Source organism: Pseudomonas sp. NFACC25 (genome assembly GCF_900100935.1).
GTDB classification, from domain to species: domain Bacteria; phylum Pseudomonadota; class Gammaproteobacteria; order Pseudomonadales; family Pseudomonadaceae; genus Aquipseudomonas; species Aquipseudomonas marginalis.
The window spans coordinates 284,360-339,663 of sequence record NZ_FMUC01000004.1; the positions used below are offsets into that span (position 1 = coordinate 284,360).

A 55,304-nucleotide genomic window follows, 5' to 3' on the forward strand; every position below is an offset into this window, starting at 1 on the left:
GTGATTGGCGAAGTGGCGAAGAAATACGACCTCTACACCAAGATCACCGGCGGCCAGCGCATCGACCTGTTTGGCGCGCAACTGCACGAGTTGCCGGACATCTGGGCCGAGCTGATCGCGGCCGGGTTTGAAACCGGCCACGCCTATGGCAAGTCCACGCGCACGGTGAAGTCCTGCGTGGGCAGCACCTGGTGCCGCTACGGTGTGCAGGACAGCGTGAAAATGGCGCTGCTGATCGAGGACCGCTACAAGGGCCTGCGTTCGCCGCACAAGCTCAAGTTCGCGGTATCCGGCTGCACCCGCGAATGCGCCGAGGCGCAGAGCAAGGACGTGGGCGTGATCGCCACCGAGAAGGGCTGGAACCTCTACATCGCCGGCAACGGCGGCATGCGCCCACGCCACGCCGAACTGTTCGCCACCGACCTGGATGACGCCACGCTGATCCAGTACATCGACCGCTTCCTGATGTTCTACATCCGCACCGCCGACAAATTGCAACGCACCTCGGTCTGGCGCGAAAGCCTGGAAGGCGGCCTGGATTTCCTCAAGGACGTGATCCTGCACGACAGCCTGGGCCTGGGCGCCGAGCTCGAAGCGCAGATGCAACTGGTGGTCGACCGCTATGAATGCGAGTGGGCCAACGCCCTCAAGGACCCGGAAAAACTCAAGCGCTTCCGCACCTTCGTCAACGACAAACGCCCCGACCCGGACATCCACTTTGTCCAGGAACGCGGCCAGCGTCGGCCGATCATGGCCGCCGAACTCAACCTGATTGCCGTCACCGAGGAGCTTGCCTGATGAGCCAGTCCAACACGCAGCGCAACCTTGCCACCTGGAAAAGCGTGTGCAACGAGACCGACCTGGTGAGTAATTCCGGCGTCGTAGTGTGGCTGGACGGCGCCCAGGTCGCGCTGTTCTACCTGCCCGGCGCCCGGGACCAGACGCTGTACGCCATCGACAACCACGACCCGGAATCCGGCGCGAATGTGATCGGACGCGGGCTGGTCGGCAGCATCAAGGGCGACCTGGTGGTGGCCGCGCCGATCTATAAGCAGCATTACCGTTTGGAAGACGGCCAATGCCTGGAGGCACCGCACCAGCGTTTGCGGGTGTGGCCGGTGCGGCTGAGCGGTGGGGTGGTGGAGTTGGGAGTGGACTGATGCAGCACTGCAGGTGAATGGCCAAGCCGCTCTCCTGCAGCACCCTGGCGCCTACTTGCCGGCTTTGCGGCTGGCCGGCCTGAACAGCAGGCTCAAGAGGAACACAGCCGTCTTGATATCAAGCAGGCGCAAGGCTGCACGTGCTTCTTCCGGTCGCACCCTGGCCAGCATGGGCATGGCGCCGAAGATCTTACCCTTGAGTACCAGGTCGTCACCGCTGCGCTCTATGGCGCTCACGGTCATCAGCTCGCTGTTGTCGCTGCCGAATATTTTCATGATCAGTTCCTTGTCACACGGTCGAAATCGATGCCCAGGTCATCGAATATTTTGATTGCGGTGCCCCGGCCGGCGCCGAATACGCCGCCGCCCGGGTGCATGAAAGGACCCACCAGGTACAGGTTGTCCAGCCCGGGTACGCTCAAGCGGCCGAGGTCGGGCGTAGGGCGGTGGGCGAAACTCTGGTAGAAGTAGGGGGCGACGCCGTGTACATCGCCCTTGACCATGGAGTTGGGCGAACTGCGTTCCAGGTCCAGCGGCGAGCACACCTTGCGGGCGATGATGTTATCCGGCGTAAGGTTCTTGACGAACTTGCGGTACGCCTGGAGGCTCAGATCGCCGAATTCCTCCTTGTACTCGTCCCAGCGTGCGGCACCGCCTTCGGCGAGGTCATAGGGTGCGAACGTCATACCGTGGAACATGCCCTTGCCTGGCGGCACGCGGGTCGGGTCGTTGATGCTCTCGTCGCCACCGGCCACCAGCCTGCGCCTGGACACCCGCCCACGGCGCAACTCGTCGAAGTCGTCGAGCATGTCGCTCAGGCGGTCGCAGCTCATCATGGTCAGCATCGTGGCGCGACCGACATCGGCGCCGGCATGAAACTCGGCCTGCCGGTGCAAGTCGTAGTGGCTCACGAACAGGCTGAATGGGGCCAGCGTGGCGCGTTCGGCGCGTGCGGTCACCCCAGGATCAAGCCCGTCGACGAAGCGTTTGATGACATGGGGGTGCAAGGCGCCGACCACCGCGTCTCGGGCCAGAATTCGCTCACCGTCGGCCAGCTCCACACCGTTGGCGCGCCCGCCTTCGACGATCACCTTGTGCACTTCGCTGTTACAACGGATCTCGCCGCCGTGGTGCTCGATGCAGCGCACCAGGGCTTCTGAAAGCTTGCCACTGCCACCCACCGGTTGCGACACGCCGTAGGTGTGCATGATGCCGACGAACACATACACACCCATACCTGTACCCAACTCGTCCGGGGCTTGCAGGTTTTCGGCGATCACCCGCAACAGGTGGATCTTGACCTTGTCGTGCTCAAACAGGTTGTCGACGATGTCCAGGGTACTGCGCTGCATGGCGTCGAACATCTCGCGGCCTTCCTGGCTCTGGTCAAGCATGGCGACCATGGCCCCCATGGGCGGCGGGGGCGAATAGAAACCGGAGAGGAACATCGGCAGCAGCCCGGCGGCCTTGGTCGCCAGCTTGCGATAGGTCTCTGCGTCGCGAGGCGACACGCTGGCGATGGATTCGCAGGCCTTGTCCAGGTCGCGGTAGGTAATCAGTGCGCTGCCGTCTTCGAAGACGGTCGCATGGGGCACATCGGAGTAGTTGTACTTGAGGCCGAACCGGCTGAACAGACCGAGCTCGTCGCGGGTGATCATGGGGTTGCCCTGGATCATGATATGCACGCTGGAGTGCTCGTCATGCCAGAAGCCTGGAGTGTTAAGCTGGCGCGTTGTCACGCCACCGCCCACATAGTCCTTGCGTTCCAGCACGAGGACTTTTTTGCCGGCCTTGGCCAGATAGGCTGCGGCCACGAGGCCATTGTGCCCGCCGCCGATGGCGACGATATCGTAATGATTCATAGGATCTTCCGCTTCTGTTGTTTTTGTTGTCGGCGTACTGCCCGGGGGCAGGGCGCCGCTGTGCCGGATACTGGGGCAACGGGCCGGCAGGCGGAAGACGGCACTTTAATGTAGGTCGGTTACCTGAATGTACGTACCCCCCAGGGGCTGGCAGGGAGAGAGGGATGCACAAAGGTGAAGGCTCGATGCATGTGGTCGACAAGATTCAGCGCCAGGCGCTGGATGATCTGAAAGCGCGGGTGCTGCGCGGCGGCAATGATCCCCATGGGCCTGTGCGTGAATCCCTGGCTCGGCTTGGCGACCGCTGGACCCCGTTGCTGTTGCTGGTGCTGCACACCGGTACGCTGCGTTTTACCGAACTGCAACGGCAGGTCAACGATATGGCGGAGGGTAGCTTGTCGCAGCGCATTCTCACCCTCAAGCTGCGTGCGCTGGAACGTGACGGCATGCTCGAACGTCGTGTGATCGCTACCATTCCGCCGCAGGTGGAATACAGCCTCAAGCCATTGGGCGTTTCATTGGTCACCCAGTTTGAGGCGCTGCTGGTGTGGCTCGAACAACAGGCCCCGGTCATCGAGGCCGCCCGCCAGGCCTACGATGCCTGATCGGGATCCATCGAGGCGGCGGTCTCGATGATCAGGTTGCGCAACCAGGCCAGCCCGGGGTCGAGCTGCTGGTATTTGTTCCACTGCATGGACATGGTCAGCGGCGGCGCGGTCCAGGGGGCGGACACGATCCGCAGCGGCAAGTATTGTGCCCATCTCTCCGCCAGGCGACGGTGCATGGTGGCGACCCGCAGGGTACCGATCAGAAACGGCGGCACACTGTTGAAGGTGTTGGTGGTCACTTCCACCCGGCGTGTGAACCCGAAACTGCGCGCAAACCACTCATCAGCCATCGGGGCGCGATGTTCGCCGCCCCAGCGCACCAGCACGTGCCCCAGCGCCTTGTAGTCATCCATGGACAAAGGCCCATTGGCCGCCGGATGGTCCTTGCACATCACGCACACGTATTCATCGCTGAACAGCGCCACACAGGGGTGTTCCTTGAGGATGTTCTTGTCCGGCAGCACCAGGAAGTCCACGTGCCCACGCTCGATCTCAAGGGCGGCCTCATCCGTGGGCAGGAACTGTTCGATGGAGCATGACGGTGCCAGGGTGTTCAGCCTGCGACTGACCTCGGGCAGCAGCACCATGCCCACATAATCCGACGCCATCAGCGTGAAGTTTCGGCGTGCCAGGTCCGGCTGGAATCGGCTGCGGTTTTCCAAGGTGGAGCGCATCTGGATCAGCAAATCACGAATCGGCTGGGCCAGGGTTTCGGCCATCGGTGTACGGACCATCCTGCGACCGACCTGTACCAGTAAATCATCTTCGAAATAGTCGCGCAGGCGTGACAACGCCGCACTGGTGGCCGGCTGGCTGAGGTGCAGGCGCTCACCGGTACGGGTGATGTTCTGCTCCGCCAGCAGCATGTCCAGCACCACGAGGAGGTTCAAATCCAGACCGTGAAAGCGCATGGCGTTACTCCGTTTTTTATGATTGTGCTTACGGGCATCCAGGCTTGTTATACCTGCCTGGCAAAGGATTTGAAACGCAAATAGCGGTGGCTGTTGGGCTATCCATCTGATGGATGGGACCTATCCGAACAAACAATTTCCGGCATACCTGAGGGGTGAGTAAGGTTGGCCCATGTTCAGCCAGCCCCCTGTGAGGCCGGCCATAACAACAATAAATATGGAGAGCAGTCCTGTGCCCCACCTCACGCTTCCAAGCCTGTGTGCCCACTTCACTCTGCATCCAAGAGGAGTGCGTTGATGAGCGCCATCAAGCATGTGCTGATCATCGGCGGTGGCATCGGCGGCCTCAGTGCCGCCATCGCCCTGCGCAAGTCCGGCGTAGTGGTCGATATTGTCGAAATCAGCCCCCAGGCCAAGGTGTATCACGTGGGTATCGTGGTCCAGGCCAACTGCATTCGCGCCATGGCGCAACTGGGTATTGCCGACGCGGCCGTGGCCGCCGGTTTCCCTTACAAGGGCCTGCGCATCTGCAACCAGCAGGGGGAGGTAAAAGCCGAACTCAGTGGTGCACGGCTGGCCGGCGAGCAGTATCCCGCGAACCTCGGACTGACCCGTCCGGCATTGCATCAGGTATTGCTTGATGCGGTGGCCGCCAGTGGCGCCAACCTGCGTCTGGGCCTGACCTTCAGTGATATTTCTCAACATGAACACGGCGTCAGCGTGGGGTTCACCGACGGCAGTCGGGGTGATTATGACCTGGTGGTGGGGGCTGACGGTGTGTACTCCAAAGTGCGTACGACGGTATTCGGCGAGCAGTACACGCCGCAATTCACGGGGCAGGGCGTGTGGCGCTACAACCTGCCACGGCCCAAGGACCTGCTCTGGTCGCACATGTTTGAGGGCAAGCCGGGCGGCAAGGCTGGCTACACGCCATTGACCGAAGACAGCCTGTACATCCTGTCGGTGTTCGAAGAACCCGGCAACCCGTTCTTCGACCCGGACACGCTGGCCGCCGAGTTCCGCCGACGTCTTGAAGGCTACGGCGGCCTGGTGCCGGAGCTGAGCGCCCAGATCACCGACAACACCCAAGTGGTCTACCGCCCACTTGAAGCCCTGTTGATGCCGGCCCCCTGGTACCGCGGGCGCGTGTTGTTGATTGGCGATGCCGCGCACGCCACCACGCCGCACATGGGCCAGGGCGCCGCGCAGGCGGTGGAGGATGCCGTGGTGCTGGGTGAACTGTGTGGCGCCGAGCTGAGTCTGGCCGAGGTGCTCGAAGGTTTCATGCAGCGTCGCTACGAGCGTTGCAAATTCATCAACCAAGGGTCCGTGCAGATCGGCGAGTGGGAGCAGCGGCCGACACCGGATGCCAACTTCGCCGGTTTGATGAAACAGATGATCGATGTGGTCGCCCAGCCTATCTGACCCAAGGACATGCTCATGCAACGTAATCCGCTCAAAGGCTGGCAGGTCGACCGCGACGCTATCGGTTTCGTCGGCCACGATCTGCAACGCCCCGAATGCATCATCGCCCAGCCCGACGGTAGCCTGTGGTCCGCCGACGCACGTGGCGGGGTGATGCATATTACCGCCAATGGCGAGCAGACCTTGTTGGCGCCCACGCAGGTGGAGGCGCAGGCGGCGTCCTTCGAATCGCGCTATGTGCAGTCCCAGGGCGCGTCGCTGCCCAATGGCCTGGCGCTGACGGAGCAGGGCGACTTCATCATCTGCAACTGGGGCCTGGACCGTATCGAGAAGCTCGACCGCCAGGGACATGTCCAGGTGCTGTTTGACCAGCTCGACGGCAAGCCCCTGGGCAAGACCAACTTCCCTCTACGGGATCGCAAGGGGCGTATCTGGTTCACGGTGACGACCACGATGCAACCGTGGACCGACTCGATCAATTCCGGCGTGCTGGATGGCTACATCGGCGTGATCGACGCCCAGGGCATTCGCATCGTCGCCGAAGGGTTTGGCGGCACCAACGAAATCCGCTTCGACGACAACGAAGAATGGTTGTACGTGGTGGAAAGCAATGTGCGGCGAATCTCCCGCCTGCGCCAGCAGGCCGACGGCTCGCTAGGGGAACGTGAAGTGTTTGGCCCGGCGGAGCTGGAGGGCTTTCCCGACGGTTTTGCCTTCGACAGCTTCGGCAACCTGTGGGTGACCTTGGTGATGAGCGACAAGCTGATTGCCCTGACCCCCGATGGCGAAGTACTCAACCTGCTTGATGACGGTAACCCGGTCGCCACAGCGTTGCTGAACCAGCACTACCGCGCCAAAACCCTCACCCCGCAGATCATGCAGGCTGCCCACGGCACACTGGCACCGTGGATGGCCAGCCTGACGTTTGGCGGGCCCGATTTGAAAACCGTGTACCTGGGCAGTCTGCAGGGCACACGCATTCCGTTTTTCCGGGCGCCACTGGCGGGCCAACCGCTGATCCACTGGCGCTGAATACCGAATAACAAGACAGGAACCGGCTCATGATTCGTTATCTGAAAAAAGGCAAACCGGCGGAGCACAAGGCGGCACTCAACGCCCAGGTGCGCGACACGGTCGAACAGATTATCCATGCGATCGATCAGCGTGGTGAAGCGGCTGTGCGGGAGTACTCGCAACAGTTCGACGGCTGGAACCCGCCGAGCCTGCGGCTGAGCCAGGAGCAGATCCAGGCGTGCATAGACAGCCTGTCGCCCCAGGCCATTGAGGACATCACCTTCGCCCAGGCCCAGATCCGTCGCTTCGCCCAAATCCAGTTGCTGTCGATGCGCGACGTGGAGGTCGAAACCCTGCCGGGCGTGGTGCTCGGGCACAAGCACATCCCGGTGAGTTCGGTAGGCTGTTACATCCCTGGCGGCAAGTACCCGCTGCTGGCCTCGGCGCACATGAGCGTGCTTACCGCCAAAGTGGCCGGTGTGAAACGCGTGATCGCCTGTGCACCGCCATTCGATGGCCAGCCGTCGCCGGAGATCATCGCCGCGATGGCCATGGCGGGGGCTGATGAAATCTATGTGATGGGTGGCGTGCAAGGTGTCGCTGCCATGGCCCTGGGCACCGAACACATCGAGAAGGTCGACATGATCGTCGGTCCGGGCAATGCCTACGTGGCCGAAGCCAAGCGTCAACTGTACGGTCGCGTCGGTATTGACCTGTTCGCCGGGCCTACGGAAACCATGGTCATCTGCGATGACACGGTGGATGCCGAACTGGTGGCGGTCGACCTGCTGGGCCAGGCCGAACATGGGCCGACTTCACCGGCGTTTTGCGTGACCACCAGCCGCCGTATTGCCGAAGAATTGCCGGCGGCCATCGAGCAGGTGCTCGCGCGCCTGGACACCGCTCCGGTGGCCAGTGTGGCCTGGCGCGACTATGGCGAGATCATCTTGTGTGACAGCGACGAAGAGATGCTCGCCGAATCCGAGCGCATCTGCTCTGAACACGTGCAGGTGATGACCCGCGACCCGGACTGGTTCCTGGCGCGCATGACTCACTATGGCGGCCTGTTCCTGGGGCATCGCACCAATGTGTCCTACGGCGACAAAGTGATCGGCACCAATCACACGCTGCCGACCATGGGCGCCGGGCGTTACACCGGCGGGCTCTGGGTGGGCAAGTTCATCAAGACTCATACCTACCAGCGGGTGCTCACAGACGAAGCCAGCGTGGCCATCGGTGAAGTCTGCTCGCGGTTGTGTGCACTGGAGCATTTCTCCGGCCACAAGGAACAGGCGGATATCCGTGTGCGTCGCCTGAAGAAGGCCTCCTGATGGGCCGCCTGGAAGGCAAGGTCGCCGTCGTTACCGGAGCCACCGGCGGGTTGGGGGTGGTGATCTGCCATGCCCTGGCCCGCGCGGGTGCCAGCGTAGTGGCGGGGTACAACCGCTCCAGCGATGCCGCCCATACCCTGGTGACTGACCTGCCGACTGTTGCCGGTGGCCACCTCGCCGTGGCGGCACCTGTCACCGACAGCGCCATGCTCGAGCGACTGGCCACTCAGGTACAGAGGCACTTTGGGCGTTGCGACATTCTGGTCAATTGCGCCGGCACGACGCGGTTTGTCGAACATGCCGACCTTGAGGGTCTGGATGACGGGCTGATCGACAATATCCTGGCCATCAACGTGCGCGGTCCGATCGCCTGTATCCGGGCCTTGGCACCGCTGCTCAAGGCCGGCGGCGATGGGCTGGTGGTGAACATCAGCTCGATTGCCGCGCGTACGGCGATGGGCAGCAATATTGCCTACTGCGCGAGCAAGGCGGCGGTGGACAACCTGACCCGGTCCCTGGCCCGTGCCCTGGCGCCTCAGGTAAGGGTGGTGTCGGTGGCGCCGGGGTTGGCCGATACGGAGTTCGTCCAGGGCCTGGCCCAGGGCTGGCGTGACGAGCAAGCCGCACGTACCCCGTTGGGTCGCCTGGCCTTGCCCGAAGAGGTCGCCCAGGCGGTGTTGGCCCTGGCCTGCCACCTGACATTTACCACCGGCGCGGTCATCCCAGTGGATGGCGGTCGGGCACTGAACTGAGGAAGGCTGCCATGTTTGCGATCAAACCCCACCACGGCGGGATCAGCGTCCCCGACCTGGAGGCGTCCATCGGCTGGTACCGGCGGATGCTCGGTTTCGAGCTGGAAAGCCGCGCCTACATTGACCGGATCCCGGCGCATATCGCCTTTATCCGCTGCGGCGACTACCGCATCGAGCTGTTCCAGCTGGACCAAGCGCACCCGTTACCGAGTGACCGTCGCGAGCCGCACCTGGACCTCAAGACCCACGGCCACAAGCACTTGTGCTTTGCCGTGCAGGATGCCGCGACTGCCTTCCACGCGTTGCGCGGCAAAGGTGCCGACATCGTTTTTGAGACGGTCATCGAAGGCAGCCCCATGGGCTTTGTGCGCGACAACAGCGGCAATCTGCTGGAACTCATTGAATGCCCGGCCCTGTGGTCCGGGCCAGGAGCACACCGATGAAACTTGCAACCCTGAAGGATCACACCCGCGATGGGCGCTTGGTGGTTGTCAGTCGCGACCTGGGCCGCGCGGTGCTGGCCAGTGGAATCGCCGGCACCCTGCAGGCTGCGCTGGAAGAATGGCCCCGCTGCGAACCGGCATTGCAGCAGTTGTCCGCCGCACTTAACGCAGGCCGGGCACCCCAGGCGTTCGATTTTGACCCGCGCGCGGCCATGGCACCGCTGCCCCGTGCCTACCAATGGGCCGATGCCTCGTCGTTCCTCAACCACGGCAGCCTGATGGAGCGTGCGTACAATCTGGATATCAAGAAAGATCCCGGCGTGCCTATCATCTACCAGGGCGCCGGGGACGATTTCTTCGGTGCCTGCGACGATTACCCGGTGCCCGGCGAGGACCACCAGATCGATTTCGAGGGCGAGGTGGCAGTGGTGCTTGATGATGTGCCCATGGGCGTTCAGCCAACGGCAGCGGCGGGGCATATCAAGTTGCTGATGCTGCTCAACGACGTGAGCCTGCGCGCGCATCTGTTCAAGGAGGTGAGTATCGGTTTCGGTCCACTGCGGGCCAAACCCAGTACGGTGTTTGCGCCGGTGGCGGTCACCCCGGATGAACTGGGCGAAGCCTGGCACGACGGCCGCGTCAAGCTGCCGCTGCATGTGCAGTGCAACGGCCAGCGTTTCGGCGAACCCAACGGCGATGAAATGGACTTCAGCTTCCCGGAGCTGGTAATGCACCTGGCTCGTACCCGCAACTTGCGCGCCGGTACGGTGCTGGGCTCGGGCACCTTCTCCAACCGTGACTACACCGCCAAAGGCTCGGCCTGCCTGGCCGAGCGACGTGCAATAGAAGTGATCGAGCAGGGTGAGGCGAACACGCCTTTCCTGAAATTCGGCGACCGTTTGCGCTTTGAAATCTTTGGCCTGGACGGGCAAAGCCTGTTCGGCGCCATCGATCACCGGTTTGTTCCAGCCCCCGTGCAGGAGCACTGACATGCATGTATTGATCACCGGCGCCAATGGTTTTGTGGGCGCCACCCTGGTACGTCGCTTACTGGCCGATCCCTATGCACTGCCGGGCTGGACACGTTTGACCCTGCTGGACCTGGCGTTTCCTCAGATACCGCCGGACCCCCGCGTGCGCTGCCTTGCCGGCAGTATCGCCGACCTGCGGTTGCTGGCCGATGCCCTGGAAACGCCGGTCGATATCGCCTTCCATTTGGCGAGCATCCCCGGTGGGGCCGCCGAGCGCGACTACAGCCTGGGCCGTCGAGTCAACCTGGACGCCACGCTGGCGTTGCTGGAAGGGCTCAAGGATCAACCCAACCCGGCGCGGGTAGTGTTCGCCAGCACCATCGCGGTGTATGGCTCGCCCTTGGCGACCGCGGTAGACGACCACACGCCCCTGCACCCGCAATTGAGTTACGCCACCCAGAAATTGATGGGTGAGTTGCTGATCGATGATTTCAGCCGCCGTGGCTGGATCGATGGCATCAGCCTGCGCTTACCGGGCATTGTGGCCCGCCCGCCGCAACCTTCCGGATTGTTGTCGGCGTTCATGAGCGAGGTGTTCTGGGCGCTGGCGGCGGGCACGCGTTTCGAGTGCCCGGTATCGCCGCAGGCGCAGGCCTGGTGGATGTCGGCGGCACGCTGTGTCGATAACCTGCTGCACGCCGCTACGCTGGCGCCCGAGCGACTGGTGGCGCGGCGAGTGTTCGCGCTGCCGGTGTTGCACCTGAGTATGGCGCAGTTGGTCGACGGGCTGTGCAGGCGTTTCGGCGAAGACCGCCGTGCACAGGTGGAGTACCAGCCTGATGAACACCTGGAGGCGAATTTCGGCCGCTATCCGCCCTTGCATGCCGAGGCATCCGAAGCCCTGGGCTTGCGCCATGATGGAGGCATCGAGCAACTGATCGAGCGAACCCTGCAGTTGTAATACCCAAGCGTGCGTTTCACCCTTTAATAATAACAATCCGGAGAGGCCATGAACGCTCCTACCCGCGTCACCCAGTCAAAGGCGACCCTCGCTACGTACCTGTTGTTGTTGATCAACTGTCTGTCACCGATGGCGGCCATCGTGGTAGCGCCGAGCCTGCCACAGATGCAGGCGCATTTTTCCGACGTGCCTAACGTCGAGTTCCTGATCCCGGTGGCACTGACTATTCCCGGCTTGCTGGTGGCGTTGCTCAGCCCGCTGGTGGGCGTGTTGGCCGATCGGTATGGGCGCAAGCAATTGCTGGTGGCGTCGATTGTCGGCTACGGCGTGTTCGGCCTGATGCCGATGTTCCTCGACTCGCTCTACGCAATCATCGTCAGTCGTATCGCCCTGGGCTGCGTGGAGGCGGTGGTGGTGACCATCAGCACCATGCTGATCGGCGACTACTACAGCGGTGCGCAACGCCAGAAGTACCTGGCGCTGCAAACCACCTTTGCGTCGTCGTCGGCGATCCTGTTCTTCATGGTAGGCGGCGCCTTGGGTGAACTTGGCTGGCGCATGCCCTATGTAGTCTACGCGGTGCCCCTGGCACTGGCGCTATTGAGCAAGGTCATGCTGTGGGAACCGCGCGCAGCCAGCATGGCGTCGGACGAAGAGCAGGCGCGCAACAACGTGAGCTTTCGGCCGTTGCTGATGCTGGGGATTTGTGTGGTGACCTTCATCGGCGCGGTCATGTTCATGATCCTGCAGATCCAGATGGCCTACCTGCTCGGGGACATCGGCGAACCGTCGCCGCAGACCGCTGGCCTCGTCGCGTCGGCGTGCAGCGTGATGATCGTGCTGGGCACTCTTAGCGTGCACCTGCTGACTCGCCTGGGCCTGCGTACCCCCCATTGCCTGGCCCTGGCCTTTGGCCTGATCGCTACCAGCTTTCTGTTGATTCCGGCGATGCACACCTGGCAGGCAATCATGGTTGTTGCACTGATCAACGGCCTGGGCTGCGGCCTGATGTTGCCCACCCTGGCCATCTGGAACATGCGTGAACTGCCGTGGCAGCGCCGCGGGTTGGGCACTGGCATGTGGTACGGCAGCTACTGCCTGGGCATGTTTTTCAGTCCGATCCTGGTCGTGGCCGTTGGCAAGGTCAGCGGAAGCCTGGCCACCACCATTGGCTGGGCCGGCTGGCTCTGCCTGCCGGTGGTACTGCTGGCACTCGGCGCCAGCCTGGTGAAGTGCCGGGCGGCACGCAACCTGCGCCTGACCGGCGTCAATCTCGAAGACGCCTGACCCTGGAATGACCGAACACTCCGGTGCCCTGGTACCGGAGCAGGCCCCCTTATCTCATAAAAACAACAAAAGAGACTGAACATGACGATTCGAATGGTGGTTGGTTGTGCATTGATCATCGTGACGGCAGGCCCCGCCCTGGCTGCCGACGCGCCGAGCGACGAGTACCCGAATGAAAAAGTCGGTCCGCGCGTATTGAATGTGGAGCCCAATGTGCCACCCAAAAGTGGCAAGCTTCTTGAAGCGCAGGGCAAGTGGCTCAACGACCATGGTGTGAGCCCGCACCTGTCGATGACTGAGATTTACCTGCGCAACCCCAGCGCCGGCCTGTACACCGGTAACCACGAGTCACTGACCATCTTTGCCATCGGCGCCGACTTCAACCTCGACAAGCTCATTGGCCTGCCCGGTGGGACGATCCACTTCGAGCAGCTGTACGTGCCCTGGACCAGCAACCTGGACTACGGTCGGCAGGTGGGTGATGTGATTGCCGGTAAACCGGGCCCTTACATTCCGAATGTCAGCCACCTGAGCCTGTTCACCTACGAGCAGAAATTGCTCGACGACAAGCTGTCCATCGAAGCGGGCAAGAGCAACGCCGGCAACTACTTTGCGCTGCCGCTGTGCAACGTGCCGCTGGGATGCGTGAACGCGATCCTGCAGGACACGGCCGGTATCAACCCGCCGCCCTACGCCAACTGGGGCGCGCGCGTCGGCTACGATTTCAGCCCCGCCGTGCGCGCGCAGGTCGGTGCGTGGCGCAGCAACAATGCCTATCCCTTCACCAATGGCTGGGAGCGCGACGTCGGCGAAAGTGGCGGCACCTTGAGTACGGTGTACCTGGCGAACCTGGCCTATCGCACCGACTACCGCATGCAAGCCTACCCGCAAACGTTCGAGGTGCTGGGCTTTCACAATAACGGGCAACAGACCGACCCCTATTTCACGGTCAACGGCACCTCGAAAGTCACTGACACAACTGCCGCTGCCGATACCCGCAAGGGCGTGACAGGTTTCTACCTGGGCGCCAAGAAAACCGTCTGGCGCCAGGACGGCGGCGCCACCCAAGACCTCAACCCAACGGCGGTAGCGGCCTATGCCAGCTTGACCCACACACTTGATGAAGGCACCACCAATGGCGTCGGCACCCAAGGCAACGCAGGGCTGATTCTTTCCGCACCCTTTCGCAGCCGACCGTTCGACAGCTATTCGGTGAACGTCAACTGGGCACAACTGACCAGTCGCGAGCAACGCTTCCTTGAAGAGGCCCACGCGGCATCGGGCGGTGGCAGTTACCGCCCCGGGCGCAACGAGTATGCGGTCGCGCTGGACGCCAACTTCATCCTCACCGACAGCATCGTCCTCAGCCCCTTCGTGCTGCGTACGTGGGGAGCCAGCAGTTGGTTGAACCCCTACACCGGCGTCAACCCGCGCGATGGTTATGCCGCCGGGCTGCTGTTGCATGTGCAATTCGACGAGATGCTGGGTTTGAACAGCCGTCACTGATTCGCCGCACTCCATGGCGGGCGCCTGAAGCCATCCACGCCATGGATAGAACCCATGTCGACAAACGATTAGTCGGCATGGGCCGGGCTTCTTACTCTGGCCTTAGACCCCTGTTTGACGAGGACACAACCATGCAGCGCAATTTCACTTTCCAGGAGACCTGAGATGGCGATCATCGGCATCGACACCCTGTTGTATGGCGTCGAGGACCTGGCCCTGGCCTCGCGCTTCTTTGATGATTTCGGCCTGGTGCGCCTCAGTGCCAACGATCAGGAAAGCCTGTATCGACTGGAGGAAGGCTCGACCATTATCGTGCGCGAAATGCATCACCCCTCTATTCCGGCGTCGCGCTACGAAGGCTTCGGTGTGAAGGAGACCATCTGGGGCGTGGACAACGCTGAAAACCTGGCGCGGCTGGTCGCCGACTTGTCCAGCGACCGTGAGGTTCTCCTGGGCGATGATGATGCCTGGCACTTTCTCAGCGATTGCGGCCAGGCCTTGGGGCTTCGCGTGTTCAACCGCAGGAAAGTCACTTACGCCCCCGACCCGGTCAACGCTGCCGGCAACGTCAACCGTCTCAACCAGCACCGCAAATGGCGCACGCGGGCTCGACCTAAAACCATCAACCACGTGGTGTTTGCCGTGGATGACTATTGGCAGAGCTTTGCGTTCTTTCGCGACCGTCTGAACTTTCGCCTGTCCGACCATCAGAAAGGCGTGGGTACCTACCTGCGCGCCGACGGTGCCAATGAGCACCACAACACCTTCCTGCTCAATAACAAGGCACCGGGGGCGGGCGGGGTGCCGCGTTTTCATCACACCTGCTTCGGGGTCGAGGACTTCGACGAGGTGATGGTCGGCTCCAATTACATGACCCGACGCGGTTGGCAGCATGGCTTTCTCGGTACCGGCCGCCACCGCATCGCTTCGGCAATCTTCTGCTACTTCAACTCACCCACCGGTGGTGAGGCCGAGTACGGCGCCGACACCGATTACCTCGACGACAGTTGGGTACCGCGCGAATGGGAGTTTCGCTTCGGCACGGCCCAGTGGATGGGCAACCCGCCTGCGTTCATGCAGGACGACATTCCCTGGGACGTGACCTTTTACCAGGGCGAATTCCCGGCTATGCGCCGCTGATTTTCACAAGGATTGACCCATGAGCATGTTCCAGTATTTCGAAACCAATTATGTGTGGAGCCTGGCAGTTGCGGCAGCCATCGAGATGGGCGGCAAGATCGGCGAGATCGACACCATGTGCCGGCCGCTGCTGGAGGTAGCCCGCCAGGGTGACGATGCGGGCACCCAGGCGTTTATGGCCGCCTGGGAGGCTGGAGGCGACAACCTGGTGGCCTTGGCGCAGGAAGACAAGGCGGCCGGCAGGTGGCTCAGCGCCGGTGACAAGTTGAACCGCGCGGCGGTGTATTTCATCACTGCCGAGCGTATGCAGGCTCACGGTCATGCGCCTCGCAAAGCGTTGTACGCCAAGTTTCTGCGCACCTTCGCCGAAGGCGTCGAACTGTCTGGCGAAAATACCCGGCGGTTTGAAATTCCCTACGACGGTGCCCATCTCGCCGGGCTGTTCACCCCGGCTGAGGGCGTAACTGACGCGGCGCCGTGTCTGGTGGTGATCAATGGCCTGGACAGCACCAAGGAGATGGTCCATCGCGCCGGGCTGTTCCCGCAATTGCTTGCCAAACGCGGCATCTCCAGCCTGTTCATCGACCAGCCCGGCACCGGCGAAGCCCTGCGCCTGCATGGCATGACCGCAGTCGTCAACACCGAACTGTGGGCCAGCCCGCTGATGGACTACCTGCAAACCCGCCGCGAAATCGACCCGCTGCGTATCGGCTTGCTGGGGGTGTCCCTGGGTGGGTATTACTGCCCGCGCGCTGTAGCGTTCGAACCGCGCTTCGCCCTGGGCGCAGTGTGGGGGGCGAACCATAACTGGGGCGAAATGCAGAAGCGCCGCCTGGCCCGCGAAGGTGAACGACCGGTGCCGCACTACTGGGAGCACGTGTGCTGGGTGTGGGGTGCGAGCAGCATGGAGGCGTTCATGACGCTCGCCGAGCAGGTGCACCTCAACGGGGTAATGGAGCGTATCAAGGTGCCGTTCCTGGTGAGTCATGGCGAGGCCGACCGGCAGATTCCGCTGGCGTACGCGCATCAGTCCTATGACCAACTCACCAACAGCCCGGATCGCGAATTGAAGGTGTTCACCCCGCGTGAAGGCGGTATCCACCACAGCAGCCTGGACAACACCTCGAACGCCGGCGCCTGGATTGCCGATTGGGTTGCTGAGCGCCTGGGCGGTACTACCCACTCCGGGTGAGCGCTCAACAACGGTCTATTTCGGGCTTACTGCTCTTTGCTGCAATCCCGCGGCGTGATGCCTTTCTCCTTGGCGTACTGCGCCGCCGAGGCTTCGATGATCGGCCGCAGCAGGGCGCGGTCGGCCTGTACCCAGTCGCTGATCAGGTTCCAGCGTTGGCCATCCCATTGCTGGAAGCGCACGGCGCCGCCGCCTTCGTGGTCGGCGCAGGACAGTTTCAGCGGTTGCACCAGGCCCTTGGCGCCCAGGGCCTGCAGGCGTGCGTCGTCGAGGTTCAGGTGTTCGAAGCCCCAGCGTACCTGCTCGCCGGTCAGTGGTTTTTGCCCGTATTTTTCCTGGGCCAGGCGCAGGGCTTCGACGTTGAGGATGCCGTTGACCACGCCCAGGTTGTAATACACGGTGCCGAAACGCTTGGGGTCGGCCAGGTTGCCCTTGCCGGCGTCTACCACGCTTTGCTTGATCCCTTGCAGCACCGGGAAGTCGGTGCCCGACGGGTGGGTGGTGATCGAGATAAAGCCTTTGGCGGCGGCGCCGGCCGGTACCACGTCTTCTTCAGAGTTGCTCCAGATATTGCCGATGATGTGATCGGCCGGGTAGCCGACTTTCTGCGCGGACTTGAGCGCCACCGGGTTCATCACGCCCCAGCCGCGCAGGATCACCCAGTCGGGCTTGAGGCGCCGGATGTTCAGCCACTGCGATTGCTGCTCGTTGCCGGGGTGCGGCACTTCCAGCAGGGTCAGTTCGAAGCCGGCGTTTTTCGCCAGGGTTTCGAGCACGCCATTGGTTTCCTTGCCGTAGGGCGAGCCGTGGTAGAGCACGGCGATTTTCTTGCCCTTGAGCTTGTCGGCGCCGCCTTCGCGTTGGCCGATGTAGTTGATGATCGCCGAGACTTCCGAATACGGGTTGAGCTGCAGCGGGAACACGTAGGGGAACACGCTGCCGTCGGTGGAATCGGTGCGGCCATGGTTGATGGTGATCAGCGGCAGTTTGTCGGCGGTGGAGCGGTCCAGGGTGGCATAGGCGATGCCGACTGACAGCGGGTTGGTGGCGGCGGCCGGTGCACCGTTGAGCCCACCCTTGAGGCGCTCATAGCATTCAACGCCTTTTTCCACCACGTACTCGGTCTCGCATTCGCTCCAAGTCAGCTTGACGCCGTTCACCCCGCCCTTGGCATTGATGTATTGCAGGTAGTCGATAAAGCCCCCGAAAAAACCGGTGCCACCGGCCGCGTACGGGCCGACCCGGTAGCTCTGCAACGGGAAGTATTGTTCGTTGGCAGCCTGGGCGCCGGCCGTGAGCCCGGCGGTGATCAGGGCCAGGCCCAAGGCCAGGCGGCGCAGCGATAAGCGATGTGTCATGGAGGTGATTCCTGGGGGGTTATTGAGTTCAGTAACGCAGCGGCCAGACCCTGGCCCGTTGACGAAAGCGCTGCCACAGACGGGCCAGCCCCTCCGGTTCCTTGATCAAAAAAGCGATGATCAGCGCGCCAAACAGCATCTTCTGGATGTTTTCCAGCTGTCCGGCATCCATCAGTCCAGCGGGCAACAGCGCGAAGAGATTGGCCAGCAGAATCGGGAACAACACGATGAATGCCGCGCCAAGGACGTTGCCGAGCACGCTGCCCAGGCCGCCGATAATGATGATGAACAGCACCTGGAACGAGCGGCTCAGGTCAAAGCCGTGGGGCTCGACCGTGCCGAGGTAGGCGAACGCCCACAGTGAACCGGCGATGCCCAGGTAGAAGCCGCTGATGGCAAACGCCAGCAGCTTGGCCTTCAACAGGCGAATGCCGATGACGGCAGCGGCGGTGTCCATGTCGCGCACCGCCATCCAGTTGCGGCCCAGTTCGCTGCGCACCAGGTTCTTGCCCAGCCAGAACAGCGTCACCACCACGGCCAGCGTCAGCACGTAGCGGCCGCGCGGTGAGCTGAAATCCAGCCCGGCAATCAGCAGCGGCGGTGAGGTGATCACGCCCGAGGCGTTGTCGTTGGTAAACCAGCTGAAGCGGGTGAGCACCCACTCCACCACGAACTGCGCGGCCAGGGTCGCCACCAGCAGGTAAAAGCCCTTGATGCGCAGGCTCGGCAAGCCGAAGAACACCGCCACCGCGGCGGCGATCACGCCACCCAGGGCAAAGCTCACCAGCAGCGGCAGGCCGGGCACCCGCAACTGCAGGTTGTAGGCGGCAAACGCGCCCACCGCCATGAACGCCGCCGAGCCGAGTGAAAGTTGCCCGGCGTAGCCCGTCAGCAGGTTGAGCCCAAGCCCGGCCAGCGACAGCACCAGCAGCGGCACCAGGATCGCGCTGAACCAGTAGTCATTGCCCAGCCAGGGCACCGCAAAGAACGCCACGCCCAGCAGCAGCCACAGCGCGACGCGGTCCTGGCGCAGGCGAAAGGTGCGGCGCTCGGCCGCGTAGGAGGTGCTGATTTGACCGACTTCTTGATACAACATGCAGGCATTTCCCCAAGGACAATCAAACCCGTTCGATGGCGCGCTCGCCGAACAACCCGGCAGGCCGCACCAGCAGGAACAGCAACGCGAGGACGTAGGGCACCCAGTTCTCGATGCCGCTGCCGATGATCGGGCCGAGGTAGATCTCGGCGACTTTCTCCGCCGCCCCGATGATCAGGCCGCCGACAATCGCCCCGCCGATGGACGAGAACCCGCCGATGATCAGCACCGGCAGCGCCTTGAGCACCACCAGCGAGAGCGAGAACTGCACTCCCAGGCGTGCGCCCCAGAGCAACCCGGCCACCAGCCCGACGAACCCGGCCACCGCCCACACCAACGCCCAGATGCGCGGCAGGCGAATACCGATGGCCATGGACGCCAGCGGGTCATCGGCCACCGCACGCAACGACAGGCCCACCCGGGTCTTGTTGAACAGCAGCGACAGCACGATCACCAGGGCGGCGGCGGTGCCGGCGGCAAACAGGTCGAATTGCGAAAGCAGCATGCCGCGGATTTCCAGCGGCTCGTCGGCGATGCCCAGGTCCAGCCCGTGCACCTGCGCGCCCCACAGGAACTGCGCGAAACCTTCGATCAGGTAGGACAGCCCGAGGGTGGCCATGAAGAGGATGATCGGTGGGCGATTGACCAAGGGCCGCAGCACCACTTTTTCGATCAGCAGCGCCAGCACCACCATGCTCGCCAGGGTGATCAGGAACGCCCAGGCAAACGGGAAGCCGCGCTCCAACAGGCTGACAAACGTCAGCGCGGCGAACAGCACCATGGCGCCCTGGGCAAAATTGAACACGCCGGAGGCCTTGTAGATCAGCACAAAACCAATCGCCACCAGGGCATACATCACGCCCGCCAGCAGCCCGCCGATCAGCACTTCGAAGAAAAATTCCATGCTCAGGTCCCCAGGTAGGCGGCGATGACATCGGGGTTGGCGCGCACCTGTTGCGGGGTGCCGTCGCCGATCTTGCGACCGTAGTCGAGGACCACCACGTGGTCGCACAAGCCCATGACCACGCCGATGTCGTGCTCGATCAACACCACGGTGGTGCCGAACTCGCGGTTGATGTCGCGGATGAACTGGCTCATCTGGGCTTTCTCCTGGGCGTTCATGCCGGCCATGGGTTCATCCAGCAACAGCAGGGTCGGTTCGGCGGCCAGGGCGCGGGCCAGTTCGACACGTTTTTGCAGGCCATAGGGCAGGGTGCCGACCAGCACGTGGCGCCAGGGATGGATCTGCAGGAAGGCAATCACCTTTTCCGCGTGCAGACGGTGGGCGTCGTCCTCCCGTGGCGCACGGCCCACGCGCAGCATCTGCTCCAGCCAACTGCTGCGGCGCTTGAGGTTGCGCCCGGTAAGCACGTTGTCGAGCACGCTCATGCCCTTGAACAGCGCAATATTCTGGAAAGTCCGCGCAATCCCGCCTTCGGCCGCCTGGTGCGCACGCATGCGCCGCCGGGTCTGGCCGGCGTAGCGGATGCTGCCGCCCTGGGGGTGGTAGACCCCGTTGATCACATTGAGCAGCGAACTTTTGCCCGCGCCGTTGGGGCCGATCAGGCCACAGATGTCACCGGCCTTGACCTCGAAACTGATGGAAGTGATGGCCTTGATGCCCTTGAACGACAGGGAAATGTCATCGAGCCGCAGTAATACCGCTTCAGTGGGTGTGGGCATGGAAGGCTCGTCAGGCAGATTGAGGCAGCAAGTGGTCACTGGGTTCGTGGCGGGTGGACGGCTCTTGCCAATGGCCGGGACGAATGCCCAGGGCCGCAAAGAAGGCGGCACTTTCCGGATGCAGCGGCGGCCCGACCAGCAAGGGCACGCGCAGGCGGCTCATGCCCAGTACATCCAGCAACGGGCGACGCACCAGCCAATGGCCCAGCCAGCGGCGCACGGGGGAGGGGGTCGGCTGCATGGCCCAGTGGTATAAACGATGGCTGAAGCTGCCCGGCAGTGGCAGGCGTTCACGCACCCATTGCTCCAGGCGCCCATAGGATTCGCGGGTGCCCAGCACCAGTGTCGGGCCCAGCTCGCGGCGGTCGGTGTCGCGGGTGGCGAGGGCCTCGGGGAAGTTCAGCCGAAAGCCGGCGTGCAGCCAGGGCGCGAGCAGGTAGCGTGCCTGCCCGCTGGCGGCAAACACCCGCGCGGCGAGGGCTTCGTCGTCGGCGCCGAGGTGTTCGCGGTCGATCAGCGTCCGCGCGCCCGCGAGCAGTTGCGCGTGGGTCAAGTGCAGGGAGGTGTCGGCATGAAAGACGAAGGCGGTGTCGCTCGGCTGCGGGGCGTGGGCGGGTGGCGGTGCATCGGCACGCAGCTCGGCATAGTCGATCAAATCGGTGTCTGCGAACTGGCTCAGGCCACGCCCGTCAAGAAACACCACCACCCCGCGTTCACCGAGTTGTTGCAGCGCTTCCAGGTCTTGCACGAGCACGAAGCGCGGTCGCAGCCCGGCCAGCAGCGCCCGGTTGTCGCGGTCCGGGTCCAGCAGCGTGACGCTGGCGCCCAGCCATTGCGCGGCCAGCGCCAGCAGCAACGCTTCGGGGCGCGCCTGGCTGAGGATCAACAGGTTATCGTCAGGCCCGAAGCGGCGCTGATGCAAGGCGGCGGCGAGCTGGCTGACCTCGTCAGCCACCGCGCTCCAGCTGCGCTCATGCCAGATACCCAGGCGCTTGAAGCGCAAGGCAATCGCCGACCCTCGGGTGTGGGCTTGGCGCAACAGCGCTTGGGGCAGTGTCTGGGGCATGGGGGTATCCTTCGTCAGTATGCGAAGGCGATTGCACGCGTCATGCCAGAGGATTAAATGCTTTTATTTCAAGGGGATATGTGGATTTTTTGGGGAGGAGGCGTGTGTTGATTCAGCACAAGCTGTCCAAGCAGTGTTGTTGGGCCAACAGCGATGGGGCCATTGCTGGAGCGCTACCTGTCGCCGGCAGGGCTCCAGCTTGTCACGCCGGGATAAGCCCCGCGTCCCGATAACTCTGGACCAGTTCGTCGTACAAACCGAGATCGGCCCGGGTGCGGGCAATCAACTGCGCGCCGGCAATGGCGGTGTAGATGGCACGCGCGCGACGCTCGCATGCCTCTGTATTGCCGGGTTCGATCTCGGCAAGCAACGCCCCCAGCCAGGCTACGTTGATATTGGCAAACGTCAGTATCTCTTCCTTCACCGGCTCCGGCAGGTCCTGATATTCGGCCGCCATAAAACTGGACAGGCACAAGCGGTTGCCGTCTTCGAGTGATTTTCGAAAGATGCTCGGATAAGCACGCAGGCATTGCAGCGGCTCCGGGTTCTCGCTGCGTATCGCCGCGAGGGCGCTGGCGGCGTCTTCCCAATAGCGCCTGGCAACGGCTGCGCCGAGATCGGCTTTGCTCGGGAAGTGGTAATAGATACTGGCGTTCTTGATCCCCACCGTTTCGCCGATGCTGCGGAAGTTGATGCCACTGTAGCCGTAGTGCTGAGCGGCGAGTCTGGCGGCTTCCAGAATCGCTTCGCGGGCATTTTCACTCACGGGTGGATTGCTCTTAAATGTGGGTAGGGGCGAATTCTACGCTGATAAGGTTTTACCTGCCAACTGGTAGGTAATGCTTGACGGCCTGAAATAATACCTTCAATCTCTACCTACCATTTGACAGGTAGGCGAGCAGATCATGACGTTCCAACAACCACAACCCCACGTATCCCAACCCCCGTTGATGAAAATTTATGATTGGTACAACGGCCCCTATCCAGCGCGCGTTCGTATAGCGCTGGCCGAGAAAGATCTGTTGCCGCGCGTTGAGTTCGTGTCGGTCAACCTATGGAAAGGGGAGCACAAACAACCTGAGTTCCTGGCCCTCAACTACTCCGGCACCCTGCCAGTGCTGCAACTGCACGACGGCACGTTCATCGCTGAATGCACGGCTATCACCCAGTACCTGGACACGCTCGATGGCAACCCGACCCTCACCGGCAGGACGCCGACCGAGCAAGGCTTGATCCACATGATGACCAAGCGCGCAGAGATTGAATTGATGGATGCGGTCAGCGTGTATTTCCATCATGCCACCCCTGGGCTTGGGCCTGAGGTCGAGCTTTATCAGAACGCCGAATGGGGCATGCGCATGCGGGACAAGGCGGTCAGGGGGATGCACTATTTCGATAACGTGCTCAAGACCCGCGCCTTTGTGGCAGGCGATGCCTTCTCAATGGCCGATATCGCGTTACTCGGCGGCATGATCTTCGCGGACCTGGTGCAATTGCCGGTGCCGCAGACGTGTGAAGCCCTGCGCGCCTGGCAGGCCAGGGTCAACGAGCGAGCTAGCGTTCAGGCCTGGCGTGCAATGGTTGCACAACCGCACTGAGGGCAACGGCCCGCATAGCTGCCGCCAGCCCGGCCGCTGCGCTGGTGAGGGGCAGCGGGCCGGCCGTTACCTGCACGGCGGCCGCGCTCATCGACGCCTGGCCCAGCGCAACCCGTGTCATTCCATCCCTATAGGCGGCATCGGCAGCTTTGGCGATTGTCGCCAGGTAGCCGTCGATGTCACCCGCCTTGAACAAGCGCCATGCCCCCGGAACCAGCCGCACTTCGACGACCGCGTTCGATTGCAGCGCGGCCTTGTGAAACAGCCGCGCGGTCGGTTCGAGGGTGGTTTCCACCGCGCACAGCACCGCAATTTTTCCGCCCGCCTGCACCGCCGAGGCGGCCAGCGCTTCGTCTGTCCTCAGGATCGGGACACTGCTGGAGATACCTTCAACGACCGGACCCAGGGTCGAGCAGGTGAGCACCACGGCATCGGCCTGTTCAGCCAGTGCAAGCAGGGCTGATGCGGTGGATGCGCAGATGTCGGCGCTCAGATGACCGGCGTTTTCGGCAGCAGCCAACAGGTCGGCGCGCACTTCATGGCGTAGCACATCAGCGCCGATACCCAGTGCTTTCGCGGCGGTTTCGAAGACGCTGATGTTGCTGGCTGCGGTATGAAGGCAGGCGATGCGCATGGGCTGTTTCCAGTGCTGAAAATGTCGACGATGGTTAAGATGCAGCCCGCACTTGCCTATAGCAAGGGCGCGAGTTGACATGCTGGTGCAAGCCGGCGTGTTCAGCGCATAGCGCCGAGAATCCCGGCCGTTTCGACCACCCTGGCGTAGTCCATGGCCAGGTTGCTCAGCGACAGCGCGTGCACGTCCTCCGCTGGCCACAGGCGTCCGGATCCATCGGTTTGATCGAAGGTGTAGCAGGCGTCTGCGGCGACGAGCACGTCAAAGCCCAGGTTGCCGCCTGTGCGTGCCGTTGCTTCGACGGAATTGTTGGTGATCACCCCGGCGATCACCAGTTGCTTGATCGATCGCGCGTGCAGCCAGCGGTCCAGCCCGGTGGCGATAAAGGCACAGGGTACGTTCTTTTCCACCACGTGTTCGTGGGCCAGTGGTTGCAGCGCAGGCTGAAATTCGCAGCCCGGCTGGCCCGGCCAGAATACCGAGCCGGGGGTACGGGAGATGTGCCTGACGTGCACCACAGGCCGCCCCGACTGCCGCCAGGCGCCGAGCAATTGCTGCAACTGTTGCTCGGCCTGCGGGTTGTTGCGGCGCCCGAGCTTCGGGTCATTCATGCCCTGCTGCATGTCGATGATCACCAGTGCAGCGTTGGTGGCTAACGGTTCCATGGCACATCCTTTGGCTCGTGAGGCACAAAACATAGCAGCCATTGAGTGCGCCTAAACAGCGATTTGTTCGATGCCTTTGCCATTTGCCTTTACACTGCCGCCCCCGAATTTCAGCAAGGATGCGTTGGATGCGTACGCGACTCAGCGGTGTACTCCTCTCCCTGGCCCTGGCCGCTCCCGTCATGGCCGAGCCCCGTTCGTTCTCGGTCAATGACCCCAGCGGTCAATACCTGGTCGAGGTGTTGTTCCCGGACGTGCCGCAGGACTTGCAGCACCTGGCGCCGGCGCTCATCACCCTGCGCGACAAACGCTCCCTCGAAATCCTTCAGCAATTGCAGACCCCGGATGCCCAGGTGCCGCTGGACCAGCAAGGCAGAACCGTGGACTGGCGCCTGATGGGGGAGAACGGCGTGGTGTACTTCGCCGATATCAACCAGGATGGCCGCCAGGACCTGGCGATCCGCAATGGCACCGGGGCGGACAAGGACTTCCAGTCCAGTTACGACGTGTATCTGCAAGACCCGCACACGTCCCACTGGGTGCTGAATGGCCCCTTGACCGACCTGGCCAACGAGACCTCCGGCGGGATGTTTTCGATCAATCCCAAGGACGGCATTATCCATTCGCAGACCGACCGGGGTTGCTGCTGGACCCGCGCCAGCCGCTATCAGATGCGCGACGGCAAACTGGTGCGACTCAGCGCGTACACCCAGGCGGAAGTGCCGGCGACGGACGATGACGCCAACAACAGCATGCCCAGCGGCTACATGCTGCGCACCACCGGTGAGTGGAAGGACGGCCAGTGGCTGGAAACGCCCAGGCTGGAAGGACCGGTCAACGAAGACCCCGAGTTCCTGGCCGGCACCCTCAACGGCAAGATCCCGGTGCAACTCTGGTACCAGCAACAGGGCGCGGTGCTGATCGGTGAGTTGCGCTACACCAAAAGCGGCAGCGGCAAGCCGATCAAACTGGTGGGGGATCAGGGTGAATACGGCGACCAGTCGTTTATCTACCTGCACGAATATGCCGATGATGGCCGTCAAACCGGCATCTGGCGCATCACGCGGGAAACCGTCGAACCTTATGCCTACGCGGGCACCTGGGTCAGTGGCGCCAAGGGCGACCAGCCCGAGCTGCAGATTCAACTGCACAGGCAGGACCGGGCGCCTGAGTACGACAAACTCGGCGACGTGGCCCGCGACCAGCGCGATGGCCATTACCAGATGCGCGATGACTTTCTCGGCCGCGACGGTGACCTGGACCTGAAAATCCTTCCCGAACGCGATGCCCAGGGCCGGGAAGTGGCGGAACTCAGCGTGACGCTCAAAGACACCGGCACCGACAAGATCATCATCACTACGCACCAACGCGTGCCGATGGAAACCGCAAACCTGATCATCGTGCGCACACCCCAGGCGCCCCCTCGGGCCGGGCCGTATCACATCCAACTGGTGAAGGGTTTTGCCGTGATCGAGCACAACTCGGCGCCGGACAGCCAGGACTACCTGACCGGGTTTTATCGTAAGCAGCCCTGAGGCCGGGGAGTAATGCTGCCTGAATGCCGATCCTGGCTCAGGCGATTAAGCAAATCGGGTATCTTTAGCCGTTTCAGCTGCTGGCCTGTCTCAGGCCCCGCGCACAATTGATTGATCAGGGAAGCAGGCAATGGCACTCAGGGTGATGGTGATCGGCGGCTACGGCAACTTTGGCAGCATCATTTGCCGGCACCTGGCGGGCGCGCCGGGCATTGAACTGGTGGTCTCGGGCCGCCACCCACACAAGTTGCAGGGCAAAGTCGATGGGTTGAAAACATCCTCCGGCCGCGAGTGCGAAAGCTGGTGCGGCGATGCCATGGCGGCCGGGTTCGCTGGCGTCTTGCAGTCGATGGACATCCAGTTGGTGATCCACACCGGCGGCCCGTTCCAGGGGCAGTCCTATGCCGTCGCCCAGCACTGCATCGACGCGGGCGTGAACTACTGCGACCTGTCGGATTGCCGGACCTTCGTCAATGGCGTCGGCGTGCTGGATGCGAAAGCCCGGCAGGCGGGCGTGGCCGTCCTCAGCGGTTGCAGCTCTGTACCGACGTTGTCGTCCGCCCTCATCGATCAGTACCGCGATCGCTTCATGCGCATCGACACCATCGAGCATGGCATTTCCTCTTCGGCGAAGATGCCGGGGCTGTCGACCATCGAAGGCGTGCTTGCCTACGCGGGCAAACCGATCAAGCAACTCAAGCAGGGCCAGGTGCACGAGGTGCTGGGCTGGCAGGACCTGACCCTGCGCAGGATGCCCCAGCTCGGCACGCGGGTGCTGGCCAATGTGGACGTGCCCGACATGGATATATTCGCTGGCCGTTATGGCGCCCATACCCTGCGCTTCAAGGCCGGTGCGGGGCTCAAACTGGGCGGTGTCGCCAATTATCTGCTGGCGCAAGCGCTACGCATGGGCATTGTGCGCGACCACCTTGCATGGGCCGCCAGACTGCATCGCCTGGGCACCTGGTTCGAACGATTTGGCGATGGCAAAAGCGCGATGTACATCGACGTGCAGGGTCTGGGCATGCACGGCCAGCCGCTGTCCCTGGCGGTGCAACTCACGGCCCTGGACGACAAGGGACCGGAAATCCCCAGCTGTGCAGCCGTCGCCCTTGCCACCAAAATGGCCCACGGTTACGTGCCCGAGCCCGGTGCCCGCCCGTGCGTAGGCGAAATCAGCGTCGACGAATACATGGCCGCCATCAACGAACCGACGAAGCTCAGCCTGACGGTGCGCTTCTCTGACGGGCAGGCCTGACCGATGCTCTACCTGTGCCTGAAGTACCTGCACATCATCGCGGCGATTTTCCTGTTCGGCTTCGGCATGGGCTCGTACCTCTACCTGATCGCCGCCAGTCGCACGGCCAACCCGCAAGTGATCGCCCAAGTGGCGAGCATGGTCGTGCGGTTTGATACCTGGATTACCACGCCGGCGGGCGTCATTCAGATCATCACGGGCTTGCTGCTGATCCAGCTTGCCGGGCTGCCTGTGACCACGGAATGGGTACTGACCGCGTTGATCATCTTCCTCGGCGTGGGCTCGCTGTGGCTGCCGGTGCTGGTACTGCAGAAGCGCATGCAGCAGATGGCCTCGCGGGCGGTCGAGACCGACACGGAGCTGGATGATGGATACCGTGGTGTGTACCGGCAATGGTTCTGGCTGGGCGTCTTCGGCTTCCTGGGGATGTTTGTGATCGTGATGATCATGGTGACGAAGATGACGCCGTGGCAGTTGGTCGGGCTGTTGGCGGCGGGCTGAGTGCCCGCTCAAGGCTTGGCATCCCAAACCGGTGCAACGATGCATACCGCTGTGTTCATAGCGGCCCCCTCAAAAAGCGCTGCTCATGCGTCGGCCGCTGCTACGGTTTGGACGGTGTGGGTGCTTAACGCGAGAGCAGCGGCGCCGGGCTTTTGTCCTCTGCGCCCACGTCGTGCAGGGAAATCCTCGACGTCTCCGGCAATGCCAGTCCGCCCGCCAACGCCAGCAATGCCACGGCTATCAGGTAGAACGCCGGTGACAGGTTGCTGCCGGTGGTGCTGATCAACCACGTGGCCATCAGCGGTGCGGTGCCGCCGAAGATCGTATACGCCATGTTGTAGGTAATCGCCGAGGCGGTATAGCGGGTGCGGGTCGGAAAGGTCTCCGACAGCAACGCCGCCGTCACCACACCACACAATACTGCGCCGACCGCCAGCAACATCACCCCGACAATGGACGCCGTGAACGAACCGGAACTGGCCATCAGGAACGACGGATACACCACCACCATCAACAACACGCACGCCGTCATCACCGTGACCCGACGCCCCACGCGATCCGAATACAGCCCCGCCAGCGGGCAAATCGCCGCGGCGAAGATCAACGCGATCAGCGACACCAGCAACGCCATCGCCCGACTCAGCCCACCGGCCACTTGCAGGTACGTGGCGAAGTAGGTGGTGAACATATAAAACGACAGCGCCGTCAGTGACACAAAAGCGCCCAGGCAGCAGATCGCCGCACCATGGTTGCGCAAGGTTTCCTTGAGTGGTGAGTGGGCCACCGCGTGCTCCTGCTTCACGGCCTGGAAGGCGGGCGTCTCATCCAGCTTCCAGCGCAGGTAAAGGCCCACCAGGCCCAGCGGCGCGGCGATCAGGAACGGCAGGCGCCAGCCCCAACTGCCCATCGCCTCGGCGGACAACGACGCTTCGAGTGCGTACGCCACCACGGCGGCGGCGGCGAAGGCAGAGAACGTCGACACCGGCACGAAGCTGCCGTACCAGGCGCGTTTGTCCCGGGGCGCGTGCTCCATCAGGTAGGCACAGGCGCCGGCGTATTCGCCGCCGGCGGAGAAGCCCTGGGCGCAGCGGATCAGCGATAACAGGATCGGCGCCGTGACGCCGATGGCGGCGTAGGTGGGCAGCAGGCCGATCAAGGTGGTGGCGCCGGCCATCAGCAGGATGGTCATGGCCAGGGTGCGCTTGCGCCCGATACGGTCGCCGAGCATGCCGAAGAAAATCCCGCCCAGGGGCCGGAAGGCGAAGGCGACGGCGAACACCGCGAAGGTTTTGAGCAAGGCCGCGCTGGCATCGCCGCTGGGGAAGAACTGTTGGGCGATGGTGGTAGCGAGGAAACCGTACACGGCGAAGTCAAACCATTCGACGAAGTTACCGATGCCGGCGGCGATGATGACCTTGCGCAGGGTTTGGGGGCTTACCTGTTCGGTGGAGGGGCTCGTCATGGGGAAGGCCTCGGAAGGGGGTCGGAGATGCTGGATTATCCGGGGAGGGTGTTGGGCGGCCGGGCTCAAAAGAGTCGTCCGCGTAGTCAGTAGCGACCGGGTGGGATGAGGGAGGCAGGAATTGGGCCAGGTCAGGCGGGGATTTATCGTTACCGGGCAGACGTGCGATAGGTCAGCAGCACAATCCCGGTCACCACGATGACGCCGCCGACTATCTGGCCGGCGCTGAGCATTTGATCGAGCACGACCCAGCCCATCAACAGCGTGGCCAGCGGCTCAATGTTCATGACCGGCGCATTGCGCGGCATGTCCAGGCGCGGGACCGACATGAACAGCACGATAAAACCGGTGCCGTACAGCACCACCAACGTTGCGAGTGCCAGCCAGCCGGTACCCGTGGCCGGCGGGTTCAGGCCGCCGGGGAGGGCGCCGCTGAGGCCGGCGAGGTTGACACTGCTGAATACGATGAAGATGGTCAGCAGGCTGCGCACGGAGCCGCGCACCTGGGACAACTTGTGGTCGGTGATCCACAGCGCGCAGGCGAACACGAACGCGGCGCAGAGGGCCAGGCCGACGCCGAGCAGCCAGTGCGGGCCGATATCGGCATGGCCTGAGAGGCGGCCGGGTACGTCCAGCACAAACACCAGGCCCACCAGAATCAACCCCATCAGCAAGGCGGTGCGCGCCGTCGGACGTGGGCCGCCGAATGCCCAGGTGAGCAGGGCGAGCAGAATCGGGAACACGTTGCCCACCAGCAGCGCCAGCGCCACCGGCACACGGGCGACGGCGGAGTAGAGGCACAGGCTCTGGGTAGCGATAAGCAGGCCCAGCAGCACTTGCCAGCGCCATGCACCTGCGGGCAGGCGCAGGCTTTGGCGTTGCCACAGTACCAGCACCGCCAGCACCAGCAAGGTGCCACCCGAGCGCAGCAGAATGGCCAACAGCACACCGGCACCATCATCGAAGGCGACCCGAGCGGCGATGTGATTGCCGGCGAAGGCACAGCCCATGCAGAGCAGAATCAACACGGCAATGGGGCGGGAGAACAGGGCGGGGGCAGTTTGTGTCGGGGCAGGCGGAGTCATGCTGGGGCTCGGGCGGTTGGCGCCATCGTCGGGGATGGCGATTTATTTTTAGGTTGTCGTACAACTTCGCGACGGGGTGATTTGTAGCGTGTTTGCGCCGAGGGAGCAAGGAGGGATTTGGTCTGGAAAAAAACTCAGCGCCTGCTGAGCGCGAGTTTTGCGGCAAACAGCAAGAAGATCACACCGGTGGTGCGATCCATCCACTGGATGACCTTTTCGCGGCGCAGGAACCCGGACAGCGACTGCGTGGCGCCGATCAATACCAGCGACCACAGCAGCCCGAGCAGCACATGGATGCTCACCAGGCCGAAGGTCCAGGCAATCAGCGAATGCCCTTGGGGGATAAATTGCGGCAGGAACGACACGTAGAAAATCCCCACCTTGGGGTTCAGCACATTGCCCAGCATGCCCTTTATAAACCAGTTGCCGCCGGGCTTGCGGTCGTCTGCGGCCGGTGCCAGTGAGCGACGCGGACGCACCAGCATGTTCAGCCCCAGCCAGGCCAGGTAAGCCGCGCCGCAGTACTTGAGCAGGTTGAACGCCATCTCCGACACCGCGATCAACGCGCCCAGGCCAAAGGCAACCGCGGCGCCCCACACCAGGCAACCCGCGTTGATGCCCAGCGTGGCCTGCAGCGCCTGGCGCTTGCCTTCCACCGTGGCGGTGCGCAGGACCAGGGCGGTGTCGAGCCCCGGCGTGAGGGTCAGCAGGGTGGCGGCGAAGGTGAAGGCGATGAGGTTGTCGGCGATGGACATGAGCGGGCTTCATGCAGAGGGATGAGTGGGCGTTAACCCAAGCTTGGCATGAGTGGTTATCTTGTGGCGAGCGGGCTTGTTGTGGCAGCCGGCTTGTAGTGGTGAGCAGGCTTACTATGGTGAGCGGGCCTGTTGTGAGTGACCGGGCTTGTTGTGGTGAGCGGGCTTGCCCCGCGCTGGGCTGCGAAGCAGTCCCAAAACCAGGCACTGCGGTTTGTCTGATGGAACGCAGTGATCTTGATCGGGGCCGCTTCGCAGCCCAGCGCGGGGCAAGCCCGCTCACCACAACAAGCCCGCTCACCACAGTAAGCGGGCTTGTCTGCCTTCAGCGGTTGAAGCGTTCAACCAGCGCGTATTGGGTGGACGCGGTATTGGTCAGTTCCTTGCTCAGGTCCGTGGATTGATGGGCTTGTATCGAGGTCTGGTCGGCCAGTTCGGCGATGGTGGTGATGTTGCGGCTGATCTCCTCGGCGACGGCGCTTTGTTCTTCGGTGGCGGCGGCGATCTGGGTGGTCATGTCGGTGATATGCGACACCGCTTCGCTGATCCCCACCAGGGCTTGGTCCGCTTCCATCACCCAGGCCACGCCTTCCTGGGCCTGGCGCTGGCCGTTTTCCATGCTTTGCACCGCGTTGCTGGAGGATGCCTGGAGCTTGGTGATCAGCCCATGGATCTGGGTGGTCGATTGTGACGTGCGCTGGGCCAGTTGGCGCACTTCGTCGGCTACCACGGCAAAGCCTCGGCCTTGCTCGCCGGCCCGTGCCGCTTCGATTGCGGCGTTGAGGGCGAGCAGGTTGGTTTGGTCGGCGATGCCCTTGATCACATCCACCACGCTGCCGATTTCGTCGCTGTCCCTGGCCAGTTGCGCCACGGTCACCCCGGTCTCGCCGACCATGGTGGACAGACGCTCGATGGCTTCACGGGTATCGCGCGCCACTTCGCGGCCGCGCCCGGTCAGCACGTTGGCCTGTTGGGTGGCGTCGGCGGTGCGTTGTACATGGCTGGCGACTTCCTGGGTGGTCGCGGCCATCTGGTTGACGGCCGCCGAGACCTGTTCGGTTTCCACGCGCTGGCGGTTCAGGCCTTTGGCACTGGCGGCAGCCAACTGATCGGATTGCCCCGCCAGGGTACTCAGTTGTTCGGCGCTGTCCTGCAGGCGGGTGAGGCAGGTTTTCAGGCGCGCGGTCTGGCTGAGGAACGCGGTTTCCAAACGCGACTGTGGGCCGCGTGCGTCACTGTACATCTGCGCGATCAAGGCATCCGACGTCGAGGGTTCGACCCCCTCCAATAGACGCAGGGTACTGCCCTGGCGCCAGCGCGAGCACAGCAGGCCCACCGGCAGCGCGACCGCCACGGCCACTGCGACGGCCGCCGGTGCACTGAGGAACAGCCCGGCGACGCTGCCCGCCACACCGGTGGCCATGTACGGCACGCAACTCACTGCCGCCGGCAGCCAGGCATCCTGGCGCGGCACGCCCGGCTTGCCTTGGCTCAGACGCCGGTAGAGGGCCTGGGCGCGGCGGATTTCATCGGCCGTGGGCTTGACCCGCACCGACTCGAAGCCAACGACACGGCTGCCGTCGAAGATCGGCGTGACGTAGGCATTGACCCAATAGTGGTCGCCGTTTTTCGAGCGGTTCTTGACGATGCCCATCCACGGCAGGCCTTGCTTGAGCGCGCTCCACATGTGGGCGAAAACGGCGGGTGGCACGTCGGGGTGACGCACGATGTTCTGGGGCGCGCCGATCAGGTCGGCGCGTTCAAAACCGCTGATATCGACGAAGGCGTCGTTGCAGTAAGTGATCATCCCTTGAACATCGGTGGCGGAGATGAGTTTTTGCGAAGGCGCGAGTGAAATCTCGCGCTGTGTTACAGGCTGGTTGTTGCGCATTCCGACTACTCCCTGAATTGCCATAAGTTCATCGGCATCACACGGAATAAGTTGATGGCGATTGTTTGATATAAACCGAGACGTGACGAATGGCGTTCAGGAGGGCCTAAATGGCGAATTGTCCTGGTGCGATACGAAAACAGTTTTTGCCTGCGCGCTTGGCTTCATATAACGCACCATCCGCATGGGCAATCACTGTTTGTGCACATGTATGTGACGTACTGTCGGCGCCTTCAAAGAGGGCAATGCCGATGCTGGCTTGCAAGGCATAGGGAAGAGCGCAACGCTCAGAGGCCTGTCGCAATGTGTCTATAATTCGTTGCGCTGCCAGGGTGGCAGAGGTCATGCCGGAATTATTCATCAGCAGAATAAATTCGTCTCCGCCCAAGCGGCCGGCACAATCCTGGTTTAGCCTGACAATCGATTTAAGTGTTGCGCCAAATTCGGCTAACGCCTTGTCACCTTCGGCATGTCCGTGGTTATCGTTGATGCCCTTGAAACCATCCAGATCTATATAGAGCACCGCAAAGTGTTTATCGGCATGCCGGCTGCGGGCCAGGGTGTTTTCAATCAGTTCGAGTATCCCCATACGGTTGTACAGGCCCGTGAGGGGGTCATGGGTCGCGCGGATTTGGTTTTTGGCCTCGGCCAGTAACGCGCGCACCAGGTTATCGTTCAACGTGTTGAGCAGTAGCCACATGCCCGTCAAGTACAGCGGGGCCTGGAGCAGGAATATCCTGAGCAGCGGTTCCGGCTGAAACAAGGTGGCGAGCTTCATGGGCACATCCGTCAGCAATATTTGAGTGAATGCGTAGCGCGGTACGCCTTGGTTGCGCATGGCGATCGCGGCATTCACGCTGACCATTGACGTGCACCCGAGAACTTGAAGAATCGCATCGCCGCTGATCAGGCAACCAGCGGTACCCAGGCCCAGCTCCGCCGCCCAGACCAGGCCCAGTAATAACGATAGATCAATGACATAAGGATATTTTTGGCCGCCGTATGTATTGATCCAATACAGCAGTGCTAACCGTGAGACCCAGATCATCGAATCAATGATGAGCCAGGCAATGAAGAATTGGCTCGGGCGCAGTGTAACCACGACTGTGCATATCACCAGGCTGTTAAACCAGCCGACCCACAGCACCCCCTTCGAAGAAAAAGGCCCGGCTATAAGTTCGCTGCGTATGCGTGTGTCATACGGCGCGTCTGCATTTGGCAGCCATCTCATCGCCTTTGTTGCAGGGAGTTGATATTCCATATTGACCCTCACCTGAAGCGCTGAAATTAAATAGTGGCACATAGCCATGCTGGCACCGTTCCAGCGGCTTTTCAAATGCTATGAGATAAAATTTGCGGGGCATTGATGCATGAAATATTCACTTGTTATTCAGCACGTCCGGTGGGGAATCGCGCCGGCAGAACCGCTATCCATCACCCCGCATGATTGAAAAGCCTGAAACTTCCCGATGAAAAACCTCATAATGGCGGCCATTTTGTTTAGCCCGTTATTCTGGTGTGCCCCCATGGAAATCAAGGTCAACTTTCTCGACAACCTCCGGCTTGAAGCCAAGTTCGATGACTTCACGGTGATTGCCGACCAGCCTATTCGCTATAAAGGCGATGGCTCGGCACCGGGGCCGTTCGATTATTTCCTGGCCTCGTCGGCGTTGTGCGCGGCGTACTTCGTCAAGTTGTACTGCAGCACGCGCAACATCCCCACGGACAATATTCGCCTGTCGCAGAACAATATTGTCGATCCGGAAAACCGCTATAACCAGATCTTCAAGATCCAGGTCGAGTTGCCGGCCGATATTTCCGATAAGGACCGCCAGGGCATCCTGCGTTCCATCGACCGTTGCACCGTGAAGAAAGTGGTGCAGGCCGGGCCGCAATTCGTGATCGAAGAAGTGGACAACCTCGACGCCGATGCCCAGGCCCTGTTGATGCCGGGCGCGGGCAGCGAGGCGGGCACTTATATTGCCGGCAAGGACCTGCCGCTGGAGCAGACCATCGCCAACATGTCCGGGATCCTTGCCGGCCTGGGCATGAAGATCGAGATTGCCTCGTGGCGCAATATCGTGCCAAACGTGTGGTCGCTGCATATCCGCGACGCCCATTCACCGATGTGCTTTACCAACGGCAAGGGCGCGACCAAGGAGGGCGCCCTGGCGTCGGCGTTGGGCGAGTTCATCGAGCGGCTCAACTGCAACTTCTTCTACAACGACCAGTTCTGGGGTGAGGAACTGGCCAACGCGCCGTTCGTGCATTACCCGGACGAGCGCTGGTTCCAGCCGGGCCCGAATGACGAGCTGCCCGGCGAAATCCTCGATGCCTACTGCCTGAAGGTCTACAACCGCGACGGCGAGTTGCGCGGCTCGCACCTGTTCGACACCAACTCCGGCAACGAAGCGCGCGGCATCGTTTCGCTGCCGTTCGTGCGCCAGTCGGATGGCGAGGTGGTGTATTTCCCGTCCAACCTGATCGAGAACCTCTACCTCAGCAACGGCATGAGCGCGGGCAACACCCTGGCCGAGGCCCAGGTGCAGTGCCTGTCGGAGATTTTCGAGCGTGCGGTGAAGCGCGAAATCATCGAGGGCGAATTTGCCCTGCCGGACGTGCCGGCTGACGTGCTCGCTAAGTACCCGGGCATCCTGGCGGGTATTGCAGGCCTGGAAGCCCAGGGTTTCCCGGTGCTGGTCAAGGACGCGTCCCTGGGCGGCGAATTCCCGGTGATGTGCGTGACCTTGATGAACCCGCGCACCGGCGGCGTGTTCGCCTCGTTCGGTGCCCACCCGAGCCTGGAAGTGGCGCTGGAACGCAGCCTTACCGAACTGCTGCAAGGCCGCAGCTTCGAAGGCTTGAACGACCTGCCGCAGCCGACCTTCGAAGCCCAGGCGGTGACCGAGCCGAACAACTTCGTCGAGCACTTTATCGACTCCAGCGGTGTGGTGTCGTGGCGCTTCTTCAGCGCCCAATCGGACTACGAATTTGTCGAGTGGGACTTCTCAGGCGAAGGTGAAGACTCCAACGCCCAAGAGGCCGCGACCTTGTTCGGCATCCTCGAAGGCATGGGCAAGGAAGCCTATATGGCGGTATACGAACACCTCGGCGCAACCGCCTGCCGCATCCTGGTGCCGGATTACTCGGAAATCTACCCGGTGGACGACCTGATCTGGGACAACACCAACAAGGCGCTGTTTTTCCGCGAGGACATCCTCAACCTGCACCGCCTGGACGAAGCGGAATTGCAGGGGTTGGTCGAGCGCCTGATCGAAAGCGAGCTGGACGACTACACCGACATCACCACCCTGATCGGCATCGAGTTCGACGACAACACGGCCTGGGGCCAACTGACCATCCTCGAATTGAAGCTGCTGATCTTCCTCGCCTTGCAACAGTACGAAGAGGCCAAGGAGTGCGTGGAGATGTTCCTGCAGTACAACGACAACACCGCCGAGCGTGGCCTGTTCTACCAGGCGTTGAATGCGGTGCTGGAGATGGAACTGGACGACGACCTGGAACTGGCGGACTACGAAGCCAACTTCCGCCGCATGTTCGGCAATGAGCGGATGGACGCGGTGATCGGTTCGGTCAACGGCAGTGTGCGCTTCCATGGGTTGACGCCGACCAGCATGAAGCTGGAAGGGCTGGACCGGCATTTGCGCTTGATCGAGAGCTACAAGAAGCTGCATTCGGCGCGTGCCAACATCGTCCAGGGGTGACGCATACCCAATGTGGGAGGGAGCAAGCCCCCTCCCACAGTTGATCTTTGTTTTCTGGGGGGATTTATATCCGGGCCAAGGCCTGGGCGAGGTCTGCCCGTAGATCCTCCACGTCCTCAACCCCCACCGACAACCGCACCAGCCCGTCGCCAATCCCCAACTGCGCGCGGGTCGCCGCCGGGATGCTGGCGTGGGTCATGATCGCCGGGTGTTCGATCAGGCTTTCCACACCGCCCAGGCTCTCGGCCAGGGCGAAGAGCTTGACGGTTTCCAGGAAGCGCGTGGCGCCGGCCAGGTCGCTGTTCAAGTCGACTGAAATCATCCCGCCAAACCCGCGCATTTGCCTGCGTGCCAGTTCGTGCTGCGGGTGGGACGCCAGGCCTGGGTAATAGACCCGGGATACTTGCGGTTGCTGTTCCAGCCAGGTGGCCAGGTCGAGGGCGTTGCTGCAATGGCGCTCCATGCGCAGGGCCAGGGTTTTCACCCCGCGCAGGGTGAGGAAGGCATCGAACGGGCCGGCGATGGCCCCAACCGAGTTTTGCAAAAAGCCCACGCGCTCGGCCAACTCGGGGTTGTCGCCGACGATGGCGATGCCGCCGATCACATCGGAGTGACCATTGAGGTACTTGGTGCTGGAGTGCACCACAATGTCGAAACCCAACTCCAGCGGGCGCTGGATCCACGGGCTGGCGAAGGTGTTGTCGGCCACGCAGAGAATGCCGCGGCTGCGGCAGATCCGGGCGATGGCGGCGAGGTCGGTGAGGCTCAGCAGCGGGTTGCTTGGGGTTTCGACCCAGACCATCCGCGTGTCGTCCTGCAAGGACGCTTCGAACGCCGTCACATCACTCAGGTCGACAAAGCTGAAACGGTGCCCGGCACTGCGCTGGCGCACCTTGTCGAACAGGCGGAAGGTGCCGCCGTAGAGGTCGTTGCCGGACACGATATGGGCGCCGGCATCCAGCAACTCCAGCACCGTGGAGATTGCCGCCAGCCCGGACGCGAAGGCAAACGCCTGGCTGCCGCCTTCGAGGTCGGCCACGCAGCGCTCCAGGGCAAACCGCGTGGGGTTGTGGGAGCGGCCGTAGTCGAAGCCCTTGTGCACGCCGGGGCTGTCCTGCAGGTAGGTGGAGTTGGCGTAGATCGGCGGCATCAGCGCGCCCGTGGTCGGGTCGGGTGACTGCCCGGCGTGGATCACACGGGTGGCAAACGCGCTTTTATCGGGCTGGCTCATGCAAGGGATCTCCGCAGGTGGTTGAGCAGGTCGACGCGGGTGATCAGGCCGTGAAAGCCCGACGCGTCGGCAATGATGGCGACCAGGCCGCGGTCCAGTTCGGCCTGCAATTCGGCCAGGCTGGCGCCAGGGGCCAGGGTGTGGACTTTGTCGCTCATGGCGCTGGCGACCATCATGGAGAAGTCCGCTGCGTCATGGTGCAGGCCCAGCAGGATGTCGGACTCATCGATCACCCCCACCAGTTCGCGGCCGTCCACCAGCACCGGCAGTTGCGACACGTCCGCCAGGCGCATGCGCTGGAAGGCGGTGAGCAGGGTGTCGTCGGGGCTTACGCTGATCACGCGGCCATCTTCGAAGCGCCGCGCGATCAAGTCGCGCAGGTCGCCGTAGTGCTTGTAGTGCAGCAGGCCCGCATCGGTCATCCATTGGTCGTTGTAGACCTTCGACAGGTAGCGGGTACCGGTGTCGCAAACGAAGGTGACCACGCGCTTGGGCACGGTTTGTTCGCGGCAATAGCGCAGCGCGGCCGCGAACAGGGTGCCGGTGGAGGAACCGCCGAGAATGCCCTCGGCCTTGAGCAACTGGCGGGCGTGGTCGAAGCTGTCTTCATCGCTGATGGAGTAGGCGTGGCGCACGCTGGACAGGTCGGCAATCGACGGGATGAAGTCCTCGCCGATGCCTTCCACCGCCCACGAGCCGGGTGTTTCCAGCTTGCCGCTGCGGCTGTATTCGGCCATCACCGAACCCACCGGGTCGGCGAGGACCATTTCCAGCTCGGGCTGCACCCGTTTGAAGAAGCGCGTCAGGCCGGTGAGGGTGCCGGCCGAGCCGACACCCACCACGATCGCGTCCACATCGTGTTGGGTCTGTGCCCAGATCTCCGGCGCGGTGCTGGTCTCGTGGGCCAGGGGGTTGGCCGGGTTGTTGAATTGGTCGGCGAAGAAACAGCCGTCAATTTCCTTGGCCAGCCGCGCGGCCATGTCCTGGTAATACTCGGGATGGCCCTTGCCCACATCGGAGCGGGTGATATGCACCTCGGCGCCCATGGCCTTGAGGTGCAGCACTTTTTCCGTGGACATCTTGTCGGGCACCACCAGCACCACCCGATAACCTTTCGCCCGGCCCACCAGCGCCAGGCCCAGGCCGGTGTTGCCGGCGGTGGCTTCAATGATGGTGCCGCCGGGGCGCAGGCGGCCGTCGCGTTCGGCGGCGTCGATCATGGCCAGGCCGATGCGGTCCTTGATGGAACCGCCGGGGTTTTGGGATTCAAGCTTGAGGAACAGCGTGCAGGGGCCGGTATCGAAACGGCTGACCCGAACCAGCGGCGTGTTGCCGATCAGCTCGAGTACGGCAGGGCGGGGGAGCGTGGGCATGTCGTCACCTGAAGGCTTAGGGTGGGGGACAGCAAATGGCAGAGCATGGTCTGGAACAGTAGGTCGGTATCGGGTCGGTCGCAACCGAGGGGTCGATTGAATGTCTTTTTTTGGCGCATGGACGATGCCCGGGTGCGCTATCTACGCGCACGTTGTGCGGCGATACCTGCGTAATCACTGGCAGAGTGACCTGGCGTGGGCTTTGCTTTAGAGAAATCCAAACTTGGATACAAGATGGAGTTTCCCATGCACAACGTTTTTGGCTGGACCCTCGGTGAATGGCAGGCTGCTTACCGCAGCGGCGCGATCACGCCGGACATTTTGCTCACCCTGGCCGCGCAATACCCCCCCGAGGACAGCGCCTGGATCGCCCGCGCCCAGCCGTCGTCATTGGCCGAGCAGTTGGCACAGTTGAGCGAACGGCTGGCAGCGCTGGGCGGTGATATGACCCAGCTGCCGTTGTATGGCGTGCCGTTTGCGATCAAGGACAACATCGACGCGGCCGGCTGGGACACCACTGCCGCCTGCCCAGAATTTGCCTACCGCGCGACCCGGGATGCCTCGGTCGTGCAGAAGCTGCGCGCCGCCGGCGCGATCCTGATGGGCAAGACCAACCTCGATCAGTTCGCCACCGGCCTGGTGGGCACCCGCTCGCCGTATGGCGCGGTGGGCAACAGTTTCAATGGCGATTACGTCAGCGGCGGCTCCAGCTCCGGTTCTGCATCGGTGGTCGCCCGTGGGCTGGTGGCGTTTTCCCTGGGCACCGACACGGCGGGCTCCGGGCGCGTACCGGCGGGGTTCAACAATATCGTCGGGTTGAAGCCGACCAAGGGGCGTTTGTCCAATACCGGCCTGGTGCCGGCTTGCCGCACGGTGGATTGCGTCTCGGTGTTTGCGTTGACCGTGGAAGATGCCGAGACCGTGGCGCACGTTGCGGCGGGATACGACGCCAGCGATGCCTATTCCCGCGCCAACCCCAACACGGCGCCAGTGGCGGTGGGCGCTTCGATCAAGCTGGCCATCCCGGCGGCCCTGGAGTTTTTCGGCGATACCCAGAACCAGGCCGTGTTCGAACACGCGGTCGAACACTTCAAGGCGCTGGGCGCGGTGATCACTCCGGTGGATTTCACTGCGTTCAAGGAACTGGCGGACCAGCTGTACTTCGGCCCCTGGGTCGCCGAACGCACCGTGGCCCTGGAAAGCATGCTGGAAAACCAGCCCGAGGCAATCAACCCGGTGGTGCGCGGCATTGTCGAGAATGGCCGCCAGTACAGCGCCTGCGACGCCTTCAAAGCCGAATACCTGCGGGCCGAACTGAGCCGCCGCATCAACGACAGCCTGGCCGGTTTCGATGCCTTGCTGGTGCCGACTTCGCCAACCCTGCGCACCATGGCCGAGATGGCGGAAGAGCCGGTGCGCTACAACTCGCAGTTCGGCTACTACACCAACTTCACCAACCTGGCCGACCTCTCGGCCCTGGCGCTGCCGGCCGGTATCCGCGCCGATGGCTTGCCCAGCGGCATTACCTTGCTCGCACCGGCCTGGCATGACACGGCGCTGGCGCACCTGGGCAAGCGCTGGCAAGCCAGCCTGGAGCTGCCTTTGGGCGCCACCCAGCGTTATCTGCCGTCACCGTCCGCACCCGCCCAAGCCCCCGGCTGCGTGCGCGTGGCGGTGGTGGGCGCGCACCTCACCGGCATGCCACTGAATGTCCAACTGACGACGCGTAACGCGGTGCTGGTGGAGCAAACCCTGACGGCCGACACTTACCGCCTGTACGCGCTGCCGGGCACGGTGCCGCCCAAGCCAGGGCTGGCCAAGGCGGACAGCGGTCGGGCGATCATTGTCGAGCTGTGGGACATGCCCCTCGCACGCTTTGGCGAGTTCGTCGCCGAGATCCCCGCACCGCTGGGGATCGGCAACCTGCTGCTGGAGGATGGGCGCAGCGTCAAAGGCTTCATCTGCGAGCCCTGGGCACTGGCCGACGCCCTCGATATCACCGAGTTCGGTGGCTGGCGCGCCTTTATTGCGAGCCGGGGCTGAGCATGGGGGCCAAGACACGCCCCGACAGCCTGGCCGAGCAGATCTACGCGCAGCTCAAGGCGGATATCTTCGACTTCCGCCTGCTGCCGGGCGATCGCTTCAGCGAAGGCGAGGTGGCCGAACGCATGCACGCCAGTCGCACGCCGGTGCGTCAGGCGCTGTATCGCTTGGAACGGGAAGGGTATGTGGAGGTGTATTTTCGCAGCGGCTGGCAGGTGAAGCCGTTCGATTTCGCCTACTTCGAAGAGCTCTACGACGTGCGCATCGTGTTGGAACTGGCGGCTGTCGGCCGGTTATGTGCGATGGATGAACCGAACCCGATGCTGCAAGCGTTGCAGGCCACCTGGCAGGTGCAGGAGGGCGAGCGCCTGGAGGACGCCCAGGCCGTATCGGCGCTGGATGAGCGTTTTCATTGCGCGTTGGTGGAAGCCACCGGCAACCGTGAAATGGCGCGCATGCACTACGCCATCACGGAGCAGATCCGCATCATCCGGCGGCTCGACTTTACCCAGGCGCCCCGCATTGCGGCGACGTACGAAGAGCATGGGCAAATACTTGCGGCCATCGTGCAACGCCAGGCTGACCAGGCGCAGCACCTGCTGAAGCGGCACATCGAACTGAGCAAGCAGGCGGTGCGCGAGATCACGTTGCACCGGTTGCATACCGCCCGGCAGGTGGGGGGGCAGATTTCCTGATGCCCTGAGCTTCTGTGGTGAGCGGGCTTGTTGTGATGAGCGGGCTTGTCCCGCGCTGGGCTGCGCAGCAGCCCCAATCAGGCTCCCTGTGTTCTGTCAGGTAAACCGCAGCGCCTGGTTTTGGGTCTGCTTCGCAGCCCAGCGCGGGGCAAGCCCGCTCACCACAGGTTACGAGTAGTCCTCAGATCACGTGGGGTGTGGAGGTGCAATGGGTGAGCCTGCGCAAGCTTATTGTGATGAGCGGGCTTGCTGTGGTGAGCGGGCTTGTTGTGGTGAGCGGGCTTGCCCCGCGCCGGGCTGCGCAGCAGCCCCAATCAGGCTTCCTGTGTTCTGTCAGGTAAACCGCAGCGCCTGGTTTTGGGTCTGCTTCGCAGCCCAGCGCGGGACAAGCCCGCTCACCACAGGTTACGAGTAGTCCTCAGATCACGTGGGGTGTGGAGGTGCAATGGGTGAGCCTGCGCAAGCTTATTGTGATGAGCGGGCTTGTTGTGGTGAGCGGGCTTGCCCCGCGCCGGGCTGCGCAGCAGCCCCAATCAGGCTCCCTGTGTTCTGTCAGGTAAACCGCAGCGCCTGGTTTTGGGTCTGCTTCGCAGCCCAACGCGGGGCAAGCCCGCTCACCACAGGTTACGAGTAGTCCTCAGATCACGTGGGGCGTGGAGGTGCAATGGGTGAGCCTGCGCAAGCTTATTGTGATGAGCGGGCAAGCTCGCTCACCACAGGTTATTGGGCCTTGCGTGAAAGCCTTTGCAGCTTTGCGATGACCGCCTGGGTTGCCCGCTGCATCGGCGCACGCAACTCACTCTCGATCAAGCCCTCCAGCGCCAGTGCGGCTTTCACCGGCGCCGGGTTGGGCTCCATGAACAGTGTGTTGATCAACGGCACCAAGCCAAGGAACGTCGCCCGCGCCTCAGCCAACTGGTTGTCCCTTACCTGTTGCCACAGCGCCACAAACTGTTCGGTGCACACATGGGCCGACGCGGCAATCGCACCGCTGGCACCCAGGCACAGCGCATTGAAGATCTGCAGGTCCTCGCCACACAACACATCGGCCTCACCGCTGGCCAACACCGCCAGGGTATTGCCCAGGTTGCCGCCGCAGTCCTTGATCGCCACGATCTGCGGGTGCGCGACGATGTTCAGCAAGGTCGCCTGCTCGAAGGTCACGCCGGTACGGTAGGGAATGTCGTAGAGAATGATCGGCACGCTGGACGCATCGGCCACCGTGCGAAAGAACGCTTCAAGGCCGGCCTGGGAGGGGCGGATGTAACTCGGCGCGGGCACCAGCAAACCCGCCAGCGGGCGCTTGAGCACCTCGGCCTGGAATTGCAGCAGCTCAATCTGGTTGTTGCCCGCCAGACCCATCACCACACGGTGGGCGGGCACCTGTTGCAATACCGCATCCAGCACCGCCAATTGTTCCTGGCGGCTGAGAGATGCGGCTTCGCCGGTGGTGGTGCACACCATGATCCCGGCCACGTGCTTGTCCAGCAGGTGGCTGACCAGGCGGTGCAGGCCGACAAAATCGATGGCGCCGTCCTGGAACGGCGTGACCACGGGAACCCAGATACCTTGAAACGATGACATGCACTTTCTCCTGATGATTGACCGTTTGAGTCACCGTCAGAAAGGCATGGGCAATTGTGCAAGGGGGAGGGAGTCCGCGCTCAATGTCCTGTCAGCTCATCTGACGGGACAGCGCGCCCCGGTCACATGAGCGACTGTTTCTTCGATTTGAGGGCGTGCGCCACGCAACCTTGCGCCTTGGCAATCAAGCCAATGACGGAAAGGTTAACCACTGAGGTTGCGGACATAAGCTGACACACCCATGAAGACTGGGGCTATCTTCATGGAATATTACGAGGTGTGTCAACTTCCCCCGTGGCTTGAATGCGCCGGTGCAGGTGGATCAGCCTTTTATCGCGGCTTCAATCGCCGCAATGTCGATTTTGGTCATGGTCATCATCGCGTCGAAAGCACGTTTGGCTATTGTCGGGTCAGGGTTGGCCACCGCATCGGTCAACACCCGAGGCGTGATCTGCCACGACAATCCCCACTTATCCTTGCACCAACCGCAGGCGCTGGCCTGGCCGCCGTTGTCGATAATGGCGTTCCAGTAGCGATCGGTTTCGGCCTGGTCATCGGTGGCGACCTGGAAGGAAAACGCTTCGCTGTGGGGGAATATCGGGCCGCCATTGAGGCCGATGCACGGGATGCCCATCACGGTGAATTCCACCGTGAGCACATCGCCCTGTTTGCCGGACGGGTAGTCACCGGGGGCCAGGTGCACGGCGTCGACCGTGCTGTCGGGGAAGGTGCTGGCGTAGAAGCGCGCAGCCTCCTCGGCGGTGCCGTTGTACCAGAGGCAGAGGGTGTTCTTGGGTTTCATGATCGGTCTCCACGGACAATGGGTCCATGGAGTTTAGACGGCCAACTGCCGTTCGATCGCCGCCTTGTCGATCACCGACCAGACCTGGGCGATTTTGCCGTCGACGAAGGTGTAGAAAACGTTTTCCGAGAACGCCACCTGGCGACCATTGATCGCCAGCCCGAAAAACTCGCCCCGGGGCGTAACATTGAAGTTCAGCCGGCTGGCGACGGTGGGCGGGTCGGCGATCAGCAACTGGATGTGGAACACCAGGTCGGGGATCTCGCGAAAGTCGCGCTCCAGCATGGCGCGGTAGCCCTCCAGGCCGACCACCTGGGCGTTGTAGCACACGTCCGGGTGGACGAAGTCGCCCAGGCGGTTCCAATCCTGTTGGTTGAGGCAGTCGATGTAGCCGAGGTACAGGTCGGCAAGTTGGTTGCGGGTCATGTTTTTTTCCTCAAGCCCTGCGCGCGGTCAACAACACCGTCGCCGCCGCCGACAACAATCCCGCACAGCAGCGATTGAATATCCGTTTGCCACGCGGCTCGGCAAACCAGCGGCGCATGTGCAGGCCCATATAGGCGTAGAGGCTGATGGCGATCCATTCCAACACCAGGAACAGCGCGCCCAGCACGGCGAATTGCGGGGTGATGGGTTGGCCGGGGACCACGAATTGCGGGAGGAACGCGGTGAAGATCAGGATGGCCTTCGGGTTGCCTGCCGCCACCAGGAACTCCTGTCGCGCCAGTGCCCACAAACCCACCTTCGCGCCTGCCGATTGCGCCTCAGCCTGCGGATCAGCCCGCCACAGCTGGAACGCCAGATAAAACAGATACGCCGCGCCCACAATCTTGATCGCGTAGAACAACAACTCCGACGTCTGCAGCACCACCGCCAAGCCTGCGGAGGCGAGGGCGATCATCCCGGCAAAGGCCAGCAGGCGACCGACACCGGCCAGGCACGAGGTGCGGTAGCCGTAGCGCGTGGCGTTGCTGACGGACAGCAGGTTGTTCGGGCCGGGCGCCATGTTCAGGGCGAAGCAGGCGGGGAGGAACAGGGCGAGGGTGGCGAGGTCCATGGCGGCTCCGGTTTTGGACGGACGGGGACCGTCGAGGATAAGGGGAGTGGAGGTGGTTGGACAATGTGCGCGTTGCTTTCGACCAACAGTGGACTCAGCGGCTCGTCTACTTGTCATGCCCAAAACCCTTCTCACGCGCATGTGGCGCATTATGCGAGTCGCTTGGCGCCATCCGCTAGTGCTGCGAACCGGCAGAGCAGGCAAGCTGAGGGTAAATCTGAGCCAGGAGCCTGATATGCATATCGACAAAACCAAACCTGTAATGGTCACTGGAGCTACGGGCTATGTGGCCGGTTGGCTGGTCAGCCGCCTGCTGCAAGAAGGTTTGACGGTGCACGCTGCCGTCCGTGACCCGGATGATGCATCGAAACTGCACCCTCTGGCTGCGCTGGCTGAAAGCATGCCGGGCACTATCCACTTCTTCGCGGCAGATCTGCTTGCGCCGGGCTCTTACCAGAAGGCGATGCAAGGCTGCGAAGTCGTGTTCCATACCGCCTCGCCCTTCACCCTGGATATTCAGGACCCGGTCAAAGAACTGATAGAGCCGGCTCAACTCGGCACGCGCAATGTTCTGGAGTCTGCCAATGGGACGCCTTCGGTAAAGCGCGTTGTGGTGACTAGCAGCTGCGCCGCCATCTATGGCGACAATGCCGACCTGGCCAAGACCCCAGAAGGGCTGTTCACTGAAGAAATCTGGAACACCAGCTCCTCGGTCGATCATCAGGCCTATTCCTATTCGAAGCTGCTGGCGGAAAAAGAGGCTTGGTCCATTGCAAAGAAACAGGATCGCTGGCACCTGGTAACCATCAACCCTTCGCTGGTGATCGGGCCAGGAGTGAACCCCAACGGTACCTCCGAAAGCTTCAACCTCATTCGTCAGATGGGCGACGGCACCCTGAAGATGGGCGTGCCTGACATCGGCTTCGGTGTCGTCGATGTCAGGGATCTTGCGGAGGCCCACTTCCGGGGCGGTTTTGTCCCAGAGGCCAAAGGGCGCTTCATCGTATCAGGGCATAACACCAGCTTCCTGAAGATGGCTGAGACGCTGCTGGAACGCTATGGTGCGCGCTATCCAATCCCTCGTCGCAAGCTGCCCAAGTGGCTGGTCTGGACGGTCGGGCCACTTATGAACAAGGGACTCACGCGCAAAATGATCAGCCTGAATGTTGACCTGCCATGGCGAGCGGACAATCGTCGCAGCCGTGAGATATTGGGTGTGAGCTATCGTCCGATGCAGGACTCCATGAATGATTTCTTCGCGCAGCTGATAGAAAGTGGCCGCATAAAGGCACGTTGATCACATTATGGAACGATTCTCCGTCTCGTCAGGCTGGAAGGTACTGCTCGCAGACCTGGGCGTCCCGGTCCGCGAGTTCTTGGCTATGGCGCAACTGCCTAAAGACCTGTTCGAACGACGCGATGCCAGCCTGGCGAGCGCGGATTACTTTCGGCTATGGGAAACGCTGACAATATTGCTCGGTGATGCGCAGTTACCGCTGCGCATACTGCGTAATTTTTCAGCAGAAATGTTCGACCCGGCGACTTTCGCGGCATTTTGCAGCCCCAACCTGATTGTCGCATCCCAGCGTATTCAGCAATTCAAACCCCTGATCGGTCCAATGCACCTGGACATCGAGGTACACCCGGAGCGGCTGCGCCTGGGCATCCACTTCGGCGCGACCAGCGAGCAGCCCGCCACCGCGTTGATCGCTGTGGAACTGGGTTATTTCGTCCAGATTGCACGCATGGCGACGCGACAGGTTGTCGTGCCGCTGCGTGTCATTTCCCCCAGGACGCTCGAACCGAAACTGGCATACGAAGAGTTCTTTGGTTGTACCCTGGAGTTAGGTGACAGCATTGGCCTGGAGTTTTCCCGCGCCGACGCCGAGCGCCCGTTTATTACAGAAAACCAGGCCATGTGGGCACTGTTCGAGCCGAAGCTGCAGGAGCGGCTGGCCGAGCTGACCAGAGACTCATCCATAGCCAGCCAAGTGCGTAGTGTTCTGCTTGAGCTGGTGCCAAGTGGGATTACAGGTGCTGATGAGGTCGCACGCAAACTTGCAGTCAGTCGGCGCACCTTGCAACGACGACTCGCCGAGGAGAAAACAAGCTTTTCGCAAGTCCTGCACGGACTACGTGAAGAGTTGGCCCGCCATTACATCCGCAATTCAGAGCTGCCTTACACGCAGATTTCATTCTTGCTGGGTTACGACGACCCCAACTCTTTCTTTCGCGCCTTTCACGGCTGGACCGGGACAACACCGGAACGCTTGCGCCATGAGAACAAGCATTGATCCGAAAAAAAGCTCCACTTTAGTCGCTGGTTTTTGCAGGTATCCCAGGCGTTGAGTCTGGGGCAGGCGTACAGCAAATAGTTCATTTGCATCCAACCCTCAAAAGACAGCCCCACAGTGGCCACCATCGATTGCTATGTCATCGTTATCGAATTCGCCTGCGCCACTGCGGGCAAGCTAAGCCACCTGATTCGCAAACCTGCCCACCGCGTCGACCACCCGCTTGGCGCCGTCCTGAATTTCCACAATGACCTGGCCTGCCTGCGTGGCGAGTTCAAGACCTTGCTCTGCCTGGGATTTGCTGTTGGCCATTTCGGCGACGGTCTCATCCACCAGTTTCTGGTTCTGCAGCACCACCGAGGCGATTTCTTCCGTCGCCGTGCTGGTGCGCCCGGCCAGTTGCCGCACTTCATCAGCCACCACCGCAAAGCCTCGGCCTTGCTCGCCTGCACGGGCGGCTTCAATCGCGGCATTCAATGCCAGCAGGTTGGTTTGCTGGGCAATGCTGCTGATGGTCTGAATGATCGAACTGATCAGCAGTGACTGTTTTCCGAGGGCTTCGACTCCGCCGGCAGCCGCCTGCATATCAGCGGCGATTTTATGCATGGTATGCATCGTGTCGTTGACCACCACGGCTCCGCGCTCGGCACTGACATCGGTCTGCCGGGAAATTTCAAATGCGGTTTGCGCCGCGCCACTGACTTCCTGTTCCCGGGCAACCTGGTCGGAGACCACTGTGGCGAACTTGACCACCTTGCACAGTGCGCCTTCAGTGTCGTACACCGGGTTGTAGGTTGCTTCCAGCCACACGGTCTGGCCGCGGCTGTCAACGCGTTCAAATCGGCCGGCTACAAACTCGCCCCTGTTCAGGGTTGCCCAGAAATCCTTGTAGTGCTGCGACGAGGTTTCCTCCGGCTTGCAGAAAATCCGGTGGTGGCTGCCTTTGGCTTGCTCCAGGCTGTAGCCCATGGCGTGCAGGAACTGTTCATTGGCGGTGATGACATGCCCGGAGAGGTCGAACTCGATCACCGCCGTCGAGCGCAGCAATGCCTGGATGAAAGAGGTGTTTTCCGAGGCTTTTTCTACCCGGGCGGTAATGTTCGTTGCATAGCAGGTGACATGACTCAGCTGGCCGCTCGCATCCGTAATCGGCTGCCAATGTGCATGCAGCCATATCAATGAGCCGTCGGCATGCAGGTAGCGGTAATCGTCGGTAATGGACTTGCCAGCGGCGACCGCCGCTCGAAAATTATGAAAGCAGGGCAGCTTGGAGACGTACTGCGGCACGATCTCGGCCATGGCACGGCCTCGAAGTTGCTCCGGGGTGTAGCCCAACGACTTGGCAAAGTTGTCGTTGCATGCGGTGATCTTGAATGTCGAGTCGATGCTCAACGTCAGCATTTCACGGTTCAGGCCATCGCGCAGTTGGCGCAGTTCCAACAGCTCGGCTGCCTGGGCGTGAAGCTGGTTCTTGGCTTTTGTATTGAACATGGGAAACCGCCTCCTTGGGTTACATCCAGCCTATCGGCACGTCATTCTGCAAATTTAGACCGTTCGACGGGTAAAGCTTCATCAGCCAACCGGGATCCCCGCTGATGTGTTGCGGTCCGCCGCATGTACCGCGCTGGCGGCGAGCCCAGTGTCTTGCGAAACATACTGATGAACGAACTGACCGACTCGTACCCGAGGGCTTCGGCGGTGCGTTGCACGGATTCGCCCTCGGCCAGGCTCTGCAAGGCCACGATGATTTGCCATTGCTTGCGCCATTGGCCAAAGGTTAGCCCAGTTTCGCTTTTAACCAAGCGCGCCAGGGAGCGCTCGCTCATGGCGACCTGGCGTGCCCATTGGGCCATGGTGCAGCGATTTGACGGGTCCTGGGCCAACCCCCGTGCGATGAAACGCAGCTGCGTTGTGGCCGGAAGCGGCAGGTACAGCTGTTCCGAGGGAGCCAGTTCCAACTGTTCGAGGAGCACGCTCGCCACGCGTGCATTGGCAGACGCCGGCGGATAGTCCTGGGCTTGGGCGCTCAGGTGCAGGATCAATTCCAGGACCAGCGGTGACAGCACCAGCGTGCAGCATGTGTGCGGTAGCGCGGCCGCACCGGGCTCTACGAACAGATAGCCGATCTTGCCGTTGGCGGTCACCCGGTTGCTGTGGGCAATACCGCCCGGGATCCATACGCCGAACCCCGACGGCACCATCCACACGCCATCCTCTACGGTGCATACGATGCCGCCGTGATACGCCACTACCAGTTGGCCTTTGCGGTGGGTATGGACGGGGAATTCGGTGTCGTTTCGCTGACTCCCCAGCATCAACGCCACTGCGGGCTGGTCGAAACTGTCCAGTTCGAATTGATCCACCCCGTAGAGATGTGTCTCGTCCACGTCGCGCCACCTCGATTGTCTGAATTTGATTATATCTTGGCAGCATACTCAATATCGGCACGGCCTTGCAGTCCCTACCATCGTCAGAAAGGCCATTGCCGACTGCGAGATTCAACGATGCTGAGCGAAATCACGATTGCCCACCTCTACCTGCCGCCTTTCTTGCTCTACCTGGGCGTTACCGCCGTGGTTTACGCACTGCTGGAGCGGATCATGCGGCCCTGGCTGGGCTGGGCCTGGCACCCGAGCATGGCGCGTTTCTGCATGTCGTTGATCGTTCTCTCGATCCTTGTGCTGAAGTTTTGAGGCGCGGGCGATGACGATCAAACACCTGCTCAAGACCCTCGTCACCCTGGTGCTCGGCTTGACCGCACTGCTGCTGTGTACGCAGTTGTGGCGCGCCTATGAGTTGGCCCCCTGGACACGGGACGGGCGGGTCAGTGCGCAAGTCATCCGCATTGCCCCCGAAGTGTCCGGCCAGGTTGAACAACTGCTGATCGAGGACAACCAGTGGGTCGCCAAGGGCGCGTTGTTGTATCAGATCGACCGCAGCGCCTATCTGCTGGCCCGGCAACAGCGAACGGCCGAGCTTGCCGAGGCGCGCAGTGTGTTCGAACAGCGCCGCTCACAGCTCAGCCGTCGCCAGCAACTCGGCGATGCCATTGCGCGGGAGGAGACCGACAATGCGGCCCGGGACCTGGCGGTGGCCAGGGCGCGGGTGGACGCGGCCCAGAGCCAGTTGGCCCACGCGCAGCTGGATCTGCAGCGTACGACGGTTCGTTCACCGGTCGACGGGTATGTGACCCAGCTGCGGCTGCAGCCGGGTGACTACGCGGCGGCGGGCGATACCAATATCTTTGTGGTCGACAGCCATAGCTTCTGGGTCACCGCTTACTTCGAGGAGACCAAGCTGCCGGGTGTTCGCGTGGGGGCCGCGGCGTCCATCAAGCTCATGGGCTTCGCACCGCTGCTTGAAGGGCATGTGGCGAGCCTCGGCAGAGGCATTGCCGACGGCAACGAGCTGCGCAGTAACAGCGGCTTGCCCCAGGTGGCTCCTACCTTCAGCTGGATACGCCTGGCCCAGCGTGTGCCGGTTCGGATTGAGCTGGACAAGGTGCCACCGGGCGTGGAGCTGGCGGCGGGAATGACCGCGAGTATCGAGGTCGCCGAGGCGGGGGCCGCCCCCCATTGGCGGCTTACCCAGTGGCTGCAGGATTTCATGTGATGGCCCGCGCACTGCGAATGCTCGGGGCATGGTCGCCCGAGACCTCGGGGTATGTGCTGCGCAGTCTTGCGGCGGCGACATTGGCCCTGTGGCTGGGCTTCCAATTGCACCTGGAGGCGCCGTTCTCGGCGGCTTCGACCGTGTTGCTGCTGATCCATCCGCTGCAGGGCGCGGTGGTCGGCAAGGGCTTCAATCGCGTTCTGGGAACCCTGGCGGGGTTGCTCGCCGCCCTGGTCCTGACCGGCCTGTTCGCGCAAAAAATGCTGCTGTTCATCCTCGGGATCGGGGTGTGGCTCGGCCTTTGTGTCGGTGCCATGACCGTGCTTCGGCACTACCAGGCCACGGCGGCAGTGGTCGCAGGCTATACGGTTTGCCTTGCCCTGGGCCCGGCCATTGTCGCCCCGCAGCAAGGTTTCGAGCATATCGTGGCGCGCGGCACGGCCGTGGTCCTTGGGGTGTTGAGCCTGAGTCTGGTGGCGACGTTGTTCAGCCGCAAGACCGTCGAGTCCAAACTGAACAAGGCACTTGAGGACATCGCCGCCCGTACCTTGGGATTGCTGGCTTTGCGAATTGAGGGGGAGCAGGGCGCGCAACTGGCTATTGCGCAGGGCCAGTTGGCCATCGATGTGGGTAAGGTGGACGAGCTTCTTGGGATCGGCCGAGGTGAGTCGCGCCTGATCCGTTCCAGGCTTGCGACCCTGCAGGCAGGGCTTGCGTATGTGCATGGGGTGATCCTGGACGAGTCACCGCTCAACCACGGTGGCTTGCCTTCCCTCGTTCGAATGGGCGCGCAACTGCAACAGCTGGCCGACGCAAAGCCGGGTTTTTCCGTGGCAGCCGAGCATGTCCGGGAGATGCAGCACCGCCTCGCCCAGGCCCATGAAAACCGTCAAAGCCAGCAGTGCTTGAGTGAACAATTGGCAGACCTGTCCAGCGCCTTGCTGAGCTTTGCCTGCCTTGAGCGCGCGCCCCGGACGCCGGCCCGCGCCGTGGGGTTCCACCGCCATTACGGCGACGCGCTGCGCAACGGTCTACGCGCCCTGGCGGCCACGCTTGCAACCGCTGCGGTCTGGTACCTGAGCGCCTGGGACCAGGGGCCAACCTTGCTGGCAGTGTTGGGCCCGTGCTGCACCTTGCTGGCCACCAGCCCGGCGCCCGCTCAAGGCATCGGCCGTTTCTTCGAGGGAACGCTGTACGGCATCGTAACGGCAGCGGCGTGCAAGTTCCTGGTGTTGCCGCACATCAGCGGGTTCGCGTTGCTCAGCGTCGTGCTGATCGCCTTCTGGACCGTCGGCATTCATGCCACCACCCGGCCGCGCCACGCCTTGCAGGGCATTGCCTACCTGATCGCGTTCAACACCCTCGTCGGCACCGGCGGCACGGCCCAGTACGACTTCACGGACTTCGCCAATCAAGCGCTCGCCTGGCTGGTAGCACTTGCCATCTGCCTGCTGGCCTTCCAGCTACTGCCGGGGCAATCCGCCCGCCATGTACACGTCCTGACCCAGGCGCTGCACAGGGACACCCGGCGCTTACTCCGGCACGGGCGCCGCATGGACCTGCTCAAGTGGCAGGCCCGGCAACAGCACCGATTGGTTGCCTTGCAGGCACTCTTGGGCGCTGGTCACCAACCGGCGGGCGGCGCCGGCTCTGTGTCCCTTCAATTGAGCCGCCGGCTGCTGACTTTGCAACGCCAGACACGGGAGCTGGAACCTGACTCAGCAATCGCCAAATGTGCGCAAAGGGGCGAGCGGCGTATTTCACGGTATGCCTCCACTCCCGCGATCAGCGCGGCTCAGGCACGTCGGACGTCGAGATCATTGACCCGGCTGGGGGCTCACGCTCTGGCGGCTGGCTACCAGGATTTAGCCGGGCTGCTCGACACCTATTCAAGCATTACCAACGCGGATATCCGCATCCATTCCAGTTCAAACAACCAAGGTGAGATGAAATGAAGCAACTCCTTATCTGGACGCTTTTCGGCATGATCGCGTCGACGCCATGGGCCGTGCAGGCATCGGACGGGGCTGAGGCGCTGGCGCGCTGGCAGCAGCAATTCAAGCAGGAGCAAAAACAGCGGGCTGAACGCCCGAGGGGGGATCAGGGCTCCAGGTCCAAGGCCGCAATGATCGGGAAAGGGAAAACCTGATCATTGCGGCCGGGGCAGGGACATTCATCGGGCGAGGGCTTGATTGAACAGGTTCTGCAGAAGCCCCTCACCCCGCCGCAGAGTCAGAAGCTCTCAAGACGCACGTGGATTCCCGCTCGTCCAGCCAGCTCGATAACGTCTTCGAGTCGATCCGTGTCAACAATGAAACCGTCGTAATTTTCACCTCCGGAATCCAGGTGAAGAAACCGTTTACCGAACCGGGCGAGCCACTGATCAAAGTTATCGAGAACCTGTGGCATGGAGGTAGCGTTTTCCCGTACATAGGCGTAGGGCGTCTTCAAGCCACTGGCGCTGACCAGAAAGGGCGCTAGATACTCAAACACGTCATAGCCCCTCCAATCCACGCTGAGGAGTACAAGGTGTTCGAGTTTTTGCCCCTTGGCGTCATTCAGGAAACCTTCGGTGAGGGCACTGCAGGGGTCATCTCCCATCGCGTATCTGCGCATAACGCGGCGGACAAGTCTGGCGCCTTCTTTTTCCGCCGTGGTCGCCACCAGCGCCTGGGCAAAGGCTTCGAGGGCTTTTTTCTGGGAGGGGTCGCTGCGCTCGGGCCGCAGCTCTTTCATGATCGCTGAAGCGCTGAGGTTGGTTTCCTCGGGAGGAGGCATGGTAAAGCGTCCACCAAACAATCGATCCAAAATGCCCATGTCTGTCCCTGTATGAGTGTGAGGAAAACCATTGAGTCAAATGCAACTGCCGTTCAACAACTGCCCAGGGGCGATCAAGGCAAGGGCGCTGGGGTCACGGTGTACCAGCCCGACGGTGTTTTGGCACACACCTGCGGTCTCAGCGGCGTTTCTACGGTGGTGTCGGCCTGGGTGGAGAGCTGGCGGACGGCAATCACGCAGCCGGCCTTGAACGTGCTGATTTTCATCATTTGAAGTTCCATTTCATAGTCTTTACCGGGCTCGGGGATAAGCGTGACGGGCGCGGGAAAGCAGGAGAGTTGCGATCCCCCCATGGCGAACCCTGCAATAAACGGTTTACCGGCCGGGATGACATGTTCGTCAAACACCTTGGGCGATTGATTGATGGCTTTGCTCGCCTTGCTGGCAGGCATGCCAATCACGCTGTTCTGGCGGTCTGTCGCCCGGAAAGGGTAGAGCCCCGCCGAGTCGACATGGGCTGTTTGCCATCCGGCTTCTTCGGGGGTTTTGGTCAGCAGGGACTCGTTGTAGAACATCTCGCAGGTCTGGCCACTGATAAAGCCGGCGTGGGTGGTGTCACCGGTGATCAGGCGGACACGCGCGGTAGTGGTCGGGTCATATCGGCTGATGTGTGCTTCGTTGCGAACGTCGGTCTTGGTGGTGGCGCAGCCGATCAGCGTCAAGCTGACGGCCAGGGGAAACAGTAAACGCATGGGTAACCTTCATATCCTGTGAGGGTTGGGGGCCGCAACCATACTATGGCGGGGATATGTTCGCCCACTTGCGATACACAGGGGAAGGGACAGGGAGGGGACGTTCATGGCGGCTGTACATTGACGTAACATAGCCGCATAACACTCAGCCTCGGATGTTATCGGGAATGAAAATTGGCCCACTGGACGGGATGAAAATTGCCTATCA

54 protein-coding genes and 1 pseudogene (2 of these 55 running past the window's edge) are annotated in these 55,304 nt (G+C 62.4%); 28 read left to right on the forward strand and 27 right to left on the reverse strand.

The features are described 5' to 3' along the window. Both nirB and nirD read left to right on the forward strand, forming a co-directional pair. Window positions 1-798: the end of a nitrite reductase large subunit NirB gene (nirB, locus tag BLQ09_RS12155; protein WP_027608486.1), read on the forward strand. It extends 1,746 nt beyond the left edge of the window; only the last 798 of its 2,544 coding nucleotides appear in the window; its start codon lies off the left edge, out of view; it ends in the stop codon at window positions 796-798. Further along, the gene (gene nirD, locus BLQ09_RS12160; protein ID WP_027608485.1) at window positions 798-1,160 is read left to right on the forward strand and encodes a nitrite reductase small subunit NirD; all 363 of its coding nucleotides are present in this window, start codon (window positions 798-800) and stop codon (window positions 1,158-1,160) included. Before nirB ends, nirD begins: the two co-directional genes overlap by 1 nt. A 51-nt stretch (window positions 1,161-1,211) precedes the next feature. On the opposite strand, the gene BLQ09_RS12165 is transcribed toward nirD, so the two are convergent. After that, window positions 1,212-1,436: a hypothetical protein gene (locus BLQ09_RS12165; protein WP_027608484.1), complete on the reverse strand. Its 225-nt coding sequence runs from the start codon at window positions 1,434-1,436 to the stop codon at window positions 1,212-1,214. Between the two features lie 2 nt (window positions 1,437-1,438). Continuing rightward, window positions 1,439-3,022: a phytoene desaturase family protein gene (locus tag BLQ09_RS12170; protein WP_092356967.1), complete on the reverse strand. Its 1,584-nt coding sequence runs from the start codon at window positions 3,020-3,022 to the stop codon at window positions 1,439-1,441. A 164-nt stretch (window positions 3,023-3,186) separates the two neighbouring features. On the opposite strand from BLQ09_RS12170, the gene BLQ09_RS12175 reads away from it, so the two are divergent. Then, a complete protein-coding gene (locus BLQ09_RS12175) occupies window positions 3,187-3,627 on the forward strand; it encodes a winged helix-turn-helix transcriptional regulator (RefSeq protein WP_027608482.1) in 441 nt (146 codons plus the stop codon). Here BLQ09_RS12175 and BLQ09_RS12180 read toward each other — a convergent pair. Beyond that, entirely contained in the window at window positions 3,615-4,541 is a 927-nt protein-coding gene (locus BLQ09_RS12180) for a LysR family transcriptional regulator (RefSeq protein ID WP_027608481.1), read from the reverse strand. The two genes, BLQ09_RS12175 and BLQ09_RS12180, sit on opposite strands and share 13 nt — an antisense overlap. 297 nt (window positions 4,542-4,838) lie before the next feature. On the opposite strand from BLQ09_RS12180, the gene BLQ09_RS12185 reads away from it, so the two are divergent. The 11 genes from BLQ09_RS12185 to BLQ09_RS12235 all read left to right on the forward strand — a co-directional run bounded on the left by BLQ09_RS12185 (window position 4,839) and on the right by BLQ09_RS12235 (window position 16,563). Then, window positions 4,839-5,966, forward strand: coding sequence for an FAD-dependent oxidoreductase (locus BLQ09_RS12185; protein ID WP_092356970.1), 1,128 nt, complete (start codon window positions 4,839-4,841; stop codon window positions 5,964-5,966). 15 nt (window positions 5,967-5,981) lie between these two features. Next, on the forward strand, window positions 5,982-6,998 hold the full coding sequence (locus tag BLQ09_RS12190; protein WP_027608479.1) for an SMP-30/gluconolactonase/LRE family protein: 1,017 nt from the start codon (window positions 5,982-5,984) through the stop codon (window positions 6,996-6,998). Window positions 6,999-7,027: 29 nt separating this feature from the next. After that, window positions 7,028-8,311, forward strand: a complete 1,284-nt coding sequence (gene hisD, locus BLQ09_RS12195; RefSeq protein WP_027608478.1) for a histidinol dehydrogenase — start codon at window positions 7,028-7,030, stop codon at window positions 8,309-8,311. Continuing rightward, window positions 8,311-9,063 carry an SDR family NAD(P)-dependent oxidoreductase gene (locus BLQ09_RS12200; protein ID WP_092356973.1) on the forward strand — a complete coding sequence of 251 codons (753 nt, stop codon included), beginning with the start codon at window positions 8,311-8,313 and terminating at the stop codon, window positions 9,061-9,063. The genes hisD and BLQ09_RS12200 overlap by 1 nt, the downstream gene beginning before the upstream one ends. A gap of 11 nt (window positions 9,064-9,074) precedes the next feature. Continuing rightward, window positions 9,075-9,506 (forward strand): VOC family protein, encoded by a 432-nt coding sequence (locus tag BLQ09_RS12205; protein ID WP_027608476.1) that lies wholly within the window; start codon window positions 9,075-9,077, stop codon window positions 9,504-9,506. Beyond that, the gene (locus BLQ09_RS12210) at window positions 9,503-10,495 is read left to right on the forward strand and encodes a fumarylacetoacetate hydrolase family protein (RefSeq protein WP_027608475.1); all 993 of its coding nucleotides are present in this window, start codon (window positions 9,503-9,505) and stop codon (window positions 10,493-10,495) included. The genes BLQ09_RS12205 and BLQ09_RS12210 overlap by 4 nt, the downstream gene beginning before the upstream one ends. 1 nt (window position 10,496) lies before the next feature. Then, complete coding sequence (locus BLQ09_RS12215; protein ID WP_092356976.1) at window positions 10,497-11,438, forward strand: NAD-dependent epimerase/dehydratase family protein; 942 nt, start codon at window positions 10,497-10,499, stop codon at window positions 11,436-11,438. A 48-nt stretch (window positions 11,439-11,486) separates the two neighbouring features. Then, entirely contained in the window at window positions 11,487-12,725 is a 1,239-nt protein-coding gene (locus BLQ09_RS12220; protein ID WP_027608473.1) for an MFS transporter, read from the forward strand. Window positions 12,726-12,806: 81 nt separating this feature from the next. Further along, entirely contained in the window at window positions 12,807-14,231 is a 1,425-nt protein-coding gene (locus tag BLQ09_RS12225) for a carbohydrate porin (protein ID WP_027608472.1), read from the forward strand. 165 nt (window positions 14,232-14,396) lie between these two features. Next, window positions 14,397-15,371 (forward strand): VOC family protein, encoded by a 975-nt coding sequence (locus tag BLQ09_RS12230; RefSeq protein WP_027608471.1) that lies wholly within the window; start codon window positions 14,397-14,399, stop codon window positions 15,369-15,371. 25 nt (window positions 15,372-15,396) lie between these two features. Beyond that, window positions 15,397-16,563, forward strand: coding sequence for an alpha/beta hydrolase family protein (locus tag BLQ09_RS12235; protein ID WP_027608470.1), 1,167 nt, complete (start codon window positions 15,397-15,399; stop codon window positions 16,561-16,563). A gap of 26 nt (window positions 16,564-16,589) precedes the next feature. Here the strand turns inward: BLQ09_RS12235 and BLQ09_RS12240 are convergent, their stop codons facing one another. From BLQ09_RS12240 to BLQ09_RS12265, 6 genes are all read right to left on the reverse strand, one after another. After that, window positions 16,590-17,921 (reverse strand): ABC transporter substrate-binding protein, encoded by a 1,332-nt coding sequence (locus BLQ09_RS12240; protein ID WP_027608469.1) that lies wholly within the window; start codon window positions 17,919-17,921, stop codon window positions 16,590-16,592. A gap of 28 nt (window positions 17,922-17,949) precedes the next feature. Next, window positions 17,950-19,017, reverse strand: a complete 1,068-nt coding sequence (locus BLQ09_RS12245; RefSeq protein WP_027608468.1) for a branched-chain amino acid ABC transporter permease — start codon at window positions 19,015-19,017, stop codon at window positions 17,950-17,952. 22 nt (window positions 19,018-19,039) lie between these two features. Beyond that, entirely contained in the window at window positions 19,040-19,921 is an 882-nt protein-coding gene (locus BLQ09_RS12250) for a branched-chain amino acid ABC transporter permease (protein ID WP_027608467.1), read from the reverse strand. 2 nt (window positions 19,922-19,923) lie between these two features. Beyond that, window positions 19,924-20,700, reverse strand: a complete 777-nt coding sequence (locus tag BLQ09_RS12255; protein WP_092356979.1) for an ABC transporter ATP-binding protein — start codon at window positions 20,698-20,700, stop codon at window positions 19,924-19,926. 10 nt (window positions 20,701-20,710) lie between these two features. Beyond that, entirely contained in the window at window positions 20,711-21,766 is a 1,056-nt protein-coding gene (locus BLQ09_RS12260) for an AMP-binding protein (RefSeq protein WP_092356982.1), read from the reverse strand. A gap of 202 nt (window positions 21,767-21,968) precedes the next feature. After that, window positions 21,969-22,532 carry a TetR/AcrR family transcriptional regulator gene (locus BLQ09_RS12265; RefSeq protein WP_027608464.1) on the reverse strand — a complete coding sequence of 188 codons (564 nt, stop codon included), beginning with the start codon at window positions 22,530-22,532 and terminating at the stop codon, window positions 21,969-21,971. A 139-nt stretch (window positions 22,533-22,671) separates the two neighbouring features. Between BLQ09_RS12265 and BLQ09_RS12270 the strand changes: the two genes are divergently transcribed. Then, entirely contained in the window at window positions 22,672-23,364 is a 693-nt protein-coding gene (locus BLQ09_RS12270) for a glutathione S-transferase (RefSeq protein ID WP_092356985.1), read from the forward strand. Here BLQ09_RS12270 and BLQ09_RS12275 read toward each other — a convergent pair. Together BLQ09_RS12275 and BLQ09_RS12280 are read right to left on the reverse strand one after the other, a co-directional pair. Continuing rightward, complete coding sequence (locus tag BLQ09_RS12275; protein WP_027608462.1) at window positions 23,321-23,998, reverse strand: aspartate/glutamate racemase family protein; 678 nt, start codon at window positions 23,996-23,998, stop codon at window positions 23,321-23,323. The two genes, BLQ09_RS12270 and BLQ09_RS12275, sit on opposite strands and share 44 nt — an antisense overlap. A gap of 101 nt (window positions 23,999-24,099) precedes the next feature. After that, window positions 24,100-24,663 carry a cysteine hydrolase family protein gene (locus BLQ09_RS12280; protein WP_027608461.1) on the reverse strand — a complete coding sequence of 188 codons (564 nt, stop codon included), beginning with the start codon at window positions 24,661-24,663 and terminating at the stop codon, window positions 24,100-24,102. A 128-nt stretch (window positions 24,664-24,791) separates the two neighbouring features. Here BLQ09_RS12280 and BLQ09_RS12285 point away from each other — a divergent pair, with 128 nt between their 5' ends. The 3 genes from BLQ09_RS12285 to BLQ09_RS12295 all read left to right on the forward strand — a co-directional run bounded on the left by BLQ09_RS12285 (window position 24,792) and on the right by BLQ09_RS12295 (window position 27,957). Continuing rightward, window positions 24,792-26,198 carry an XAC2610-related protein gene (locus BLQ09_RS12285; protein WP_092356988.1) on the forward strand — a complete coding sequence of 469 codons (1,407 nt, stop codon included), beginning with the start codon at window positions 24,792-24,794 and terminating at the stop codon, window positions 26,196-26,198. Window positions 26,199-26,328: 130 nt separating this feature from the next. After that, window positions 26,329-27,456, forward strand: coding sequence for a saccharopine dehydrogenase family protein (locus BLQ09_RS12290; protein ID WP_092356991.1), 1,128 nt, complete (start codon window positions 26,329-26,331; stop codon window positions 27,454-27,456). 3 nt (window positions 27,457-27,459) lie between these two features. Continuing rightward, window positions 27,460-27,957, forward strand: coding sequence for a DUF2269 family protein (locus BLQ09_RS12295; RefSeq protein ID WP_092356994.1), 498 nt, complete (start codon window positions 27,460-27,462; stop codon window positions 27,955-27,957). A gap of 124 nt (window positions 27,958-28,081) precedes the next feature. On the opposite strand, the gene BLQ09_RS12300 is transcribed toward BLQ09_RS12295, so the two are convergent. From BLQ09_RS12300 to BLQ09_RS12320, 5 genes are all read right to left on the reverse strand, one after another. Next, a complete protein-coding gene (locus BLQ09_RS12300; RefSeq protein WP_092356996.1) occupies window positions 28,082-29,419 on the reverse strand; it encodes an MFS transporter in 1,338 nt (445 codons plus the stop codon). Window positions 29,420-29,568: 149 nt separating this feature from the next. Further along, window positions 29,569-30,504: an EamA family transporter gene (locus tag BLQ09_RS12305; protein WP_027608456.1), complete on the reverse strand. Its 936-nt coding sequence runs from the start codon at window positions 30,502-30,504 to the stop codon at window positions 29,569-29,571. Between the two features lie 134 nt (window positions 30,505-30,638). Beyond that, on the reverse strand, window positions 30,639-31,259 hold the full coding sequence (locus BLQ09_RS12310; RefSeq protein WP_027608455.1) for a LysE family translocator: 621 nt from the start codon (window positions 31,257-31,259) through the stop codon (window positions 30,639-30,641). A gap of 325 nt (window positions 31,260-31,584) precedes the next feature. After that, complete coding sequence (locus BLQ09_RS12315) at window positions 31,585-33,066, reverse strand: methyl-accepting chemotaxis protein (RefSeq protein ID WP_371914507.1); 1,482 nt, start codon at window positions 33,064-33,066, stop codon at window positions 31,585-31,587. A 190-nt stretch (window positions 33,067-33,256) separates the two neighbouring features. After that, window positions 33,257-34,411 carry a GGDEF domain-containing protein gene (locus BLQ09_RS12320; RefSeq protein ID WP_175472306.1) on the reverse strand — a complete coding sequence of 385 codons (1,155 nt, stop codon included), beginning with the start codon at window positions 34,409-34,411 and terminating at the stop codon, window positions 33,257-33,259. A 265-nt stretch (window positions 34,412-34,676) separates the two neighbouring features. On the opposite strand from BLQ09_RS12320, the gene BLQ09_RS12325 reads away from it, so the two are divergent. Continuing rightward, on the forward strand, window positions 34,677-36,875 hold the full coding sequence (locus tag BLQ09_RS12325) for an OsmC domain/YcaO domain-containing protein (RefSeq protein WP_027608452.1): 2,199 nt from the start codon (window positions 34,677-34,679) through the stop codon (window positions 36,873-36,875). Between the two features lie 64 nt (window positions 36,876-36,939). On the opposite strand, the gene BLQ09_RS12330 is transcribed toward BLQ09_RS12325, so the two are convergent. After that, entirely contained in the window at window positions 36,940-38,106 is a 1,167-nt protein-coding gene (locus BLQ09_RS12330; RefSeq protein ID WP_092357005.1) for a cystathionine gamma-synthase, read from the reverse strand. Then, window positions 38,103-39,479 (reverse strand): pyridoxal-phosphate dependent enzyme, encoded by a 1,377-nt coding sequence (locus tag BLQ09_RS12335; protein WP_092357008.1) that lies wholly within the window; start codon window positions 39,477-39,479, stop codon window positions 38,103-38,105. Before BLQ09_RS12335 ends, BLQ09_RS12330 begins: the two co-directional genes overlap by 4 nt. A gap of 246 nt (window positions 39,480-39,725) precedes the next feature. Here BLQ09_RS12335 and atzF point away from each other — a divergent pair, with 246 nt between their 5' ends. Continuing rightward, window positions 39,726-41,522, forward strand: coding sequence for an allophanate hydrolase (atzF, locus tag BLQ09_RS12340; RefSeq protein ID WP_092357011.1), 1,797 nt, complete (start codon window positions 39,726-39,728; stop codon window positions 41,520-41,522). Window positions 41,523-41,524: 2 nt separating this feature from the next. After that, a complete protein-coding gene (locus BLQ09_RS12345; protein WP_092357014.1) occupies window positions 41,525-42,217 on the forward strand; it encodes a GntR family transcriptional regulator in 693 nt (230 codons plus the stop codon). Between the two features lie 720 nt (window positions 42,218-42,937). Here BLQ09_RS12345 and dapA read toward each other — a convergent pair. The 4 genes from dapA to BLQ09_RS12365 form a co-directional block, all read right to left on the reverse strand. Continuing rightward, a complete protein-coding gene (gene dapA, locus BLQ09_RS12350; protein ID WP_092357017.1) occupies window positions 42,938-43,801 on the reverse strand; it encodes a 4-hydroxy-tetrahydrodipicolinate synthase in 864 nt (287 codons plus the stop codon). Window positions 43,802-44,123: 322 nt separating this feature from the next. After that, window positions 44,124-44,603: a VOC family protein gene (locus BLQ09_RS12355; protein WP_027608446.1), complete on the reverse strand. Its 480-nt coding sequence runs from the start codon at window positions 44,601-44,603 to the stop codon at window positions 44,124-44,126. A gap of 33 nt (window positions 44,604-44,636) precedes the next feature. Next, window positions 44,637-45,029: an ester cyclase gene (locus tag BLQ09_RS12360; RefSeq protein ID WP_027608445.1), complete on the reverse strand. Its 393-nt coding sequence runs from the start codon at window positions 45,027-45,029 to the stop codon at window positions 44,637-44,639. Window positions 45,030-45,039: 10 nt separating this feature from the next. Beyond that, window positions 45,040-45,660: a LysE family translocator gene (locus BLQ09_RS12365; protein WP_027608444.1), complete on the reverse strand. Its 621-nt coding sequence runs from the start codon at window positions 45,658-45,660 to the stop codon at window positions 45,040-45,042. Between the two features lie 235 nt (window positions 45,661-45,895). Here BLQ09_RS12365 and BLQ09_RS12370 point away from each other — a divergent pair, with 235 nt between their 5' ends. After that, a complete protein-coding gene (locus BLQ09_RS12370; RefSeq protein WP_027608443.1) occupies window positions 45,896-46,957 on the forward strand; it encodes an NAD-dependent epimerase/dehydratase family protein in 1,062 nt (353 codons plus the stop codon). A 7-nt stretch (window positions 46,958-46,964) separates the two neighbouring features. Beyond that, window positions 46,965-47,954 carry a helix-turn-helix domain-containing protein gene (locus BLQ09_RS12375; RefSeq protein ID WP_027608442.1) on the forward strand — a complete coding sequence of 330 codons (990 nt, stop codon included), beginning with the start codon at window positions 46,965-46,967 and terminating at the stop codon, window positions 47,952-47,954. A 177-nt stretch (window positions 47,955-48,131) separates the two neighbouring features. Here BLQ09_RS12375 and BLQ09_RS31840 read toward each other — a convergent pair whose 3' ends face one another. From BLQ09_RS31840 to BLQ09_RS12385, 3 genes and pseudogenes are all read right to left on the reverse strand, one after another. Further along, on the reverse strand, window positions 48,132-48,569 hold the full coding sequence (locus BLQ09_RS31840; protein ID WP_370671255.1) for a methyl-accepting chemotaxis protein: 438 nt from the start codon (window positions 48,567-48,569) through the stop codon (window positions 48,132-48,134). A gap of 102 nt (window positions 48,570-48,671) precedes the next feature. After that, window positions 48,672-49,445: pseudogene (locus BLQ09_RS31845) on the reverse strand (PAS domain-containing protein); the annotation flags it as partial. 41 nt (window positions 49,446-49,486) lie between these two features. Further along, on the reverse strand, window positions 49,487-50,341 hold the full coding sequence (locus BLQ09_RS12385; protein ID WP_092357020.1) for an AraC family transcriptional regulator: 855 nt from the start codon (window positions 50,339-50,341) through the stop codon (window positions 49,487-49,489). A gap of 117 nt (window positions 50,342-50,458) precedes the next feature. On the opposite strand from BLQ09_RS12385, the gene BLQ09_RS12390 reads away from it, so the two are divergent. The 4 genes from BLQ09_RS12390 to BLQ09_RS12405 are packed head-to-tail and all read left to right on the forward strand — an operon-like array spanning window position 50,459 to window position 53,715. Then, window positions 50,459-50,647 carry a DUF1656 domain-containing protein gene (locus BLQ09_RS12390; RefSeq protein ID WP_166655288.1) on the forward strand — a complete coding sequence of 63 codons (189 nt, stop codon included), beginning with the start codon at window positions 50,459-50,461 and terminating at the stop codon, window positions 50,645-50,647. Between the two features lie 10 nt (window positions 50,648-50,657). Then, on the forward strand, window positions 50,658-51,566 hold the full coding sequence (locus tag BLQ09_RS12395) for an efflux RND transporter periplasmic adaptor subunit (protein WP_027608438.1): 909 nt from the start codon (window positions 50,658-50,660) through the stop codon (window positions 51,564-51,566). Continuing rightward, a complete protein-coding gene (locus tag BLQ09_RS12400; RefSeq protein WP_092357023.1) occupies window positions 51,566-53,521 on the forward strand; it encodes an FUSC family protein in 1,956 nt (651 codons plus the stop codon). Before BLQ09_RS12395 ends, BLQ09_RS12400 begins: the two co-directional genes overlap by 1 nt. Further along, window positions 53,518-53,715, forward strand: a complete 198-nt coding sequence (locus BLQ09_RS12405; protein ID WP_027608437.1) for a hypothetical protein — start codon at window positions 53,518-53,520, stop codon at window positions 53,713-53,715. Before BLQ09_RS12400 ends, BLQ09_RS12405 begins: the two co-directional genes overlap by 4 nt. 83 nt (window positions 53,716-53,798) lie before the next feature. Here the strand turns inward: BLQ09_RS12405 and BLQ09_RS12410 are convergent, their stop codons facing one another. Beyond that, window positions 53,799-54,383, reverse strand: coding sequence for a DUF6630 family protein (locus BLQ09_RS12410; protein WP_027608436.1), 585 nt, complete (start codon window positions 54,381-54,383; stop codon window positions 53,799-53,801). Window positions 54,384-54,457: 74 nt separating this feature from the next. After that, window positions 54,458-55,096, reverse strand: coding sequence for a hypothetical protein (locus tag BLQ09_RS12415; RefSeq protein ID WP_027608435.1), 639 nt, complete (start codon window positions 55,094-55,096; stop codon window positions 54,458-54,460). Window positions 55,097-55,294: 198 nt separating this feature from the next. Between BLQ09_RS12415 and BLQ09_RS12420 the strand changes: the two genes are divergently transcribed. Then, a protein-coding gene (locus BLQ09_RS12420; protein ID WP_092357026.1) for a DUF2867 domain-containing protein crosses the window boundary here: on the forward strand, window positions 55,295-55,304 show its 5' end (the start). Its footprint extends 473 nt past the window's final position; only the first 10 of its 483 coding nucleotides appear in the window; its start codon is at window positions 55,295-55,297; its stop codon lies off the right edge, out of view.

Bases quoted from the DNA above. Each gene is read 5' to 3' on its own strand.
- BLQ09_RS12320 (WP_175472306.1), bottom strand. From the start codon at position 34,411: ATGGAATATCAACTCCCTGCAACAAAGGCGATGAGATGGCTGCCAAAT.
- BLQ09_RS12410 (WP_027608436.1), bottom strand. From the start codon at position 54,383: ATGGGCATTTTGGATCGATTGTTTGGTGGACGCTTTACCATGCCTCCT.
- BLQ09_RS12175 (WP_027608482.1), top strand. From the start codon at position 3,187: ATGCACAAAGGTGAAGGCTCGATGCATGTGGTCGACAAGATTCAGCGC.
- BLQ09_RS12260 (WP_092356982.1), bottom strand. From the start codon at position 21,766: ATGCCCCAGACACTGCCCCAAGCGCTGTTGCGCCAAGCCCACACCCGA.
- BLQ09_RS12315 (WP_371914507.1), bottom strand. From the start codon at position 33,066: ATGATCACTTACTGCAACGACGCCTTCGTCGATATCAGCGGTTTTGAA.
- BLQ09_RS12240 (WP_027608469.1), bottom strand. From the start codon at position 17,921: ATGACACATCGCTTATCGCTGCGCCGCCTGGCCTTGGGCCTGGCCCTG.
- BLQ09_RS12165 (WP_027608484.1), bottom strand. From the start codon at position 1,436: ATGAAAATATTCGGCAGCGACAACAGCGAGCTGATGACCGTGAGCGCC.
- BLQ09_RS12270 (WP_092356985.1), top strand. From the start codon at position 22,672: ATGACGTTCCAACAACCACAACCCCACGTATCCCAACCCCCGTTGATG.
- BLQ09_RS12185 (WP_092356970.1), top strand. From the start codon at position 4,839: ATGAGCGCCATCAAGCATGTGCTGATCATCGGCGGTGGCATCGGCGGC.
- nirD (WP_027608485.1), top strand. From the start codon at position 798: ATGAGCCAGTCCAACACGCAGCGCAACCTTGCCACCTGGAAAAGCGTG.
- BLQ09_RS12290 (WP_092356991.1), top strand. From the start codon at position 26,329: ATGGCACTCAGGGTGATGGTGATCGGCGGCTACGGCAACTTTGGCAGC.
- BLQ09_RS12415 (WP_027608435.1), bottom strand. From the start codon at position 55,096: ATGCGTTTACTGTTTCCCCTGGCCGTCAGCTTGACGCTGATCGGCTGC.
- BLQ09_RS12355 (WP_027608446.1), bottom strand. From the start codon at position 44,603: ATGAAACCCAAGAACACCCTCTGCCTCTGGTACAACGGCACCGCCGAG.
- BLQ09_RS12230 (WP_027608471.1), top strand. From the start codon at position 14,397: ATGGCGATCATCGGCATCGACACCCTGTTGTATGGCGTCGAGGACCTG.
- BLQ09_RS12235 (WP_027608470.1), top strand. From the start codon at position 15,397: ATGTTCCAGTATTTCGAAACCAATTATGTGTGGAGCCTGGCAGTTGCG.
- BLQ09_RS12210 (WP_027608475.1), top strand. From the start codon at position 9,503: ATGAAACTTGCAACCCTGAAGGATCACACCCGCGATGGGCGCTTGGTG.
- BLQ09_RS12190 (WP_027608479.1), top strand. From the start codon at position 5,982: ATGCAACGTAATCCGCTCAAAGGCTGGCAGGTCGACCGCGACGCTATC.
- dapA (WP_092357017.1), bottom strand. From the start codon at position 43,801: ATGTCATCGTTTCAAGGTATCTGGGTTCCCGTGGTCACGCCGTTCCAG.
- BLQ09_RS31840 (WP_370671255.1), bottom strand. From the start codon at position 48,569: ATGCATACCATGCATAAAATCGCCGCTGATATGCAGGCGGCTGCCGGC.
- BLQ09_RS12225 (WP_027608472.1), top strand. From the start codon at position 12,807: ATGACGATTCGAATGGTGGTTGGTTGTGCATTGATCATCGTGACGGCA.
- BLQ09_RS12220 (WP_027608473.1), top strand. From the start codon at position 11,487: ATGAACGCTCCTACCCGCGTCACCCAGTCAAAGGCGACCCTCGCTACG.
- BLQ09_RS12400 (WP_092357023.1), top strand. From the start codon at position 51,566: ATGGCCCGCGCACTGCGAATGCTCGGGGCATGGTCGCCCGAGACCTCG.
- BLQ09_RS12390 (WP_166655288.1), top strand. From the start codon at position 50,459: ATGCTGAGCGAAATCACGATTGCCCACCTCTACCTGCCGCCTTTCTTG.
- BLQ09_RS12275 (WP_027608462.1), bottom strand. From the start codon at position 23,998: ATGCGCATCGCCTGCCTTCATACCGCAGCCAGCAACATCAGCGTCTTC.
- BLQ09_RS12310 (WP_027608455.1), bottom strand. From the start codon at position 31,259: ATGTCCATCGCCGACAACCTCATCGCCTTCACCTTCGCCGCCACCCTG.
- BLQ09_RS12365 (WP_027608444.1), bottom strand. From the start codon at position 45,660: ATGGACCTCGCCACCCTCGCCCTGTTCCTCCCCGCCTGCTTCGCCCTG.
- BLQ09_RS12245 (WP_027608468.1), bottom strand. From the start codon at position 19,017: ATGTTGTATCAAGAAGTCGGTCAAATCAGCACCTCCTACGCGGCCGAG.
- BLQ09_RS12335 (WP_092357008.1), bottom strand. From the start codon at position 39,479: ATGCCCACGCTCCCCCGCCCTGCCGTACTCGAGCTGATCGGCAACACG.
- BLQ09_RS12305 (WP_027608456.1), bottom strand. From the start codon at position 30,504: ATGACTCCGCCTGCCCCGACACAAACTGCCCCCGCCCTGTTCTCCCGC.
- BLQ09_RS12205 (WP_027608476.1), top strand. From the start codon at position 9,075: ATGTTTGCGATCAAACCCCACCACGGCGGGATCAGCGTCCCCGACCTG.
- BLQ09_RS12330 (WP_092357005.1), bottom strand. From the start codon at position 38,106: ATGAGCCAGCCCGATAAAAGCGCGTTTGCCACCCGTGTGATCCACGCC.
- hisD (WP_027608478.1), top strand. From the start codon at position 7,028: ATGATTCGTTATCTGAAAAAAGGCAAACCGGCGGAGCACAAGGCGGCA.
- BLQ09_RS12255 (WP_092356979.1), bottom strand. From the start codon at position 20,700: ATGCCCACACCCACTGAAGCGGTATTACTGCGGCTCGATGACATTTCC.
- BLQ09_RS12170 (WP_092356967.1), bottom strand. From the start codon at position 3,022: ATGAATCATTACGATATCGTCGCCATCGGCGGCGGGCACAATGGCCTC.
- BLQ09_RS12200 (WP_092356973.1), top strand. From the start codon at position 8,311: ATGGGCCGCCTGGAAGGCAAGGTCGCCGTCGTTACCGGAGCCACCGGC.
- BLQ09_RS12370 (WP_027608443.1), top strand. From the start codon at position 45,896: ATGCATATCGACAAAACCAAACCTGTAATGGTCACTGGAGCTACGGGC.
- BLQ09_RS12375 (WP_027608442.1), top strand. From the start codon at position 46,965: ATGGAACGATTCTCCGTCTCGTCAGGCTGGAAGGTACTGCTCGCAGAC.
- BLQ09_RS12280 (WP_027608461.1), bottom strand. From the start codon at position 24,663: ATGGAACCGTTAGCCACCAACGCTGCACTGGTGATCATCGACATGCAG.
- BLQ09_RS12285 (WP_092356988.1), top strand. From the start codon at position 24,792: ATGCGTACGCGACTCAGCGGTGTACTCCTCTCCCTGGCCCTGGCCGCT.
- BLQ09_RS12325 (WP_027608452.1), top strand. From the start codon at position 34,677: ATGGAAATCAAGGTCAACTTTCTCGACAACCTCCGGCTTGAAGCCAAG.
- BLQ09_RS12250 (WP_027608467.1), bottom strand. From the start codon at position 19,921: ATGGAATTTTTCTTCGAAGTGCTGATCGGCGGGCTGCTGGCGGGCGTG.
- BLQ09_RS12180 (WP_027608481.1), bottom strand. From the start codon at position 4,541: ATGCGCTTTCACGGTCTGGATTTGAACCTCCTCGTGGTGCTGGACATG.
- atzF (WP_092357011.1), top strand. From the start codon at position 39,726: ATGCACAACGTTTTTGGCTGGACCCTCGGTGAATGGCAGGCTGCTTAC.
- BLQ09_RS12215 (WP_092356976.1), top strand. From the start codon at position 10,497: ATGCATGTATTGATCACCGGCGCCAATGGTTTTGTGGGCGCCACCCTG.
- BLQ09_RS12395 (WP_027608438.1), top strand. From the start codon at position 50,658: ATGACGATCAAACACCTGCTCAAGACCCTCGTCACCCTGGTGCTCGGC.
- BLQ09_RS12295 (WP_092356994.1), top strand. From the start codon at position 27,460: ATGCTCTACCTGTGCCTGAAGTACCTGCACATCATCGCGGCGATTTTC.
- BLQ09_RS12300 (WP_092356996.1), bottom strand. From the start codon at position 29,419: ATGACGAGCCCCTCCACCGAACAGGTAAGCCCCCAAACCCTGCGCAAG.
- BLQ09_RS12405 (WP_027608437.1), top strand. From the start codon at position 53,518: ATGAAGCAACTCCTTATCTGGACGCTTTTCGGCATGATCGCGTCGACG.
- BLQ09_RS12345 (WP_092357014.1), top strand. From the start codon at position 41,525: ATGGGGGCCAAGACACGCCCCGACAGCCTGGCCGAGCAGATCTACGCG.
- BLQ09_RS12360 (WP_027608445.1), bottom strand. From the start codon at position 45,029: ATGACCCGCAACCAACTTGCCGACCTGTACCTCGGCTACATCGACTGC.